The 56,629-nt window shown below is 66.1% G+C and carries 51 protein-coding genes, 1 pseudogene and 1 riboswitch; of the genes and pseudogenes, 23 read left to right on the forward strand and 29 right to left on the reverse strand.

Annotation, left to right across the window (positions count from 1 at the left end; translation table 11 throughout):
* Window positions 1-467, forward strand: a pseudogene (locus HB724_RS08505) (trifunctional transcriptional regulator/proline dehydrogenase/L-glutamate gamma-semialdehyde dehydrogenase); the annotation flags it as partial.
* Window positions 468-476: 9 nt separating this feature from the next.
* Here HB724_RS08505 and rnhA read toward each other — a convergent pair.
* Genes rnhA through ispH form a run of 3 tightly spaced genes read right to left on the reverse strand, consistent with a single transcriptional unit; the run spans window position 477 to window position 2,823 of the window.
* The gene (gene rnhA / locus HB724_RS08510) at window positions 477-917 is read right to left on the reverse strand and encodes a ribonuclease HI (protein WP_213980495.1); all 441 of its coding nucleotides are present in this window, start codon (window positions 915-917) and stop codon (window positions 477-479) included.
* Window positions 914-1,870, reverse strand: a complete 957-nt coding sequence (thrB, locus tag HB724_RS08515) for a homoserine kinase (RefSeq protein WP_213980496.1) — start codon at window positions 1,868-1,870, stop codon at window positions 914-916. Before thrB ends, rnhA begins: the two co-directional genes overlap by 4 nt.
* Window positions 1,870-2,823 (reverse strand): 4-hydroxy-3-methylbut-2-enyl diphosphate reductase, encoded by a 954-nt coding sequence (ispH, locus tag HB724_RS08520; protein WP_213980497.1) that lies wholly within the window; start codon window positions 2,821-2,823, stop codon window positions 1,870-1,872. The genes thrB and ispH overlap by 1 nt, the downstream gene beginning before the upstream one ends.
* A gap of 387 nt (window positions 2,824-3,210) precedes the next feature.
* Between ispH and HB724_RS08525 the strand changes: the two genes are divergently transcribed.
* From HB724_RS08525 to gcvPB, 5 genes are all read left to right on the forward strand, one after another.
* Window positions 3,211-3,870: a hypothetical protein gene (locus HB724_RS08525; protein WP_218625122.1), complete on the forward strand. Its 660-nt coding sequence runs from the start codon at window positions 3,211-3,213 to the stop codon at window positions 3,868-3,870.
* A gap of 80 nt (window positions 3,871-3,950) precedes the next feature.
* Window positions 3,951-4,045: riboswitch (glycine riboswitch) on the forward strand.
* A gap of 167 nt (window positions 4,046-4,212) precedes the next feature.
* Window positions 4,213-5,400 carry a glycine cleavage system aminomethyltransferase GcvT gene (gene gcvT, locus HB724_RS08530; protein ID WP_213980498.1) on the forward strand — a complete coding sequence of 396 codons (1,188 nt, stop codon included), beginning with the start codon at window positions 4,213-4,215 and terminating at the stop codon, window positions 5,398-5,400.
* Window position 5,401: 1 nt separating this feature from the next.
* Window positions 5,402-5,773, forward strand: coding sequence for a glycine cleavage system protein GcvH (gcvH, locus tag HB724_RS08535; RefSeq protein ID WP_213980499.1), 372 nt, complete (start codon window positions 5,402-5,404; stop codon window positions 5,771-5,773).
* 142 nt (window positions 5,774-5,915) lie between these two features.
* On the forward strand, window positions 5,916-7,274 hold the full coding sequence (gene gcvPA / locus HB724_RS08540) for an aminomethyl-transferring glycine dehydrogenase subunit GcvPA (RefSeq protein WP_213980500.1): 1,359 nt from the start codon (window positions 5,916-5,918) through the stop codon (window positions 7,272-7,274).
* The gene (gene gcvPB / locus HB724_RS08545; RefSeq protein WP_213980501.1) at window positions 7,271-8,842 is read left to right on the forward strand and encodes an aminomethyl-transferring glycine dehydrogenase subunit GcvPB; all 1,572 of its coding nucleotides are present in this window, start codon (window positions 7,271-7,273) and stop codon (window positions 8,840-8,842) included. Before gcvPA ends, gcvPB begins: the two co-directional genes overlap by 4 nt.
* Window positions 8,843-8,883: 41 nt before the next feature.
* Here the strand turns inward: gcvPB and HB724_RS08550 are convergent, their stop codons facing one another.
* Window positions 8,884-9,351: an isoprenylcysteine carboxylmethyltransferase family protein gene (locus tag HB724_RS08550; RefSeq protein WP_213980502.1), complete on the reverse strand. Its 468-nt coding sequence runs from the start codon at window positions 9,349-9,351 to the stop codon at window positions 8,884-8,886.
* Window positions 9,352-9,446: 95 nt separating this feature from the next.
* Here HB724_RS08550 and HB724_RS08555 point away from each other — a divergent pair, with 95 nt between their 5' ends.
* The gene (locus HB724_RS08555; RefSeq protein ID WP_213980503.1) at window positions 9,447-9,968 is read left to right on the forward strand and encodes a CcdC protein domain-containing protein; all 522 of its coding nucleotides are present in this window, start codon (window positions 9,447-9,449) and stop codon (window positions 9,966-9,968) included.
* Entirely contained in the window at window positions 9,965-10,558 is a 594-nt protein-coding gene (locus HB724_RS08560) for a DUF938 domain-containing protein (protein ID WP_213980504.1), read from the forward strand. Before HB724_RS08555 ends, HB724_RS08560 begins: the two co-directional genes overlap by 4 nt.
* On the opposite strand, the gene HB724_RS08565 is transcribed toward HB724_RS08560, so the two are convergent.
* The 7 genes from HB724_RS08565 to HB724_RS08595 form a co-directional block, all read right to left on the reverse strand.
* Entirely contained in the window at window positions 10,533-11,447 is a 915-nt protein-coding gene (locus HB724_RS08565; RefSeq protein WP_346344695.1) for a DMT family transporter, read from the reverse strand. The genes HB724_RS08560 and HB724_RS08565 overlap by 26 nt on opposite strands.
* A 50-nt stretch (window positions 11,448-11,497) precedes the next feature.
* Window positions 11,498-12,223, reverse strand: coding sequence for a DUF6629 family protein (locus tag HB724_RS08570; RefSeq protein ID WP_213980505.1), 726 nt, complete (start codon window positions 12,221-12,223; stop codon window positions 11,498-11,500).
* A gap of 90 nt (window positions 12,224-12,313) precedes the next feature.
* Complete coding sequence (rfbD, locus tag HB724_RS08575) at window positions 12,314-13,180, reverse strand: dTDP-4-dehydrorhamnose reductase (RefSeq protein WP_213980506.1); 867 nt, start codon at window positions 13,178-13,180, stop codon at window positions 12,314-12,316.
* Window positions 13,180-14,241: a dTDP-glucose 4,6-dehydratase gene (gene rfbB, locus HB724_RS08580; protein ID WP_213980507.1), complete on the reverse strand. Its 1,062-nt coding sequence runs from the start codon at window positions 14,239-14,241 to the stop codon at window positions 13,180-13,182. Before rfbB ends, rfbD begins: the two co-directional genes overlap by 1 nt.
* A 73-nt stretch (window positions 14,242-14,314) precedes the next feature.
* The gene (locus tag HB724_RS08585; protein WP_256731401.1) at window positions 14,315-15,727 is read right to left on the reverse strand and encodes a sugar transferase; all 1,413 of its coding nucleotides are present in this window, start codon (window positions 15,725-15,727) and stop codon (window positions 14,315-14,317) included.
* A 150-nt stretch (window positions 15,728-15,877) separates the two neighbouring features.
* A complete protein-coding gene (locus HB724_RS08590) occupies window positions 15,878-16,156 on the reverse strand; it encodes a hypothetical protein (protein ID WP_213980508.1) in 279 nt (92 codons plus the stop codon).
* Between the two features lie 155 nt (window positions 16,157-16,311).
* Window positions 16,312-16,815 carry an FxDxF family PEP-CTERM protein gene (locus HB724_RS08595; protein WP_213980509.1) on the reverse strand — a complete coding sequence of 168 codons (504 nt, stop codon included), beginning with the start codon at window positions 16,813-16,815 and terminating at the stop codon, window positions 16,312-16,314.
* 270 nt (window positions 16,816-17,085) lie between these two features.
* Here HB724_RS08595 and HB724_RS08600 point away from each other — a divergent pair, with 270 nt between their 5' ends.
* Both HB724_RS08600 and HB724_RS08605 read left to right on the forward strand, forming a co-directional pair.
* Window positions 17,086-19,272, forward strand: coding sequence for a type I secretion system permease/ATPase (locus tag HB724_RS08600; protein ID WP_213980510.1), 2,187 nt, complete (start codon window positions 17,086-17,088; stop codon window positions 19,270-19,272).
* Complete coding sequence (locus HB724_RS08605) at window positions 19,269-20,666, forward strand: HlyD family type I secretion periplasmic adaptor subunit (RefSeq protein WP_213980511.1); 1,398 nt, start codon at window positions 19,269-19,271, stop codon at window positions 20,664-20,666. The genes HB724_RS08600 and HB724_RS08605 overlap by 4 nt, the downstream gene beginning before the upstream one ends.
* 11 nt (window positions 20,667-20,677) lie before the next feature.
* Here HB724_RS08605 and epsI read toward each other — a convergent pair whose 3' ends face one another.
* The 6 genes from epsI to HB724_RS08635 are packed head-to-tail and all read right to left on the reverse strand — an operon-like array spanning window position 20,678 to window position 26,450.
* Window positions 20,678-21,388 carry an exosortase-associated protein EpsI, V-type gene (epsI, locus tag HB724_RS08610; RefSeq protein WP_213980512.1) on the reverse strand — a complete coding sequence of 237 codons (711 nt, stop codon included), beginning with the start codon at window positions 21,386-21,388 and terminating at the stop codon, window positions 20,678-20,680.
* Window positions 21,385-22,254 (reverse strand): exosortase V, encoded by an 870-nt coding sequence (xrtV, locus tag HB724_RS08615; protein ID WP_213980513.1) that lies wholly within the window; start codon window positions 22,252-22,254, stop codon window positions 21,385-21,387. Before xrtV ends, epsI begins: the two co-directional genes overlap by 4 nt.
* A gap of 10 nt (window positions 22,255-22,264) precedes the next feature.
* Window positions 22,265-22,972 (reverse strand): CpsD/CapB family tyrosine-protein kinase, encoded by a 708-nt coding sequence (locus HB724_RS08620; RefSeq protein WP_213980514.1) that lies wholly within the window; start codon window positions 22,970-22,972, stop codon window positions 22,265-22,267.
* Window positions 22,972-24,321: a Wzz/FepE/Etk N-terminal domain-containing protein gene (locus HB724_RS08625; protein ID WP_213980515.1), complete on the reverse strand. Its 1,350-nt coding sequence runs from the start codon at window positions 24,319-24,321 to the stop codon at window positions 22,972-22,974. The genes HB724_RS08620 and HB724_RS08625 overlap by 1 nt, the downstream gene beginning before the upstream one ends.
* Window positions 24,322-24,346: 25 nt before the next feature.
* Window positions 24,347-25,243, reverse strand: coding sequence for a polysaccharide biosynthesis/export family protein (locus tag HB724_RS08630; RefSeq protein ID WP_213980516.1), 897 nt, complete (start codon window positions 25,241-25,243; stop codon window positions 24,347-24,349).
* Window positions 25,244-25,259: 16 nt separating this feature from the next.
* Complete coding sequence (locus HB724_RS08635) at window positions 25,260-26,450, reverse strand: gellan polysaccharide biosynthesis protein GelF (protein WP_346344696.1); 1,191 nt, start codon at window positions 26,448-26,450, stop codon at window positions 25,260-25,262.
* A 329-nt stretch (window positions 26,451-26,779) separates the two neighbouring features.
* Between HB724_RS08635 and HB724_RS08640 the strand changes: the two genes are divergently transcribed.
* Together HB724_RS08640 and HB724_RS08645 are read left to right on the forward strand one after the other, a co-directional pair.
* Window positions 26,780-27,031 (forward strand): XrtV sorting system accessory protein, encoded by a 252-nt coding sequence (locus HB724_RS08640; RefSeq protein ID WP_213980517.1) that lies wholly within the window; start codon window positions 26,780-26,782, stop codon window positions 27,029-27,031.
* A gap of 59 nt (window positions 27,032-27,090) precedes the next feature.
* On the forward strand, window positions 27,091-28,497 hold the full coding sequence (locus HB724_RS08645; RefSeq protein WP_218625124.1) for an ATP-binding protein: 1,407 nt from the start codon (window positions 27,091-27,093) through the stop codon (window positions 28,495-28,497).
* Here HB724_RS08645 and HB724_RS08650 read toward each other — a convergent pair whose 3' ends face one another.
* The gene (locus tag HB724_RS08650) at window positions 28,498-29,364 is read right to left on the reverse strand and encodes a glycosyltransferase (RefSeq protein WP_213980519.1); all 867 of its coding nucleotides are present in this window, start codon (window positions 29,362-29,364) and stop codon (window positions 28,498-28,500) included.
* A 255-nt stretch (window positions 29,365-29,619) separates the two neighbouring features.
* On the opposite strand from HB724_RS08650, the gene HB724_RS08655 reads away from it, so the two are divergent.
* Window positions 29,620-30,534 (forward strand): EpsD family peptidyl-prolyl cis-trans isomerase, encoded by a 915-nt coding sequence (locus HB724_RS08655; RefSeq protein ID WP_213980520.1) that lies wholly within the window; start codon window positions 29,620-29,622, stop codon window positions 30,532-30,534.
* A gap of 37 nt (window positions 30,535-30,571) precedes the next feature.
* Here HB724_RS08655 and HB724_RS08660 read toward each other — a convergent pair whose 3' ends face one another.
* A complete protein-coding gene (locus HB724_RS08660) occupies window positions 30,572-31,522 on the reverse strand; it encodes a glycosyltransferase family 2 protein (protein ID WP_213980521.1) in 951 nt (316 codons plus the stop codon).
* A gap of 217 nt (window positions 31,523-31,739) precedes the next feature.
* Between HB724_RS08660 and HB724_RS08665 the strand changes: the two genes are divergently transcribed.
* From HB724_RS08665 to HB724_RS08675, 3 genes are all read left to right on the forward strand, one after another.
* Complete coding sequence (locus tag HB724_RS08665; RefSeq protein WP_213980522.1) at window positions 31,740-33,608, forward strand: right-handed parallel beta-helix repeat-containing protein; 1,869 nt, start codon at window positions 31,740-31,742, stop codon at window positions 33,606-33,608.
* A gap of 291 nt (window positions 33,609-33,899) precedes the next feature.
* Window positions 33,900-35,522, forward strand: coding sequence for an O-antigen ligase family protein (locus HB724_RS20710; protein WP_213980523.1), 1,623 nt, complete (start codon window positions 33,900-33,902; stop codon window positions 35,520-35,522).
* Between the two features lie 41 nt (window positions 35,523-35,563).
* Window positions 35,564-37,912 carry a DUF1565 domain-containing protein gene (locus tag HB724_RS08675; RefSeq protein ID WP_213980524.1) on the forward strand — a complete coding sequence of 783 codons (2,349 nt, stop codon included), beginning with the start codon at window positions 35,564-35,566 and terminating at the stop codon, window positions 37,910-37,912.
* A gap of 40 nt (window positions 37,913-37,952) precedes the next feature.
* Here HB724_RS08675 and HB724_RS08680 read toward each other — a convergent pair whose 3' ends face one another.
* From HB724_RS08680 to HB724_RS08695, 4 genes are read right to left on the reverse strand one after another with little or no spacing between them, the layout of a single operon-like run.
* The gene (locus tag HB724_RS08680) at window positions 37,953-38,825 is read right to left on the reverse strand and encodes a hypothetical protein (protein ID WP_213980525.1); all 873 of its coding nucleotides are present in this window, start codon (window positions 38,823-38,825) and stop codon (window positions 37,953-37,955) included.
* A complete protein-coding gene (locus HB724_RS08685; protein WP_213980526.1) occupies window positions 38,825-39,328 on the reverse strand; it encodes a glycosyltransferase in 504 nt (167 codons plus the stop codon). Before HB724_RS08685 ends, HB724_RS08680 begins: the two co-directional genes overlap by 1 nt.
* Complete coding sequence (locus tag HB724_RS08690; protein ID WP_213980527.1) at window positions 39,325-39,777, reverse strand: UDP-N-acetylglucosamine--LPS N-acetylglucosamine transferase; 453 nt, start codon at window positions 39,775-39,777, stop codon at window positions 39,325-39,327. The genes HB724_RS08685 and HB724_RS08690 overlap by 4 nt, the downstream gene beginning before the upstream one ends.
* A 4-nt stretch (window positions 39,778-39,781) precedes the next feature.
* On the reverse strand, window positions 39,782-40,894 hold the full coding sequence (locus HB724_RS08695) for a Gfo/Idh/MocA family oxidoreductase (protein ID WP_213980528.1): 1,113 nt from the start codon (window positions 40,892-40,894) through the stop codon (window positions 39,782-39,784).
* A gap of 223 nt (window positions 40,895-41,117) precedes the next feature.
* On the opposite strand from HB724_RS08695, the gene proS reads away from it, so the two are divergent.
* The 3 genes from proS to HB724_RS08710 all read left to right on the forward strand — a co-directional run bounded on the left by proS (window position 41,118) and on the right by HB724_RS08710 (window position 44,128).
* Window positions 41,118-42,644: a proline--tRNA ligase gene (proS, locus tag HB724_RS08700; protein ID WP_213980529.1), complete on the forward strand. Its 1,527-nt coding sequence runs from the start codon at window positions 41,118-41,120 to the stop codon at window positions 42,642-42,644.
* A gap of 4 nt (window positions 42,645-42,648) precedes the next feature.
* Window positions 42,649-43,254 carry a TIGR02466 family protein gene (locus HB724_RS08705; protein ID WP_213980530.1) on the forward strand — a complete coding sequence of 202 codons (606 nt, stop codon included), beginning with the start codon at window positions 42,649-42,651 and terminating at the stop codon, window positions 43,252-43,254.
* Between the two features lie 250 nt (window positions 43,255-43,504).
* Window positions 43,505-44,128: a PEPxxWA-CTERM sorting domain-containing protein gene (locus tag HB724_RS08710; protein ID WP_213980531.1), complete on the forward strand. Its 624-nt coding sequence runs from the start codon at window positions 43,505-43,507 to the stop codon at window positions 44,126-44,128.
* A gap of 107 nt (window positions 44,129-44,235) precedes the next feature.
* Here the strand turns inward: HB724_RS08710 and glpD are convergent, their stop codons facing one another.
* The gene (gene glpD, locus HB724_RS08715; protein WP_213980532.1) at window positions 44,236-45,690 is read right to left on the reverse strand and encodes a glycerol-3-phosphate dehydrogenase; all 1,455 of its coding nucleotides are present in this window, start codon (window positions 45,688-45,690) and stop codon (window positions 44,236-44,238) included.
* A 55-nt stretch (window positions 45,691-45,745) separates the two neighbouring features.
* Here glpD and rnr point away from each other — a divergent pair, with 55 nt between their 5' ends.
* Together rnr and HB724_RS08725 are read left to right on the forward strand one after the other, a co-directional pair.
* On the forward strand, window positions 45,746-48,025 hold the full coding sequence (gene rnr / locus HB724_RS08720) for a ribonuclease R (protein WP_213980533.1): 2,280 nt from the start codon (window positions 45,746-45,748) through the stop codon (window positions 48,023-48,025).
* Window positions 48,026-48,045: 20 nt separating this feature from the next.
* Window positions 48,046-48,357, forward strand: a complete 312-nt coding sequence (locus tag HB724_RS08725; RefSeq protein WP_213980534.1) for a hypothetical protein — start codon at window positions 48,046-48,048, stop codon at window positions 48,355-48,357.
* 9 nt (window positions 48,358-48,366) lie between these two features.
* On the opposite strand, the gene HB724_RS08730 is transcribed toward HB724_RS08725, so the two are convergent.
* A complete protein-coding gene (locus HB724_RS08730; RefSeq protein WP_213980535.1) occupies window positions 48,367-49,527 on the reverse strand; it encodes a saccharopine dehydrogenase NADP-binding domain-containing protein in 1,161 nt (386 codons plus the stop codon).
* Window positions 49,528-49,707: 180 nt separating this feature from the next.
* Here HB724_RS08730 and HB724_RS08735 point away from each other — a divergent pair, with 180 nt between their 5' ends.
* Window positions 49,708-50,616: a class I SAM-dependent methyltransferase gene (locus tag HB724_RS08735; protein WP_213980536.1), complete on the forward strand. Its 909-nt coding sequence runs from the start codon at window positions 49,708-49,710 to the stop codon at window positions 50,614-50,616.
* Here HB724_RS08735 and HB724_RS08740 read toward each other — a convergent pair.
* The gene (locus tag HB724_RS08740) at window positions 50,574-52,352 is read right to left on the reverse strand and encodes an ABC transporter transmembrane domain-containing protein (protein WP_213980537.1); all 1,779 of its coding nucleotides are present in this window, start codon (window positions 52,350-52,352) and stop codon (window positions 50,574-50,576) included. The two genes, HB724_RS08735 and HB724_RS08740, sit on opposite strands and share 43 nt — an antisense overlap.
* 201 nt (window positions 52,353-52,553) lie before the next feature.
* Between HB724_RS08740 and phaZ the strand changes: the two genes are divergently transcribed.
* On the forward strand, window positions 52,554-53,786 hold the full coding sequence (gene phaZ, locus HB724_RS08745; protein ID WP_213980538.1) for a polyhydroxyalkanoate depolymerase: 1,233 nt from the start codon (window positions 52,554-52,556) through the stop codon (window positions 53,784-53,786).
* Between the two features lie 68 nt (window positions 53,787-53,854).
* On the opposite strand, the gene HB724_RS08750 is transcribed toward phaZ, so the two are convergent.
* The 3 genes from HB724_RS08750 to HB724_RS08760 all read right to left on the reverse strand — a co-directional run bounded on the left by HB724_RS08750 (window position 53,855) and on the right by HB724_RS08760 (window position 56,602).
* Window positions 53,855-54,223, reverse strand: a complete 369-nt coding sequence (locus tag HB724_RS08750) for a YkvA family protein (protein ID WP_213980539.1) — start codon at window positions 54,221-54,223, stop codon at window positions 53,855-53,857.
* Window positions 54,224-54,270: 47 nt separating this feature from the next.
* Window positions 54,271-55,221 (reverse strand): glucokinase, encoded by a 951-nt coding sequence (locus HB724_RS08755; protein ID WP_213980540.1) that lies wholly within the window; start codon window positions 55,219-55,221, stop codon window positions 54,271-54,273.
* Window positions 55,222-55,426: 205 nt separating this feature from the next.
* Complete coding sequence (locus tag HB724_RS08760; RefSeq protein ID WP_213980541.1) at window positions 55,427-56,602, reverse strand: acetyl-CoA C-acyltransferase; 1,176 nt, start codon at window positions 56,600-56,602, stop codon at window positions 55,427-55,429.
* Between the last annotated feature and the right edge of the window lie 27 nt (window positions 56,603-56,629).

The following is a 56,629-nucleotide window of genomic DNA, read 5'->3' on the forward strand; positions in this document are numbered from 1 at the left end:
CGGCATCCCGCCGGGCCCGCTTTCCCGGGGGGGGGGGGGGCCCTCCCGGGCCGGCCCGGCGACGCCACCCTCAAGGGGCTGCACCCGGCGGGACCGTTGTTCCGGTCGCCGAACCGCGCGAGGGGCTGATCGCCCAGCTCGCGGCGGGGCTGGCGGGGGGCAACCGGCTGGTGGTCCAGGCTCCGGCGGCGCTGCGTGCGGCGTTCGACGGGCTTCCGGCGAGCGTGGCGGCGCGGCTGCGCTGGGTGGACGACTGGGCCGGGGAAGGCCCCTTTGCCGGCGCGCTCATCGAAGGCGATCGCGACCGCACGATCGCGGCGCTCCAGGCGATCGCCGCGTTGCCGGGGCCGGTGGTGCTGCCCCAGGCGGGCGGCGAATATCGGCTCGACTGGCTGGTCGAGGAAGTCTCGACTTCGATCAACACCACCGCGGCGGGCGGCAATGCGAGCCTGATGGCGATGGTGTGAGCGCGGCGATCACATCGCCAGCGCGGCGTCGCTCGCGAGCTTGTCGGCGCGTTCGTTGTCGGGGTGGCCGGCATGGCCCTTCACCCAGACCCATTCGACGCGGTGCGGCTTGGCGGCGGCGAGCAGTTCCTGCCACAGGTCGGCGTTCTTCACCGGCTTCCTGTCGGCGGTCTTCCAGCCGTTCTTGAGCCAGCCATGGATCCACTTGGTGAGGCCGTCCATCACATAGCGGCTGTCGGTGGAGAGGGTGACGCGGCAGGGGCGCTTGAGGGCCTTCAGCCCCTGGATCGCGGCCATCAGCTCCATGCGGTTGTTGGTGGTGTGTACCTCGCCGCCGGACAGATCCTTTTCGGTGCCGCCCGTGCGCAGCACCACGCCCCAGCCGCCGCGGCCGGGATTGCCCTTGCACGCGCCGTCGGTGGCGATCTCGACATGGGGTAGTTCGGTCATGCGAAGAGGTGCGTCCCATGTTCGGCGTAGAAATCGAGGCGGCGCAGATAGGCGAGCGGGTCTTTCCGCGTCACCAGCGCGTCCGCCGGGGTGTTGAGCCAGTCCCAGGCGCGGGTGAGGAAGAAGCGCAGCGCCGCGCCTTCGGCCAGGATCGGGAGGGCGGCGCGCTCCTCGGGCGAAAGGCCGAAGCTGGCGGTGTATCCCTGGATCAGCGCGCGGCCGATTTCGGCGTCGTATTTCTCGCCCGCGCCGTCGAACGCCCAGGCGCCGTGCATCACCGCGAGGTCATAGGCGCGGACTTCGGTGCAGGCGAAATAGAAGTCGATCAGCCCGGTCACCCGGTCGCCGAGCATCAGGACATTGTCGGGGAAGAGATCGGCATGGATCGCGGCGCGGGGCAGGGCGCGGGGCCAATCCGCCAACAGCTTGTCCAGAGCCTTGTCCACATGATCGTAGAGGCCCGGCTGGATCAGGTCCATCGCCCGGCCGCAGCGCTCGAACAGCGGGCGCCAGGCGTCGGGGCCGAGCGAATTGGGGCGGTCGAGCGTGAAATCGGTCAGGCTCGCGTGCATCCGCCCCATCGCCTCGGCCGCGGCGCGGGCCTGGGCGGGGGTGGGGTGGGTGACCGAGACGCCGGTGAGGAACTCGATCAGGCAGGCGGGGCGCCCCTCCAGCGCGTGGATGGCTTGCCCCGCGCGGTCGCGGATCGCCGGGGGCACGGGATTGCCCCGCGCCGCGAGGTGATCGAGCAGCGCCATGAAATAGGGCAGGTCGTCGACCGAGACGCGCTTCTCGTAGAGCGTCAGGATGAAGCGACCCCGGGTGGTATCGACCAGATAGTTGGAATTCTCGACGCCCTCGGCGATGCCCTTGGCCGAGACGAGCTCGCCGACGTCGAAGCGCGATAGGAAGGCGCCCAGCGCCTCCGCCGAAACCTGGGTATAGACGGCCATCAGGCTGCTTCGAGGCCGCGCGGCAGCTTGAAGGCGATGTTTTCCGCCACCGTCTCGATCTGGCGCTCGGTCACGTCGAAGCGCGTCGCGATGCGATCGACCACTTCGCGGACCAGCAATTCGGGGGCGGAGGCGCCGGCGGTGAGGCCCATGGTGCGGACATTGTCGAACCAGGCGAAGTCGATATCGTCGGCGCGCTGGATCAGCGTGGCGCGGGTATCGTTGCGCACCGCGACTTCGACCAGCCGCATCGAATTGGACGATTTGGGCGAACCGATCACCAGCACCAGATCGCAGGTCTCGGCGATCGCCTTGACCGCCGCCTGGCGGTTCGACGTGGCGTAGCAGATGTCGTCGGCGCCCGGCGCGAGGATCGTCGGGAAGCGGTTCTTGAGCACGCCGAGCACCGCGGCGGTATCGTCCACCGACAGCGTCGTCTGCGTCAGGAAGGCAAGGTTCTCGGGATCGGGGACGGTCACCGCTTCGGCATCCGCGACCGTCTCGACCAGGGTCATGTCGCCTTCGGGCACCTGGCCGAAGGTGCCGATCACCTCGGGATGGCCGGCATGGCCGACGAACAATATGTGGCGCCCGGCCGCGACCAGCCGTTCGGCCTGGCGATGGACCTTGGAGACGAGCGGGCAGGTTGCGTCGAGATAGGAGAGGCCGCGCTCGGCCGCCTTGTGCGGCACCGCCTTGGGCACGCCGTGCGCGGAGAAGACCACCGGCACGCCGTCCGGCACCTGATCGAGCTCTTCGACGAAGATCGCGCCCTTGGCCTTCAGGCTGTCGACCACGAACTTGTTGTGGACGATCTCGTGGCGGACATAGACCGGCGCGCCGAATTTCTCGATCGCCAGCTCGACGATGCGGATCGCGCGATCGACGCCCGCGCAGAAGCCGCGCGGCGCGGCGATGAGCAGTTCGAGGGGGGGCTTTTGCGGCTCGGCCATGGGAGCGAGCCTCTACGCGATTGCTTGCGCGTGCGAAAGGCGGTTCCGAGGGTTCAAACCCGGTCACCGCAATGCCCGTGATCGTCTTGTCGTGTTCGTCCGGCAAGGAACGGTGCGCAGCGCTTAGCACCGCTACGCGAAAGTGCCGTGACGCAGCCGGCGGACGCGACAGGACGACCGCGAAGCGGCGGGCGGAATTTGGCGCATGGGGGCGTCATTCGTCGGTCACGATGCTCTGCATCGCTTCCTCCTCGTTCCTTCCCATGCGCCAAATTCCGCTCCGTCCCGGGCGTTGCGGTGACCGGGTTTGAACCCTATGGTGCGCGCCGTTCCGGGCCGGCGGTTGACCGCACGGCCCGCTGTTCGCTTTCGAAAGGTTGCCCCCACTTGTCCGCCACCTCCATCGCCAAGATCGCCGTCCCCGCCCTGATCCTGTTGGCTGCCGGCGGATGCTCCCACACCGGCGAGATCGACGCCAGCGGCGGGGGCGCGGGCATCACCGCGGTCCGCTCGGCCTGCCCGCATGTCGGCGTGCCCGCCGCGACCGGCGACGTCACCCTGTTCGATCCCGCCGACAGCCGCGAGGCCCAGGCGATCGACGTGGTGGCGAACATCACCAATGTGAAATCGACCTGCGACGATGCCGGCGAGCAGGTGCTGACCAATATGACCTTCGACGTCTTCGCCCGCCGCCGCGATGCCGGCCCGGCGCGCGACGTGACCTTGCCCTATTTCATCGCGGTGGTGCGTGGCGGATCGTCGGTGACCGCCAAGCGCGTGAGCCATGTGACGGTGCATTTCGACGCCGGCCAGATCCGCGGGAGCGCCATCGGCCAGGCGAGCACTTCGGTATCGCATGCGGCGGCGACTGTGCCGGCCGAAGTCCGCGAACGGCTGAGCCGCAAGCGCAAGGCGGGCGAGGCCGATGCGGCGACCGATCCGCTGGCCGATCCCTCGGTCCGCTCGGCGGTGGCTTCCGCCACGTTCGAGGCGTTGGTGGGCTTCCAGCTCACCGAGGACCAGTTGAAGTACAACGCCACGCGCTGAACGGCGGCGCCCATGTTTGGGCGTTGACTCGAATCGAGGGCGCGGCCAAGGCTGCGTCCGTCGATGCCGGGCAACCGGTATAGGCACGCGCGGGAGAGTGTGAAGGAGCGATCCTTCTCCGCCGAAGGAGCAACCGCCCCGGAATCTCTCAGGCATAAAGGACCGCGCGGAGCCACGACACTCTGGAAAGCGAGGCCGCTTCGAGCGGACTCCACCGAAGGTGTAACCCCGGTCCCGCGATCGGGGGAAAGCTCTCAGGTTCCGTGACAGAGGGGGCGATGGATTGAACGGCGCATGGCGCGCCGCTGTCTGTCGAATCCTCAAATGTCGTGGAGTGCCCGCATGAGCCAAGATGTCCAGACCCAGGAATTGCGTGGCGATCCCGATGGCGGCGCCGATCTGCCCGAAATCCTGAAGCTCCCGCTCGACGCCTGGCATCGCGCCAAGGGCGGCCGGATGGTGCCGTTCGCGGGTTACGAGATGCCCGTCCAGTACGAAGGCATCATGGCCGAGCATCTCTGGACGCGCGCCCATGCCGGGCTGTTCGACGTCAGCCATATGGGCCAGCTCCTCTTTTCGGGCGAGGGCACCGACGCCGGGCTGGAGACGCTGCTGCCGGGCGACATCGAGGGGCTGGGCGCGGGGCGGATGCGCTATTCGCTGCTGCTGGCAGACAATGGCGGCATCCATGACGACCTGATGGTCACGCGGCTGCCCGCCGACAACGCCTTCGAGATCGAGGGCGGGGCGCTCTACATGGTCGTCAACGGCGCGACCAAATGGGATGATCTGGGCGTGCTGCGCGAAGGGCTGGCCGATGAGGTCGTCATCAATCATCTCGACGAGCAGGCGCTGCTGGCGCTCCAGGGCCCCGAGGCTGTGACCGCGCTGGAGCGCGTCGTGCCGGGCGTCTCGGCGCTGGTGTTCATGACGGCCGCCGCGTTCGAATGGCAGGGCAATCCGCTGTGGGTCAGCCGCTCGGGCTATACCGGCGAGGACGGGTTCGAAATCTCGATCCCCGGCGATGTGGTCGCGGCATTCGCCGATGCGCTGTGTGCGCAGCCCGAAGTGAAGCCGATCGGCCTGGGTGCGCGCGATTCGCTGCGGCTTGAGGCGGGGCTGCCGCTTTACGGCCATGACCTGGACCTGGAGACGACGCCGGTCGCCGCCGATCTGGGCTTCGCGCTGTCGAAGCGCCGCCGCGAGGAAGGCGGCTTTCCGGGCTATGAGCGCATCATGCTGGAGCGCGAGCAGGGCGCGATCCTCAAGCGCGTCGGGCTGATCGTCGAGGGTCGCCAGCCGGTGCGCGAGGGTGCGCTGGTGGTGGATGCCGCCGGCAACGAGGTCGGCAAGGTCACCTCGGGCGGCTTCGCGCCGAGCGTCCAGAAGCCGATCGCCATGGCCTATGTACCCGTGGCCAGCGCCGCGCCGGGCACGAAGATCACGCTGGCCCAGCGTGGCAAGATTCACAGCGCGGAGGTCGTCGCCATGCCCTTCGTGCCGCACAACTACGTCAGAAAGGGAGCCTGACATGAGCCGTTACTATACCGAAGATCACGAATGGGTCGAAGTCGATGGCGACATCGGCACCGTGGGCATCAGCGAATATGCCCAGGGCCAGCTTGGCGACATCGTGTTCGTCGAGACGCCCGATGAGGGCAAGGAAGTCTCCAAGGGCGACGATGTCGCGGTGGTCGAGAGCGTGAAGGCGGCGTCGGACGTCTATTCGCCGGTCTCGGGAACGGTGATCGAGGGCAATGCCGACCTCGCCGACAATCCCGCGCTGGTGAACGAGGATCCCGAGGGCGAAGGCTGGTTCTTCAAGATCACGCTGAACGACGCGGGCGAGCTGGAGAGCCTGATGGACGAAGCCAAATACGCGGCGTTCGTGAGCAAGCTCTGACCCGAATAGCCCCTCCCCTTCAGGGGAGGGGTTGGGGTGGGGCGGTCGCCCCGCTCCGAAAGCGTCGAAAGGGGCATCGAGCCCCTTCCGACGCTCCCCACCCCAAACCCCTCCCCTGAAGGGGAGGGGCTGGAGACGTAAATTGCGCTACCTTCCCCTCACCCAGACCGATCGCCAGGCGATGCTTGGCGTGATCGGCGCTTCCTCGATCGATGACCTGTTCGTCGATGTGCCCGATGCCGCCCGCCTCGACGGTCCGGTGCCCGGCCTGCCGCTCCATGCCAGCGAGCTCGCGGTCGAGCGCCACATGACGGCGCTCGCGAAGAAGAATCTGGCGGCGGGGGATGCGCCCTTCTTCCTGGGTGCGGGGGCCTATCGCCATCATGTGCCGGCGAGCGTGGATCACCTGATCCAGCGTGGCGAGTTCCTGACTGCCTATACGCCCTACCAGCCCGAGATCGCGCAGGGCACGCTGCAGATGATGTTCGAGTTCCAGTCGCAGATCGCGCGGCTGCTCGGCTGCGACGTGGCGAATGCGTCGATGTACGATGGCTCGACCGCCTGCTGGGAGGCGATCGTGATGGCGCGGCGCGTGACGAAGCGCAGCAAGGCGATCCTCTCGGGCGGGCTGCATCCGCATTATGTGTCGGTCGCCAACACCATGGCGAAGTTCACCGGCGACGTGCTCGACACGCAGTTGCCGACGCTTTCGGCCAAGCCCGACACCGACGACCTGATCGCGCAGATCGACGACGACACCTCCTGCGTGGTCGTCCAATATCCCGACATTCTCGGCCGGATCGGCGACCTGTCGAAGCTGGCCGAGGCCGCGCATGCGAAGAAGGCGCTGCTGGTCGCGGTCGTCACCGAGCCGGTGGCGCTCGGCGCGATCCGCTCGCCGGGCGAGATGGGCGCGGACATCGTGGTGGGCGAGGGCCAGTCGCTCGGCGTCGGGCTGCAGTTCGGCGGGCCCTATGTCGGCCTGTTCGCCTGTTCCGAGAAGCTGGTGCGGCAGATGCCGGGCCGCCTCACCGGCGAGACCCAGGATGCCGAGGGCAAGCGCGGCTATGTGCTGACGCTCTCCACCCGTGAGCAGCATATCCGCCGCGAGAAGGCGACGTCGAACATCTGCACCAGCTCGGTGCTGTGTGCGCTGGCGATGTCGGTCCACATGACGCTGCTGGGCGAGAAAGGGCTGCGCGCGCTGGCGCATGTCAACCATATGGGCGCGAGCGCGGCCGCCGACCGGCTGGCGCAGGTGCCGGGCGCCGAACTGGTGACGCCGACCTTCTTCAACGAATTCACGCTGAAGCTCTCGAAGGAAGCGCGCCCCGTTGTCCGCACTCTGGCAGATCGGGGCATCCTCGCCGGCGTGTCGCTCGGGCGGCTCTATCCCGGCGCGGCGGAGCTGGCGAACGGCCTGGTCGTCGCCGTCACCGAAACCACAACGGCGGAGGATGTCGAAACGCTTGCCTCCGCGCTTCAGGAGGTGCTGGCATGAGCACGATCAACCAGAGCGGCTGGCGCCCCACCACGCCTGAGGCTGGCGAGAACAGCACCGCCACCTTCACCGGCAACCGCGCGCTGATGCTGGAAGAGCCGCTGATCTTCGAGATCGGCTCGGCCGACACGACCGGCGTCGATTTCGGCGAAGTACCGGCCGCCACGTCGCGGCTGGGCGGGCTGGAGCGCGGCAAGGCGATTGGCCTGCCGGGCCTGTCCGAGCCCGAGACGGTGCGGCATTACACGCGCCTCAGCCGCCAGAATTACGCGATCGACCTGGGCCTGTTCCCGCTCGGCTCGTGCACGATGAAGCATAATCCGCGGCTCAACGAGCGGATGGCGCGGCTTCCCGGCTTCGCGGACGTCCATCCGCTCCAGCCGGTCGATACCGTGCAGGGCGCGCTGGAAGTCATCGACCAGCTTGCGCATTGGCTCATCACGCTCACCGGCATGCCCGCCGTGGCGATGAGCCCCAAGGCGGGTGCCCATGGCGAGCTGTGCGGCGTGCTGGCGATCCGCGCGGCGCTGGAGGCCAAGGGCGAGGGGCAGCGGAAGATCCTGCTCGTGCCGATCAGCGCGCACGGCACCAATCCGGCGAGCGCCGCCTTTGCCGGCTTCTCGGTGGAGGATATTCCCGCGACCGAGGACGGCCGCGTCGATCTGGAAGCGCTCAAGGCTCGGCTGGGGCCGGACATTGCCGGGGTGATGATTACCAACCCCAATACCTGCGGCCTGTTCGAGCGCGACATGAAGGCGATCTCGGACGCGGTCCATGCGGCGGGCGGCTATGTCTATTGCGATGGCGCTAATTTCAACGCGATCGTGGGCCGGGTGCGGCCGGGCGATCTCGGCGTCGACGCGATGCACATCAACCTGCACAAGACCTTCTCCACCCCGCATGGCGGCGGAGGTCCGGGTTCGGGGCCGGTGGTGCTGTCGGAGGCGCTGGCGCCCTATGCGCCGCTGCCTTTCGTCGAGAAGACGGCGGACGGCTTCCATCTGGTCGACGAGGAGACGGCGGGCGAGCATCATGCCGGCAGCTTTGGCCGCATGACTGCCTTCCAGGGCCAGATGGGCATGTTCACCCGGGCGCTGACCTATATCCTCAGCCACGGCGCGGACGGGCTGCGGCAGGTTGCCGAGGATTCGGTGCTCAACGCCAATTACATCCTGCGCTCGATGGAGGATGTGCTCGACGCGCCCTTCGCCAAGTCCGGCCCGTGCATGCATGAGGCGATCTTCTCGGATGCGGGGCTGCCCGAGGGCTTCTCGACGATCGACATCGCCAAGGGGCTGATCGACGAGGGCTATCATCCGATGACGATGTATTTCCCGCTCGTCGTCCATGGCGCGATGCTGGTCGAGCCGACCGAGACCGAGAGCAAGGCGGCGCTGGACCAGTTCATCGGCGCGTTCCGCTCGGTCGCGGCGCGCGCGAAGAATGGCGACCCCGCGATCAAGACCGCCCCGCACTTCGCGCCCAGGCGGCGTCTCGACGAGACGCTGGCGGCGCGCAAGCCCGTGCTGACGTGGAAGGAACCGGCGGTCGCGGAAGCGGCGGAGTAATCGATTAAGCCCCTCCCTTCGGGGGAGGGGCTTATGAAGGCTCAGATCCAGCGCCGCACATTGTCCCTGTAGAGCCGGTAGCGCTCGCCGAAGCGGGCCTGCATGTCGGCCTCTTCGGGCACGATCACTTCGTTCTGGAGGACGAAGACCAGCGGGATGAGCAGCAGAAGCGTGACCATGCTGTCGGCGAAGATCGCGGCGCCGAGATAGGCGATCGTCATGCCCAGGATCATCGGGTTGCGGCTGCGGCCATAGACGCCGTCGGTGATGAGCCCGGGCGCGCCGCGCCACGGATCGACGCCCGCGTCACGGAACAGCCGCACCGCCGAGAAGAGGAGGCCGCCGCCCAGCAGCAGCCCCAGCAGGCCGAGCGTGCGCTCCAGGCTGCCGCTCAGCGGCAGATCGGGATGGCCGAGCATGTCGCTCAGGATCAGCCCCACGACGAAGGTGCCGACAAAGGCCAGCGGAGGGCGGATTTCCCTGCGCGCAGTGTCCCGATTCACGTCCATGGCATTCCCTCCGGCGCGCCTGATGAACCGGAACGGGACTGGCCGCAACGCTTCGGGCTTGAGATTTGTACCGCGCTCGCGAAGAAGATGTGCCCATGAATCCTTCGAATCCGCAGGCGAGCTGGATCGGCTTCGCCGTCAGCGCCGTCGTCATCGTCGTCGTGCTGGGGCTGCGCATGCGGCGGCTGTCGCGGGAGCGGCCGCTCAAGATCGAGCAGATGTGGATCATCCCGGCGATCTATGGGGTCGTCGCGGGGGTGATGTTCTGGCGCTTTCCGCCTGCGGGGCTGATGTGGATCGCGGTGCTGGCCGCGCTCGGCATCGGCGCGGCGCCGGGCTGGCAGCGCGGGCGGATGATGCGCATCAGCGTGAACCCCGAGACGCATGAGATCTCGCAAAAGGCGTCGCCGGCGGCGATGCTGTTCATCGTCGGGCTGATCGTGGTCCGGATGGGCGCGCGCGAGGCTGCCGCGATGGGTGGATCGAGCTTCCATGCCGATCTGACCTCGATCACCGACATATTGATCGCCTTCGCGCTGGGGCTGCTCGCGACCCAGCGGATTGAGATGGTCCTGCGCGCCAGGCGCCTGCTTGAGGAAGCGCGGGCGGGGGCGTGAGCGCCCGGCGACACGCTCCGGCGACGGAGCGCAATCGCGAGCCGATCGCGGCCGTGCTGGCGGAGGAACTGCCGGAGAGTGGGCGCGTGCTCGAAGTGGCGAGCGGAACGGGGGAGCATTGCGCCTTCCTGGCCGAGCGCTTTCCGGCGCTGACCTGGCAACCGAGCGATCCCGATCTCGCATCGCTTGCCTCGATCGCGGCATGGACGGCGGACCTGTCCAATGTGCTGCCGCCGATCGGGATCGACGCCATGGCGTCGCGCTGGCCGCTGGCGCGCGCGGACGCGATCCTGTGCGTCAACATGGTGCATATCAGCCCGTGGGAAGCGACCCTGGGCCTGATGGGGGCGGCGGGGCGGCTGCTCGGCACCGGCGCGCCGTTGATCCTCTATGGCCCCTATCGGCGGCGCGGCATGCCGACGGCGCCTTCGAACGAGCAGTTCGAGCTGTGGCTGAAGGAGAAGAGCCCCGCCTTCGGGCTGCGCTACCTGGAGGATGTCGCCGCCGCGGCCGAGGCGCGGGGACTGGCGCTGGAGCGGATCGTCGAGATGCCGGCCAACAACCTCATGCCGGTGTTTCGGCGGCGCTGACCGGGCTGGCGGCCCGCCGCAGCCGCTGTTCGCGATAGACGATGTAGAGGCCGCTCGCGATGATGATCGGGGCGCCGGCCCAGGTATAGGGCGTCGGCAGCACGCCGAAGAACAGCCAGCCGTAGAGCGTCGCCCAGATGAGCCCCGAATAGTCCATCGGCACCACCGCCGAGACCGGGGCGAAGCGGACCGCGGCCGTCAGCGCGAGCTGGCCCATGCCGCCGACCAGCCCGATCGTCACCAGGATCGCCCAGGTGAGCGGATCATGCGCCTTGAGCTGGAAGGCATAGACCGCGCCCAGCGGCAGCAGCGAGAGCGCCGAGAACCAGAAGACGGTCGTGCCCGCGCTCTCGGTCTTCCCGATCTGGCGGAGCAGGATCGCGACGATCGCGACGAACAAGGCGGCGAGCAGGCCCACCACCGCGCCATAGAGCGGAAAGTGCCCGTTGCCGGGCTGGGCGACGACCAGCACGCCCAGGAACCCGACGATCACCGCCCCCCAGCGATGCCAGCCGGTCGGCTCCTTCAGCACCAGCGCACCCAGGATCGTCGCGAAGATCGGCACGGTGAATTGCAGCGTCGTCGCCTCGGCGAGCGGCAGCAACAGCACCGATCCGAAGGTGAAGACCATGCCGGTCAACCCCACCGCGGTCCGCGAGACATGCGCGCCGAAGCGGTTGGTGCGGATCGATCCCAGCCCCGGCCCGGCGGCGATCCATGCGGTCACCAGCGGTATCGCCCAGAGCTGGCGGTGGAACATCGTCTCCGCCAGCCCGGCGCCGCGCGTCTCGGCCAGCTTGATGAGCGCCGACATGGTCGAGAGGCAGGCGATCGCGAACAGGCGCAGCGCGACGCCGGTCAGGACGCGATCTGTGGGGGGATGGGACACGGATGCCGGTTAAGTGGCGTGCGCCCGAGGGGCAAGGTGATTTGGCCGTTTCAGTCCGCTCGCGCGCCGGCCGCCTTCGTCAGACGCAGCCAGCGGAGGAGGAAGGGCCTGAGGATCGGCGACGCGCCGTTGGGCGTCTCGATATCGATGTTCAGGCGCTTGAATTGCCAATAGATCATCACGCTCATGATCGCGGCGTAGAAGCACCAGACCGAGGCGAAGGCATATTCCTTGACGATCTCGGCGATCGTCAGCGCGACGACGTTGAGCACGCCATACCACCTGACGACCCGATGGGTCGACAGCAGCAACGCACCGCAGGTGGCGAGGATATACAGATAGGATATCCACATATTGCCCGTCATCGGGTTACGGTAGGCGATCGAATATTGTTCGACGAAGCACCGGCTCGGCAGGAAGATCAGCCCGGTGACATCCCACGCGCACACCAGCGCGCCGATGCCGGTGAGCCCGAGGATGGCGGTGCGACGCCAGCCGGGCGGTTCCATCAGGGCGACCGCGGCCGGCATCAGCAGCGGCAGGATTCCCTGCGCATAGAGCATGAACAGGAACGCGACATGGTCGAAGCCGACCTTGCCGATATGCCCTTCGAGGCCGAGCCAGACCCATCCCTCGGTAAACTGGTGCACCGCGAACAGCATCGGCACGGCGGCGAACAGGAGGGCACGCGGCTCGCGCACTTGCCGGAGGGTCGCGATCCCGATCGCCCCGATCACGCCCGAGGCGATAAAGCTGGAAGTGGCCGAAAAGCACATGCAGGTCTCTCCGGCTGACGGGGAACCCTTTGTGCAGGGATTCCCGGCATATGGCCAGCGTGGCGATTGCCGGCCGTCCGCGCAGCCGCGTCAATCCAACAGTCGCTCCACCACGACCGCGAGCGAATCCTGCCACGCCGGCGCGCGATAGCCGAAGGTTTCGGCGAAGCGCGTGCAATCGAGGCGCGAATTGGCGGGGCGGCGGGCGGGCGTGGGGTAGTCCGACGACGGGATGCCGGTGACCTGCGCAGTGGGTCCGCCATGGCGGGCGCTCTCGGCGAAGATGGCGCGGGCGAAGCCGGCCCAGTCGGTCTCGCCGGTGCCGGCGAAATGATAGACGCCGCTGCTTGCGCCGTCCCGTGCCCAGGCATCGGCGATCTTCAGGATCGCGGTGGCGATGTCGAGCGCCGAGCTGGGGCAGCCGCGCTGGTCCTCCACCACATTCAGCGCGTCGCGCGTCTCGGCGAGGCGGAGCATCGTCTTCACGAAATTATTGCCGAACGGGCTGTAGACCCAGGCGAGGCGCAGGATCGCATGGGGCGCGCCGGAAGCCTGCACCGCCTGCTCGCCCGCGAGCTTGGTCGCGCCATAGGCGCTGATCGGGCCGACGGGATCGTCCTCGCGCCAGGGCCGGTCGAGGCTGCCGTCGAACACATAGTCGGTCGAGAGGTAGAGGATCGGCGCGCCGATCTTCGCCCCCGCCCGTGCCAGCACGCCCGGCGCCTCGCCGTTGATCGCCATGGCGAGATCTGGCTCGCTCTCGGCCTTGTCGACCGCGGTATAGGCAGCGGCGGAGACGATCAGGTCCGGATGGACCCGGGCGACGACCGCCTCGATCGTCGCGGGGATCGCGAGATCGAGATCGGGTCGCGCGGCGAAGACCAGTTCATGGCCGCCGGCCTGCTCCGCCAGGCTCTGCGCGACCTGGCCCTCGCGCCCGGTGACGAGGATGCGCATCAGGCCGCGCCCAGCCGCTCGCCCGCATATTTGCCGGAACGGATCGGCTCCCACCACCATGCATTGTCGAGATACCAGCCGACCGTCTTGGCGATGCCCGTCTCGAAGCTCTCCTCGGCCTTCCAGCCCAGCTCGGTCTCGAGCTTGGCCGGATCGATCGCATAGCGCCGGTCATGGCCGGGACGATCGGTGACGAAGGTGATGAGATCGCGCCGGCTACCGCCGCCCGGCAGCGGCACGCGGGCGTCGAGCGCGTCGCAGATCGCCTCGACCACCGCCAGATTGGTGCGTTCCTCGCGCCCGCCGACATTGTAGCTCTCGCCGATCGCGCCCCTGGTGGCGATCGTCGCCAGCGCGCGGGCATGGTCGTCGACGAACAGCCAGTCGCGGACATTCTCGCCCTTGCCGTAGACGGGCAATTGCTTGCCCTCGAGCGCGTTGAGGATCGTCAGCGGGATCAGCTTTTCGGGGAAGTGGAACGGCCCGTAATTGTTCGAGCAGTTCGAGAGCACCACCGGCAGGCCGTAAGTATGGTGCCAGGCGCGGACGAGATGGTCGCTCGCCGCCTTGGACGCCGAATAGGGCGAGGAGGGGTTATAGGGCGTCTCCTCGGTGAAGACGCCGCTGTCGAACGGCAGGTCGCCGAACACTTCGTCGGTGGAGATGTGGTGGAAGCGGAAGGCGTCGCGCTTCTCGCCTTCGAGGCCGCGCCAATGCTCCAGTGCCGCCTGGAGCAGCTTGAAGGTGCCGACGACATTGGTCTCGATGAACTCGCCGGGGCCGTCGATCGAGCGATCGACATGGCTCTCGGCGGCGAGGTGCATCACCACATCGACCTGTTCCTCGCGCAGCAGCGGCAGGATCAGGCCGGTGTCGGCGATGTCGCCCTGGACGAAGCGGTAATTGGGGGCGTTCTCGATCGAGGTGAGCGAGGCGGGGTTGCCGGCATAGGTGAGCTTGTCGAGATTGATGACGCGCGCGCCCGAACGGACGAGATGGCGCACCACCGCCGAGCCGATGAAGCCGGCGCCGCCGGTGACGAGGAAGGTCTGCTGGGTCATTGCTCGCTCAGATAGGAAGATGTCGTGCGGCGATGCCGCGAACCGGCTGCGGTTTCAATGCCGGTCTTGCGGATCAGAAGGCGTTGGAATGGACGACGACCTTGAGCGTCTGGACCAGGATGCTGACGTCGCGCCAGATGTCCCAGCCGTCGATATATTCCATATCGGCCTGGAGCCGGTTGGTGAGATCGACGCGGCGATCGGTGGCGCCGCGGAAGCCGCGGATCTGCGCCAGGCCGGTCATGCCGGGCTTGAGCGAGTGGCGGTGCCAGTAACGCTCGTCGATCTCCCAGAAATGCTGGTCCGCCGCGCGCGAGCCCAGTGCGTGCGGGCGCGGCCCCACCAGGCTCATGTCGCCGCGCAGCACGTTGATGAGCTGGGGCAGTTCGTCGATGCTGGTCTTGCGGATGATCCGGCCAACCCAGGTGATGCGATCGTCGTCGCGGCTGGCCGAACGGGTGCCGTCCGCATCGGTGGCAGCCTGGCGCATCGAGCGGAACTTCAGGATCTTGAACAGCCGGTTGCCGCGGCCCACGCGGTCCTGCGCGAACAGGACGGGCCCGCGCGATTCCAGCTTGATGGCGAGCGCCACGAACAGCATCAGCGGCGCCAGCGCCACCAGCGCCGGCACGGTCAGCGCCAGGTCGAGCGCGCGCTTCTTGGCGCGATTGGGCATGCTGAGCGGCCCCTGGGAGACGAGCAGTGTGTCCTTGCCCTGATAGGTGCCCACGCCAATCGCGCCCAGCTCGTTGAACTGGGGCACCAGTATCTCGCCCTTGATGTTCATGCCCTTGAGCAGCAGCGCCCAGACCGCGCGGCGTTCGGACGCGCAGGCGACCACGACCCGGTCGAAGCCGATGACCGAGCTGCCCAGGCGCTGCAGCATCACCGGATCGCGCGGATCGGGCGACAGGTTCACCACCCGCGCATCGAGCGCGATCGATCCGTCGGTCGAATCGAAATCGACGCCGTCGACGATGACGAGCTCGTCCACCCATTTGCCGCCGGTCACCTGCTTCGCATGGCCGCGGAACAGCAGCCTGCCGATCGTCAGGAACACCAGCGACAGGAGCGCGCCGATGCCGAGCTGGAAGCGGGAAAGCGGCAGCTCGGTGGTGAGCAGGAAGCTGCCGAGCAGCACGACGAAGACCGAGAAGCAGAAGGCCGAGATGATCCCGCGCAGGCCGCTGAAGGGATTGCGCAATGCGGCGAGCGAATAGGAGCTGCTGGCGATGGCGGTGACGAGGGTGACCGGCAGCAGGAAGAAACCGACATTGACGCCCGCGAGCGTCAGCCAATGTCCGTCGCGCGAGAGCGAGGCGAGATAGAAGCCGGCAAGAATCGCAACCGAATCAAGCAGAACCAGCTCAAGGTACAGGATGAGCCGGACGGTGGATTTCGGCAGCATCGAGCGGCGGCCCGCACCGGAGGCCGAGCTTCCGCGCAACTGCTGTTCGAACGCATGCTGTGCTTCGAAAGCGTTCATCGCCTCTTCCGCTCCTGGAATGGGAGGTTTCACGCTGGATCCAGCTGAATCGGCCTTGTGCGGTGCAATATACCAGCCCCCCGAAACTTGCCTAGTAACCAAGGAGACCGGAAGGTCTATTTCTGGGACGAAGGCAAGGCAACAAAGCGCTTACATCAGAGAAACAAGTATTCCGGCTCCGATCATAGCGCCTCCGAAACAAACATATCCCGCCACGCGCGACATTGCCGAGACGAATTCGTCGATTCGCTGCGTCGGCCCTTCGAGGAAAGGATCGCCGACGCTGGGCCAATCGGCGATGCGCGCGGCGAGCATCTGCTGGAGCTCGGCGACGGGCCCCTGGCCGGACGCACCGAATATTTCCTCTTCGCGAGCCGCCGGCTGCGAGGGGTGGGGCGCATGAAAGGATGAAACAGCGGGCTGTGCCATCGGCTCTTCCTCAAATTCGAGCGAGCAGGATAGCCGGATCCCGTTAACTACCTCCTAAAGGTGCCGATCACGCGCATCCGGCGGAGGCGGACAGAGAAAAGGCGCCCCGAAGGACGCCCTTTCCCGAAAATCGTGGTGATGGACCGGCGCGGCGCTCAGGCGAGCGCGGCGGCCTTCCTGCGGCTGGCGCGCAGCGTCAGGCCGGCCAGGCCGAAGCCGCCGATCATCATGCCCCAGACCGCCGGCTCGGGAACCGCGGCGAAATCCGCCGAGGTGACGAAGCTCGCATTGTGCGTCGTCCCGTTCTGGGAAGTCACTTCGAGGAAATAGGTGCCCGCGGAGGCGACGCTGAAGCTGTAATTCTGGCCGAAGACCGGGGCGAAGGCACTGCCGCCGTCGAAGCTCGCCGAGAAGAGCGACAGGCTGGTCGTGGTCCAGTTGAACAGGAAATCGCCCGCGGTGGCGACCGTGAAGTAGAAGCGATCGGTGCTCGTGGTGTCCTTGGCGATCGTCTGGACGATGCCGCCGGTGGTGCCGTCGAAGGTGCAGGCGCCGGGTGTCGGCTGGCAAATGAAATCGGCGGCGCTGGCGGTGCTGGAGACGCCGAGCGTCGCCGTGGTTGCCAGGGCAGCAAGAACGATACGCTTGAAACGAGTCATGAACGACCTCCAGTTGCGCGGTTCGCGGAGTGCTTCCTGCTCGCCGCTACCTCCGGTCTTTTACGGTAAACGGACGTAAACCACAACGTTACGGAGTCGTTTTTTTCGCATTTGCAGCAGAGAATCCAGGCGCTTCGGAAGCGATCTGAGAATAACGCGGAACGGGATTCGCCACCTCCGTAATACTCCTCTATAATCCGAAGGTTAGTGAGTTGTTCACCATCCCCGTTTACAAAGGCTGCCGAGGCGGAATCCGGAGGCCGGGCCCGAATGAGACGTGAGGAAATGCAGGCGCGGTTGCAGGATGCCTTCTCTGCGGAGGCCGCCGCGCAGCGCGAATCGCTCAACCGGGAATCGGGCGTGCAGGCGCTGGCGGCGATCCTGGCGATCCATCACATCGCCGTCTCGCCGGAGCAATTGCGCCATGAGCTGGGCCATAGCGAGCCCGTCGCCGCCGACGAGCTGCTGCGCCTCGCCAAGCGGCAGGCGGGGGTCCGCGCGAAGGTCGTGCAGGTGCCGCGCGGCCGGCTTTCGAAGCACCCTCTTCCCGCAGTTGCGAACGGTCCCGAGGGCTGGTTCCTGATCGGCGCCCTGGCCGAGAACGGCGTGCTGATCCAGCGCCCCGGCGAGCCGGTGTGCCAGGTCGATCGCGGCGCGCTGGACGAATTGTGGTCGGGCGAGCTCGTCCTCGTGACGACCCGCGCGGTCGACAAGACCGGCGCGCGCTTCGGCTTCGCCTGGTTCGGCGGCCAGATCATGCGCTACCGCAGGCTGATCCAGGAAGTGCTCATCATCACCTTCGCGCTGAACCTGCTCGGCCTGGCGGCGCCCTTGCTGTTCCAGGGCGTGATCGACAAGGTGCTGGTGCATAACAGCATGAGCACGCTCAACGTGCTCGGCCTGGCATTCCTGGTCGTCTCGCTCTGGGAAGTGATGCTGGGATGGATTCGCACCCGGCTGTTCACCGAGACGACGCAGAAGATCGATGTCGAGCTGGGCGCCCGGCTGTTCCGCCATCTGCTGGCGCTGCCGCTCAGCTATTTCGAGCAGCGCCGCGTCGGCGACACGGTGACGCGTGTCCGCCAGCTCGAGACGATCCGCGAGTTCCTGACCAGCGCGTCGCTCACCGTGCTGGTGGATCCGATCTTCACGCTCGTCTTCCTCGCCGCGATGCTCTTCTACTCGCCGTCGCTGTTCTGCATCGTCGCGGTCTCGCTCGTCGCCTATGCCATGGTGTCGTTCGTCGTTGCCGGCCCCTTGCGCAGGCGAGTCAACGAGAAGTTCGAGCGCAGTTCGGCAAGCAACGCGCTGCTGGTCGAAAGCGCCTCCGGCATCCACACGATCAAGGCCTGCGCGGTCGAGCCGCACTGGCAGAACCGCTGGGAGCAGCAGCTCGCCGCCTATACCACTGCCTCGCAGCGCCTCATTAACACCGCCAATAACGGCACCCAGGCGATCGAGCTGATCTCGAAGCTGAGTTTCGCGGCGATCCTGTTCTTCGGCGCCAAGGCGGTGATCGCGGGCACGATGACGGTCGGCAGCCTGGTGGCGTTCAACATGTTCGCGCAGCGCGTCGCCGGGCCGGTGATCCGCATGGCGCATCTGTGGCAGGACTTCCAGCAGGTCCGCACCGCCGTCGAGCGGCTGGGCGACATCCTCAACCACCCGACCGAGCCGCGCGCCGCCTCCGCAGCCACGCTGCCGCGGGTCTGGGGCGATGTGCGCTTCGAGGATGTGAGCTTCCGCTATGCCGAGGATGGGCCGCAGGTGCTGAGCGGCATCAGCATCGATGTGCCCGCGGGCACGTCGCTCGGCATCGTCGGCTCTTCGGGTTCGGGCAAGTCGACCCTGGCGAAGCTGCTCCAGCGCCTGAACCGGCCGGGCCAGGGCCGGGTGCTGGTCGACGAGATCGACATCGCCCAGTTCGATCCCGCCTGGCTGCGGCGCCAGATCGGTGTCGTGCTCCAGGAAAACCTGCTGTTCAACTGCTCGATCCGCGACAATATCGCGCTCGCCAATCCGGCCATGCCCTTCGAGAAGATCGTCGCCGCCGCGACCATGGCGGGCGCGCACGACTTCATCATGAAGCAGCCGCGCGGCTATGACACCGAGATCGTCGAGCGCGGCGTCAACTTGTCGGGCGGCCAGCGCCAGCGCATCGCGATCGCGCGGGCGCTCATCAACAATCCGCGCATCCTGATCTTCGACGAGGCGACCTCGGCGCTCGATGCCGAGAGCGAGGAACTGATCCAGAAGAATCTGGAGGCGATCGCCCAGGGGCGCACGCTGATCGTCATCGCGCACCGCCTGTCCGCCGTGCGCGATTGCAACCGCATCGTCGCGCTGGAGGAAGGGCGCATCGTCGAGAGCGGCACGCATGAGGAGCTGCTCCGCCTGCGGGGTCGCTATGCCGACCTGCATCGCCGCCAGACCGGCTATGAGGAAATCGCCGCATGAACGCGCTCGTACAGATCGATGCCGCAGAGCCCCGGAAGCTGCTGAGCAGGCTGCGCGGCGGCGGGCTCTGGGATACGCAATACACCACCGAATTCCTGCCCGCGGCGCTGGAGATCGTCGAGCGGCCGGTCTCGCCGACCGCGCGGCTGACGGCCTGGGTGCTGCTGGGCGGCATCGCCGCGACCTTGGCCTGGCTCGCGTTCGGCAAGGTCGACGTGGTGGCGCCCGCGTCCGGCCGGATCGGCCCGGTGGGCGACGTGAAGCTGGTCCAGTCGGCCGAGGCGGGGATCGTCCGCAGGATCCTGGTGAGCGAGGGGCAGCGCGTCCGGAAGGGCCAGGTGCTCATCACGCTCGATCCCACAATATCCTCCGCCGAGAGCGATCAGGTGCGCGCGACGCTGCTCAGCGCCGAGCTGGAGATCGCCCGCAACCGCGCGCTGATCGACGCGCTCGACGGCAAGGGCTTTCATTTCGTCCCGCCGCAGGCGGCATCCCCGGCAGATATCGAGACGCATAGCAGCCTCGCCCGCGCCCGGCTGAACGAGATCCAGGCGATGATGGCCGGCGGCGGATCGGATCGCCGGGCCGCGATGTCCGCCTCTGCGGAGGCGGAGGCCCAGGTCCAGAAGCTCCAGCAGTCGCTGCCGCTGATCGACCAGCAGATCGCCGCCAACGAGGCGCTGGCGGCCAAGGGCTATGTCTCCAAGCTGCGCGTCGTCGAGATGCGGCGCCAGCGCATTGCGGAAACGCAGGATCTTGCCGCCGCCCGCGCGACGGTCAGCCGCTTCGCGCAGCAGGCGCACAGCGCTTCCAGCACCGGCGTCAAGTCGCGCGCGGAAGCGCGGGCGCAGATATTGCATGATCTCGCCAAGGCCGAGGACGATGCGCGATCGCGCCGCGGCGAGCTCGCCAAGGTGGGGCTGCGCAGCTCGTTCCGCGAGATCCGCGCGCCGGTCACCGGTACCGTCTCGCAACTGCTGGTGCATACCGAGGGCGGCATCGTCGAAGGCGCCAAGCCGCTGATGACGGTCGTGCCGGAATCGGCGCAGCTCCAGCTCGAAGTGATGGTGCAGAACCAGGATATCGGGTTCGTGCGCGCCGGCATGCCGGTGAACGTGAAGCTCCAGGCCTTTCCCTATACCCGCTACGGCACGATCCCCGGCGTGGTGGAGGGCCTTTCGGCGGATTCGGTGCAGGTGAAGGAAGGCGAGCCGCCGGTCTACAAGGCGCGCGTCTCGCTCAGCCGCAGCTATATGGATGCCGACGGCCGGCGCATCCCGCTGCGCGCGGGGCTGAACGCGACGGCGGACATCGTCACCGGCCGGCGCACGCTGCTGAGCTATCTGGTCAGCCCGATCGTCGAGACGAGCAGCGAAGCGCTCCACGAGCGCTGAACGGTTGCCGGTCAGGCGGTCTTCGGAGGCGTCGCGCCCAGGGCGGTCGAGAATTGCGAGCCGAGTAGCGGGGGCAAGGCGGGCTTGGGCAGCGCGCGCATCAATTGCGCCGCGAAGTCGCAATTGATCGCCAGCCCGGCCTCGGCATCGGTGGTGACGTTGGAGATGCGCACCAGCGCGCCGTCCACGATCAGTCCCGCGACCTGGCTCTTGAGGCGGGCCATGAGCTGCTGGTTGCCGTTCTGCGGCAGATATTCGCCCACCCGCGTCCAATAGAGGATCTGCTCGGTGCGGTTGTAGCTCGACGCGGTCAGCGCGCGTCCGGGCACCACGACCTGTGGCGACAGCGGAATATCGGCGGCGGCGCTGCTGCTCACCGTGAAGCCGAAGAACGGATAGCAGATCTCCGGGCGGTGGAGCTGGAGCAGGTCGGTCTGCGCGCCGCCATAGGCGATCAGCAGCATCACCGTGGCACCGTCGGCGCGCGAGAAGACGCGGCTGACGACCTGGTTGTAGAGCTTGTCCTCCAGGCTGTCCGCGCGCGCGGGGGCGATCAGCGCGCCGATGTCCTCCGCCTTCCACGCGCCGAAGGCGTGCGGCATCAGCTCATCGAGCTTGGTGCTGCCGAGCAGGTTCATGCGGTGGCGCGGCTTCAGCGCCAGTGTCGTCCCCGCCGTGGCGAAGCAGGCTGCGCCGATGAGCAGATCGCGACGGCCGATCATGCGCGCTTGCTCCGCAGGCCCGTCAGGAATTCGATCAGCCAGTCGATCCCGAAAATCCCCAGCAGCGCCACGATGAACATCACCACGCCGGCGGTATTGTGCAGGAAGCTCTGCGCCGCCGCGTCGCCCATATGATAGGTGATCAGCACGAGGATGATGATCCGGATGATGTTGGCGATCACCGCGACCGGAATGATGAGCAGCACGATGAACAGCGCATAGCGCCAGGACGGCTTGTTCTTGATATAGATGTAGAGCAGCGTGACGACGATCAGGCTCGACAGCGAGCGCAGGCCCGAACAGGCATCCTCCACCAGGAGCTGATAGGGGCCGATGAACAGTGTCACGCCCTGGCGCAGGATCGGATAATCGGCCCAGGTGAGGATCGTGGTCGATGCATGGGACACGAATTCCTTGAGCGGCGCGGTGAGCCGATCGACCAGCCAGTTCGGCGGCGGGATGAGGAAGAACATCCACAGCACCGGGAACCACATCTGCCTGAGCGCCCGGCTGCCGAGATAGAGATAGGCGATGGCGGTGCCGGTGCCGACCAGGCCAGCCACTTCGATGCTGATGAAATCGAAGACGCGGCCGCCGGTGTAGACCAGCAGGCACAGCAACAGCAGCAAGCTGCCGATCAGCGGATTGCCGGGCCGGACGACCGGGGCGATCGACTGGCTCTGGCGCCACAGCATCCAGGCGCCGGTCGCCAGCACGATCGGGCCATGGACACCGCCCTCGGCGCTCCACACCTGCCGCGCCAGCGTGATGAAGGTCGGGATCGCGAGTGTCGCGAAGGCGAGCACCACCAGCCAGATGCCGTAGGAACGCCGCTGCGGCGAGGAGTCCGCGGAGCGTTCCGCCACGCTCGCCACGTCAGTAGCCGTTCAACACGCAGCCGATGACATTAGCGCGGTCGGCGCGCAGCAGGTTGCCGAGCGTGGCGACGTCGTTGATGTAGCTCGAATCCTTGCGGGCGACGATCAGGCTGTAGCCGACGACGTTGGCGACGCGCTGCGCGTCGGTGCAACTGTTCGAAGCCGTGGTGTCGAAGATCGTGATGTCGAATTCGCGCAGCAACTGGCCCGTGAAATCGCGGAAATGCTCCGACGAGAGCAGTTCCTGCGGGTTGTTCAGCAATCGGCCGGCCGGGATGATGGACAGGTTCGGAAGCCGCGTCTTGTGGATCACCGTGTCGATCGGCGTCGTGGGATCGGACAGATAATCCGTCAGCCCCGTCTGATCGTCGAGGTTGAAGGCGCCGCCGATCGCCGGATCGCGCAGATTGGCGTCGACCAGCGCGGTGCGGATGCCGATCTGCGCCAGCGCGGTTGCCAGGTTGATCGCGATGAACGTGCAGCCGACGCCTGCGGAAGGCCCGCAGATCGCGAGCGCGCGCCGGCCCTCGCGAATGTGGCGCGCGACGATGCGCGTGCGCAGTCCGCGGATCGCCTCGGCCTCGATGCCGCTCGGATCGGCCAGCACGAGCTGATATTCGAGCACGCCCACCGTTTCGGGAAGCGCCACGCCGCGGCCAGGTTCTTCGCCACGATATTCGGGCTCGTGAGGGGTCACACCTTCCATCAGCTTGCCGTAACCTCTTGTTCTTCGACTGTCTGCGCGACTTCCTGATAGCCCCGCCGCAGCCGGCTGGGCAGCGAGAGGCCGCTCTGGATCACCGCGAAGACCGGCGCATCGACTGCGCTCTCGAGGTCTTCCTTGCTGCGGACGCGGCGCCCGAGCAATTCGATCAGCAGCGCGGCGAGCACGCCGATGCCGAGGCCGAAGCCAGCGGACGCGCCGACGATCAGCGGGATGTTCGGGAAATAGGGCTTTTCCGGCGCGGACGCGTCGCCGAGCGCGGTCATGCCGGCATCGGCGCTCTGGGCCTCGAGCCGCAGATCGGCGACGCGCGCCGCCGCCTTCACATATTGATCCTGCTTCAGCGACACGTCGCGCTGCATCTGGGTCAGCCTGTCGAGCTTCTCGCGGTCCGCGATCACCTTCGATCGCGTGGCGGCCATCTCGCCCTCGATCGCGCCGCGATTGACGCCGCCCCCCGGGGCCAGCGCCGCGGTTTCGCGGGCCGCCGTGGCGGCAAGCGCGACGCGCTGACGCTGGAGCGCCTGGAACACGGGATGGTTGGGGCCGAGCGTTTCGGCTGCCTGCGCGATCTGCTGGTCGAGCTGGGTGAGCTGCGCCTGGGCCGGACTTGTGCCCATCGGCATACGCACGGCGTTCGAGGTCGCGGCCGCGACGCTCTGGCCCGAGAGCATCTCCAGCTTCTGCGTGTCGAGATCGACATTGTTGGCGGTGAGGACGATGCCGTTCGCCTTCGCGAAGGCGGTACGCGCGGTTTCCGCATCCACGAGCGCCTTGCGCGCCGTTTCGGCCTGATCTGCGTACCAGGTCGCGGATTTGGAAGCGGAATCACGCTTATACGCCAGGCTCTCCTCGAGGAACGACTGGCGGACCAGGTTAGCGATCTGCTCGGCGCGCTCCGGCGTCGAATCGACATAGTCGATCTGCAGGATGTTGCTGCCCTCGATCAATTGCGCCCGAGTGCTGGCGATGATCTGCTGCGCCAGCCAGCGCCGGATATCGCCCGATGCGGCGGCTTTCGACGCATTGAACGCGGCGATGTTGCCGGGATCGTTGATCCAGCCGAGCTGGTCGACCACGCGGCCCGCGGTGCGATAATCCTCGATCAGCTCGACCTGCGTCTGCGCATAGGCGCGCAGCAGGTTCGAGCCGATCACCTGTCCCGTAACGGGATCGGGCTTGAACGTGTCGAGCACCAGGCGCGTGGTCGCGCGATAGCGCTCGGGCAGGAACTGAGTCACGATCGTGGCGGTCGCCACGCAGACCAGAAACGTCGGCAGGATGATCCAGCGGCGCGCCCACAATATACGGAAGAACTGAATGATGCTCACGGGTTCGCCTCGCGATTGGAAGAGCTCAGAAAACGCGCTCGCCGACGACGACGACATCCCCCGGCTGGAGCGTTTCGTCGAGCTTCATCTTGCGCTCCGCACCATCACGATAGACCTTCACCCGGCCGGTCGAGCCCGAAGGAGTCAGGCCGCCGCCGCGCGCCAGGGCGCGGCGCAACGTCATGTCCGCCCGAATCGGATATACGCCCGGCGCGTTGACTTGGCCATAAATGTAGAATTGCTCCGCTTGGGGCACGAAGAGCTTGTCGCCGGCCTTCACCACCGGATCGTCGCTGGGGCCGCCCGAGGCGAGCTTCTGATAGTCGAGATGCTCAGCCGTGCCGTCGGCATGCGTAAGCACGACCTCCTCGGCCGCAGTGATCTTCAGGCCGCCGGCGCGCGCCAGGATCTCGCTGACCCGGTAGCCGCGGTCGATCGGCTGAAGGCCGGCCACGCCTACTTCGCCGAGGACGACGATATAGTTGCTGACGAAGCCGACGATTTCGACGCTGACGATCGGCTTGGCATAATAGCCGCCGGCTCGAAGCTGCGCGGCCAGCTTGTCGGCGAGCGAGATCGAAGTCTCTCCGGTAACCGGTACCGCGCCGAGATAGGGCAGGGTGACGGTCCCGTCGGAGCTCACGCGGGCGCGGGTCTTGAAGTCGCTCTGGCCGAGCACATCAACCTCGATGACGTCGTCGGCGCCGATCCGATAGCCTGCCGGTGCGACGGCGGGAGCGGGGACGCTCGGAGCTGCGCCGTTCGCCTGGGGCACGGTCTGGGCCGGGGCCGATGCGAGGGGTACCTGCTGCTGTGCGGGCGCAGGCGTCGGCAGGCGGCGCGTCGGGATCTGGGCGCTGGCCGGCGTGGCGAAGGACGTGGCGGTGGCCAGGAGCAGGATTTGACGGAGCTGGTTCTTCATAGCTGAATGCCTGCGCTTAGAGAGACAAGGTCGTCGTGAGGGAGACCCGGGTCGCGTTGTAATCGATCAGATTCGCGTTGGAAGTGCGCCTGATCTGGCTGCCGTCGAGCCGGAAGCGCAGCCTGCGCCCGGCCTGGTAGGTCAGCCCGGTGTTGAGTTCGTAGGTTTTATCGCTGCCCAGTTCGAGCAGGCCGGCGAACAGGGGGGAGGGCTGGAAGGACCGTCGGCGGAAGCTGCCACCGCCGCTCCAGCCGATCCGCGGCGTGATCTGCGTGCTGAGCGTGAAAGCCACCGACGTGTTGACGTCGTAGCTGGCGAAGACGATCTGCGAGGGGCCGGCGGATCGGCTCCCGGTCAGCCCGATCTGGAAGAAGTCGCCGCGATATTGTGCTGATACGTCGAAGCCGACTCCCTTGAAACCCGATGCGCCCGCGAGCTTGGGGTCGAGCTGGGTATAGCTCGCCGAGCCCGTGAAGTTCAGCCGGGTGCCGATGCTGCGCTCGAGCTGCAGGCCGGCGGAATAGACGCGCGTGCCGTCGGTTTCGCCGCTGGGCGTGGGCCGGTTGACATAATCGCTGTCGCTGTACCGTCCGAAGATCGACACGGTACCGATCGCCGGCGAGTTGTAACCGATCTGGCCGGTCAGGCTGGTCGTGTCGGCGTCCGACAGTTTCCGGATGGGCGTCGAGTTGCGGATTTCCGTGCGGTGGATCGCAATCGAGGGGCGGAAGCCGATCCCGGCCCCGCACCCGATATCGGCGCCATAGTCGCGCACTTCCTGCGTGTTGTTGATCGACGCGGCCGGGGCGGTCGTCAATACGTCGCCGATGTCGCTCAACTGGCGGCTATAGCTTCCTTCGCCATGCAGGATGCAATCGGAAAGCACGCGCTGGTTCACGCCGGCGGCGAGGTTCAACCGTTCGCGGTTGAGGCGGGTGTAGCGGCGGTAGAAATTATAGCCGAGGCTTCCGCTCAGCGTGAAATCGCCGGTGGCGCGGGGCAGATAGATGTCGAGATCGAGGCTGGGTGCCGCGCTGACGTCGTCATCGGGCTGGCCGCCGCTCAGGCGCCGGTCGCTCAGCACGACGTTGCTGTCATATTGAAGCTTGACCGTTGCGGCAACGTTGATCTCCCGGCCGCGCTGGCTCTGTGCCAATGCGGGCGTCGCGCACGCACAGGTGGCAAGGAGCAGCGCGGTTGCGCACACCCGCGAACGAGCGGGGGTGGTCCCTCCACGAACATGAACCGACAATATGCGCACTTTTGGCCCCCCAGGCTTATTCGCTCATATCAATCGCCTGTAGATCAGGCAATCGATGTAGACCAGCCGTTGTGCCATGTGTCGCACCTGTCTAGTTTTGGGGCGATACTAGATCTGGCTCCGGGCAAGTCACGGGCGTTGCGCGGCGAAATTGCACTAGATGCCGCACCATGTGCATGGTGCCAGTCTAGCTACGCGACACGGGCGCTGCTACGAGCCGGTGCCGGGCAGCGTCGGAGGCCGGTCACCAAGGTTCGCCGCAGGAAGGGATTCTCATGCAGACGCCATATGATTGGGTGACGGTCGCCATATTCGCGGGCCTGATCGTGATCTTCCTGCAAAGATCCCAGGAAGATTCCGTGGTGCGGGATACCATGATAAGCTATCTTCCGCCCGCGGTCGGCTGCGCTGTCGCCAACTATCTTGGCAACGAGGAATATCACGTTTTCGCAATCATTACCGTGATACTCGTGCTCGCCTATATCGCGCTGGTGATAAAGCCATATGAATTCATCAAGCGCCGGTAACGCGCGCTGACGGTGAACATTGCTCATGATGAGGTGAATGCGTGTCGCGAAGCTCTGTAATGCGGTTTCTCTGGCCCTTTTCGCGCAAGCAGGAGAGCGAGGAGGATCTGCCGATCCTGCCGGGCTATGCCGCCGGCGCGCGCGATGCGGTCGCGCCCGCCCGCACCCGGCCCGAATTCCCGAGCTTCCGCGCCTCGGCGCTGGACCGTCCGCTCGAGCGCAAGCGCGAACGCCGCGAGATCACGCAGGCGCGCTTCGCCATCATGAACATGTTCACGCCGACCCAGCCGGTGACCGATCGCGCCAGCTTTGCGGGGCGCCTGGGCATGCTGGGCAAGCTCATCTCGTCGATCGAGGGACAGCGCAGCCATGTCGTGCTTTATGGCGAGCGCGGCATCGGCAAGACCTCGCTGCTGCACGTGCTGACCGATGTCGCGCGCGAATCCAGCTATATCGTGAGCTATGCGACCTGCGGCGTCTCGTCCGATTTCTCCGAGACCTTCCGCGCGGTGCTCGAGGACGTGCCGCTGCTCTTCCATCGCGGCGTTGCGCCGAACGCCGGCGAGGCGGAATCAGGCGGCAGCCTGGCCGAGCGGCTGCCCGCGGGCAAGTTCGGCGCGCGCGAGCTGGCCGACCTGTGCTCGGAGATCGTCGGTACCCGCGTCATCATCATCCTCGACGAATATGATCGCCTGACCGACAGCAGCTTTCGCCAGGCGGTGGCGGAGCTGATGAAGAACCTCTCGGACCGCGCCGCGCGCGTCCAGATCGTGATCGCCGGCGTGGCACCGGACCTTCAGGAGCTGCTGGGCTATGCGCCCTCGATCCGCCGCAACATCATCGGGCTGCCGATGCCGCGGCTCCAAGAGAGCGAGATCCAGGAGATGATCGCGATCGGCGAGGCATCGGCCGGCGTCCGCTTCGATCCGAAGTTCGGCCATCTCGTCAGCCTGCTGGCGCTGGGCTCGCCCTATCTGGCGCGGCTGCTGTGCCATCATGCCGGGATCGAGGCGCTCGACCAGGGCCGGCTGACCGTTGATGTCAGCCATCTGCGCGGTGCGCTGGACACGGTGATTACCGAGGCCGAAGGCCGCATGTCGCCGCGCACCGTGGCCGACATGCAGCGCTTCCGCAGCGGCAGCTATCCGCAGCTCTTCACCGCAATCGGCGAGGCCTCGCGCTCGGCGGACGGCTGGTTCACGATCGACGAGGTCGCGGCATTGCTACCCGACAGCGCCGGCGGTGCCGCCCATGTGCAGTCCGAGCTGCAATCGCTGGGATCGATGCTGGGGCTGGAGACCGAGGTGGAGGATGGCGAGCAGCGCTTCCGCTTCCGCGACGACAGCCTGCCGATCTATCTCTGGCTGCTGATCGCCCGCGACCGGCTCAACAGCGGCAAGCTCGAAACGGCTTTCCCGGAGCGCGCCGATCCCGGCAAGACCGTCCCGGCCGTTTCGCGCGCGTGATTACAGGCGGAAACCCAGGCTCTGGCGCAGCCCGGCACCGGCGCGCCAGAGCCTGAGCCGTATCAGCGTGGCCAGCGTGGCCAGGCGCGCGCCGCGTATTTCGGGCGCGCGGACGATGCGAGGCGCCTGGGTTGCGATCATCCCCGGCATCAGCAGCGAGCGGACCAGCCACTTCACGCGCCCGTTCGGCCGCTCGAGCGCGAACTGGAAGAGCTCGCTTTCCATCCGCCGTGTCTTGCTGAGCAGCGCCCGCCAGTCGTCGCGGGGCGGATGGCCCACTGCGGCGCCTTGGGCATATTCGATCGAAAGGCCCTGGGCGATCGCCCGGTGGCACCATTCCATGTCTTCGGAGACGCCGGTGCGGAACGGGCCGACCCGTTCGAAATCGTCCTTGCGCACGAACAGATTGGCCGTGACCGTGAACCGCTTGTCCCGGACATAAGCTTCATTGTCGAAGGCGAAGAGCAGCTCATAGGCCTGGGCGCCGTTGATCTTCCCTTCGGGCCGCAGGACGAACATCCTGCCGCCGACGAACCGGCCGGGCGATACGGCTGCCACACCCGCCGCGAGCCAGCCGGGCTCGGCCACGCAATCGCTGTCGATAAAGGCGAGGATCTCGCCCTTCGCCTGGGCGGCGGCGCCGTTACGTGCCGGGCCTGCGCCCTTCTCCGTGACCAGCACGACCCGCGCGCGACCGCCGGCGATGCGTTCCACCTCGGCGATGCCGCAGGGCGAGGCATTGTCGCCGACCACGATCTCGAACCGGTCGCGCGGAAAATTCTGTGCTTCGAGGGCGCCGAGGCAACGGTCCAGGCCAGCCAGATCATTGTAATGCGGCACGATCACCGTCACCGGAACGGAGGCCATGCCTTACCCTTGTCTTGCGGGGATCGCCGGGTCGCGCAGCGCTCCGGAGGCGTACGCGCAGGTTCGAGAAAACCAAGGTATATCAGAATCTTGCATCCGATGCACGGCGCTTCCCCGATGGTGTCCCAAACGTACCCGCGCAGGACACCGAGTCCCGACTTGCGCTATTGCGGATGCCCCGGCGGCGGCCTAGGTTCAAGTGAAACTTGGAAGGCTGGCGCGGACGGTTGCGGCGGCGGGGGAGTGGTGATGCGGATGAAGAGGGTGTTTCTGGTCTCGGTCGCGGTTGCGGCTCTGAGCCTTGCGGGCTGTCACGGCGGCAAGAAGGACGCGCTCGACAAGGGGCAGGTGGTCGCGACGGTCGATGGCGACGAGATCACGATCTTCGAGCTCAATGCCGAGCTCCAGGGCGCTCCGATCCCCGCCGGCGCCGATCGCAAGGTCTTCGAACAGGCGGCGTTGCAGCGCGTCATCGAGCGCAAGATCCTCGCCAAGATCGCGCGCGATCGCGGGCTCGACAAGAATCCGGCCTTCCTGCTGCAGGAGCGGCGCGCGGGCGAGCTGATCCTCGCCGGGATGCTGCGCGATCAGCTCGCGTCGCGCGTGGCGCAGCCGACCGACAACGACATCCAGCAATATATCGCGGCGCATCCCGAATTCTTTGCCCAGCGCAAGACCTTCTCGGTGGACCAGGTGGTCTTTCCGGCGCCCGCGTCGCCGGATAAGCTGCGGGAGTTCGGGCCGCTCAAGACGCTCGACCAGATCATCCAGAAGCTGACCGCCGACGGCACCAAGTTCCAGCGCGGTTCGGGCAAGATCGATACGCTGGCCATACCGCCCGAAGCCGCGAAGAAGATCGCCGGGCTCCCGGCGGGCGAAGTGTTCATCCTGCCGGCGCGCGAAGGCGTGACCGCCAATGTCGTCACCCAGGTGAATGTCGAGCCGCTCGCCGGCGATCAGGCGCGCGCCGCCGCGACCAATGCGATCCGCGCCGAGCGCTTCGCCAAGGCGGCGGATTCGCAGCTTGGCGAGATCGTGAAGAAGGCCAAGGCCGATGTGAAGTATCAGCCCGGCTATGGGCCGCCCAAGCAGGCGCCGGGCGCACCCGCGGCGCCGGGTACGCCGGCTGTCCCGGCTCCCGCCGCAGCCACGCCGACGACCGGCGGCTGAGCCATCCAACCCCGCGCAGCCATGCTTGCGCGGGGTTTTACTTCCTGTCGTAGCCGGGCCACCATTTGCCCGGATCGAGCGCGAGGGGGCGCCAGGCTTTCGAGACTGCGCGCAGCCGCGCGCCGCGCTTGCCGGCAAAGGGGGCTGCCAGCGCGCCGATGACCAGGTTCTGGGTAGCAAGCAGCCACAGGGCCGCGCCGGTGATGAACGCGCCGAACCTGCCGAAATGCTTATGGGCATAATGCATCTGCCCGGTCGTCCGGTACAGCAGCCTTGCGGGCGACAGCGCCGCGCCGCTGCCGACATCGTGGATCACCGCCGCATCGGGCGTGACGAGCACCGGACAGCCGCGTTCCCGCATCCGGAAGAACAGGTCGATCTCTTCCGCGTAGAGGAAGAAGCCTTCGTCGAACCCGCCCAATTGCTTCCACACATCGGCGCGCACCATCATGAAGCCGCCGGTGAGGACTTCGACTCTCCCCGGGGCGGTGGCATCGGCGGGCAGGCCGCCGCTGGAGAGCGCATCCCGCTTGCCCAGCGCCAGCTTCACGAAATCGCGCGGCCGCGGCAGGATCAGGAAATTGCCGGCCTCGAGATGGCCCGACGGCGACAGCGATCGTCCGCCCCACGCGCCGGCCTCGGGATTGGCCTGGGCGAAGCGCACCAGGCGATCGATCGCGTCATCGCGCGGAACGGCGTCGGGGTTGACCAGCAGGAGCAGGGGCGCGCGGGCATGGGCGGCGAGCCGGTTGTTGCCCGCGCCGAAGCCGATATTGCCTTCGCTCGGGACGATGCGGACCTGCGGCCAGGCGGTGCGTACATGCGCCTCGGTGCCGTCGTCGCCATTGTCGATCAGCAGGATCTCGTGCAGGGTGTTCGCAGCGGATTTCGCGATTCCGTCGAGGCATTTGTCGATGAAATGCGCCGCCCGGAACGCGACGACGAGGATGCTGACGTCCGGAGATTGGGCAGGGCGATCCGGGGACATTGCGGCTCCGTCTGAACAGATCACGGCGGGGAAACCCGTCGTGCCAGCATTTGCATGGCCGGGCGGCAATACCAAATGATACGTTAAGGGAAAGACCTGAGGCAGTAGAATTTGATTAACCCTGAGATTACAGGGATGATTCATTGCATCCGACTATATTGCACGCCAAGGCAGTTCCCGTCTCCGGGCTGTATGTGTCGATGCGTAAGGTAGTACGATGCCGGATATTGTGGTTAAGAATCAAGCAGAGCTTCTGGCCGCGATCGAGAACGCGCGGGGTGGAGAAACCATTAAGCTCCTGGCTGGAAATTACGGCACCATAAATATCGGCAACTCGGATTTCGCAAGTACGGTCAATATCGTTTCGGCGGATATCGACAATCCTGCCACGATCGAACGGATCATGATTAACGGCAGCAAGAACATCGCCGTGAAGAATATCGAACTGGTGACTCCGCCGAGCACTGTCGAAACGGATATTCAGTTGAACTATGTTTATGGTTCGTCGAACATCTCCTTCGACGGCGTGCATGTGAGTGGACCCCTGTCGAACCCCACCCAGAGCAATGCGGTGGGTCTGTCGATCAAGGACAGTTCGGGCATCACCATCGCCAATTCCACCTTCGATCACCTGGCAGCAGGTCTGAACGTCCGCGGCTCGAACAATGTCGTCATAGAGCACAACACGATCAGTGACATCCGCTCGGACGGCATGATGATCGCCTCGGTCAACAACATAACGATCGATGGAAACCTGATTACCGACATGTATCCGGCGCCGGAGGATCACCAGGACGGCATCCAGTTCTACACGAACGGTACGATCACGCCTTCAAGCAACATCACCATCACCAATAATCTGATTATTCAGGGTGAGGGAGAGGCCGCGCAAGGCATCTTCATGCAGGACGAGGTGGGGGGGCTTCCATTCGAGAATGTGAGCATCAACAACAATCTCGTCTATATGAGCGGGCGCTCCAACGGCATCTTCGTCAAGGGCGGCAAGAACGTCGTGGTGAGTTCCAACAGCGTGTTGTCGCGTTCGGACGATTCGACACCCATCTGGATACTTGTGCAGAACGTGTCCGGCGGTGCGGTATCGAATAACGTTGCCGACAGGCTCACAGCCTCGGCCAACACCGCAGTGACCGTCGGCACCAATTCCTGGATCGAGCAGAACGGCTTCACTCTGCGCTCGCTCGGCAATATCAATGACCTTGCCAAGACGAAGATCTCGGACCTTATTATCGATCGCCTGGGCTTTCATCCGCTTCTCGGCAGCATTGTCTATGATTTGTGGAGCGCCGAGAAGGCACTCGGCGGCAAGACCGTGACGGCGGTGGGCACCGGCGATCACATGGTGCTGGATCTGCAATTTGCCGCCAACGGGCTGGACGACCTCTCGCGCTTCAACTCGATCACGACGACGGCCGCGCTGGACCTGACGAATATCGAGGTCGCCAACGGCAAGGGAGTCTATCACGTATCGACAGGCAAGGGGTTCGAGCTTTCGCGCTCCAATGCGTTGCAATTGTTCGGAATGTCAGCCTTTACTTTGTCCTTCAGCATGCAGCGGGACTCGGCGACTTCGGCTACCGGCCAGATGGTGGGAATCTATCAGAGCTGGGCCGTTGCGCTCCAGTCCAATGGAGAGCTGAACTTCACGTTCAGGAATGACGCCGGCGTCACCTACACCATCGTTACGAACGGTGCGAAGATCACCGATACCCAGTCCCACGACATCGCGATTACCTATGACAAGACTGCCAAGCGCGCGGTCATCTATGTCGACAACGTCGCGAAGGGGACGGGCACGGTGACCGGTTCGACGCGCGCGCTCGAATATTGGAGCCTGTATGTCGGCAATCCCTACGGGACGAGCTTCGCGGGCAAGGTTGGGTATATTCAGATCCGCGACGTGGCATTGCCCGCGAGCCAGATCGCCCAGACCGGATCGGGCGCAGGGGAAGCTCCTGCCCCCGGCACCAATCCTTTCTTCCTTACGCCATCGCTCGCATCGGCGGCGGTGACGACAATTGCAGACTATCAGCGCTACGCGAACCAGGCGCAACTCGTTCATGCCTAGCCGGAGCGGGCACCCATAAGCGTGTCGGTGCACGCAGGGAAAATCCCTCGCGTGTCCGGGCTCGCGGCGTTTTTCGGCAAGGATCTCGTATCTGGCGTGGCGCGGCGGCGCCGGGGCGTGCCTTTCGCTTCCGCAGGCGTTGCGTGATACTGGCACCGTGACTGATCCCTGACTATGGAGTGCTGCGGGCGGCGGTCGCAATATCGATGCCGTTCGTGCCCGTGTGGCTGGAATATGGCGGCGACGCGTTGGGTAGTCGGGGGGTACGTCTGTGGTGAAGGTAACGGGGTCGTGACGGCCGTCGCCGATTTTGAGCAGAGCTGGTTGCGGCGGACTCTGCGACGCGCCGGAACCGGCCTGTACGCCCTCGCGACCACACGACAGCGGCCGGTTCTCGCGGACTATTTCCCCCAGCGCTCGCCCCGATGGCGCCTGGCATCCAAGACCTTGCTGTTGGGCGTAATGGGCTTCGTGGCGATGTTCTACGGTCTGTTGAGCGCAGTGATGCCGCTCCAGATCATCCTGCTGATGTCGATGCCGCTGGCGATACTCGCGTTGCTGGTGATCTGGGCGCTGCCCGAAGCTGCGACCATTCCTGAAAAGAGCCTCTCGTACGTCTTCTTCGCGTTCTTCGTCCTTACGATCGTCTGGCCCAATTATCTGTCGATCGCCTTGCCGGGGCTTCCCTGGATATCGGTGCGAAGGCTGCTGGGCGCGATCGCGACTATTCTGTTTCTCATCAGTCTTTCCACCTCCGCGAAATTTCGGAGCCAGATCTGGTCGATCGCTTCCGCGGAGAAGTTGTTCGTCAGGCTCCTGATCGGTTTCGGCATAGTCCAGTTCATCTCCGCTCTGATTAATCAACCGGCGCTGCGGCTCGGCCGTGTCCTGGACGCGCAGATGACCGGTACGGTGATATTACTGGTGAGCGCCTGGTATTTCTCGGCGGGAAACAACCGGATCGGCAAATGGCTGGTCACGCTCAGCGCGATCACCGTGGGCCTGATCGTGCTGAGCTTTTTCGAGCGCCATGCACAGCAAGTGCTTTGGGTAAATCACATACCGTCATTTCTCCACGTCGATGAAGCCTATATCGAGCAGTCGCTCAAGCCCCGTTTCCGCGGCAGTTACAGGGCGGTCACGACCTTCAGCAATCCATTGATATATGGGGAGTTCCTGGCATTCGTCGTGCCATTCGTGCTGCATTATCTGATGAATTCCCGCAAATTGATGCAGATGGTCTTCTGGGGTGGAATGGATCTCTTGTTGCTGATCGGGGCATTTGTCAGCAGCGCACGGCTGAGCCTTGTGGGCTTCATCGTGGCCCATGGCTTCTACATGTTTCTCTGGGCGGTTCGGCGCTGGCAGACCCACAAGCCGGGATTGATCGGTCCTGCGCTCACCTTGATGTATCCCGCGCTGATCGTCACGGCGGGCGTGTTGCTGGTCACCGTCGATGCGTTCCGTATCAGGATTCTCGGCGGCGGCGCCACGCAGGCTAGCAACCTTGCGCGCGCCGAGCAGTTCAACATGGCCCTGCCTGCGATCATCCGAAAGCCCCTGTTCGGTTATGGGCCGGGCGGGAGCGGCCAGGCGATCGGCTGGAAATCTCTGGACGGCCAGCTTTCGGTCGACAATTATTATCTCACCATCAGCGCCGATTACGGGGTGACCGGGCTGGTGCTCTTCTTCGGCATGATCGCAATGATGACTTGGTGGTTGTCCCGCGAGGGAATCCGGGCGCCCGGGACAAGGTCGCCGCTGGCCTTCGCCGTAGCTGCGTTCCTTGCCGTGTTCCTGACGACGCGAACCGTGCTGTCGACGCCCGACAACAATCCGCTGGTCTATCTCGTGCTGGGACTGGGCGTCGCGCTGCTCTACGATGCCAGGCACGATCGCAGGATTACGATCTGACACGACGCGACGGGGCTGATCGAGCCCATGAGGGAGGGCAGATGACGGGAACCAGCCGCCGCCAGTTTATCGGCACGACGCTGGCGCTGGGGATCACGCCCCTGGCATGCTCCTCGCCGTTGAGCGCGCCCGCCAGGAGCATGGGCAGGCGTGCCGGGCCGGGCATGCTGCAGCCCGGCGTCGCCTGGAAGGGCACGCCGGGCAGTGGCGGCCGGGCGCCGGCGCAGAGCGACACGCCGCTCGGCACGCTGGTGCCCGATGAGTGTTTCACCGGCGGCTTTTCCGCGATTCCAGGGCAGTGGGTCCATGGCGAGGGCGTCAAGATCACGGCCTTGGGCCTGCCGCCGCAACCTTGGGACAGCGATCAGATCAACTATTTCAAGGAAGCGGTGTTCTTCCTCGAAGGAGAAAGCGTCACCGTGCGCGAGTGGAGTGTCAACGACACGCCGGTTCGGATGCACGACGGCCGCATGGCGCCGCAGGGATCGGTGGGCTTCTCCGTCGAGATCGGCGCGGGATTGGGGCGCGTAACCGCCGGGGACGCGATCCTCTATTGCTATCTGCGCGGTGAGCACGGCCTGGAACGCAGGATCGAACTCCCCCTTGTCATCAACGTCGATCGCTCGCTGGATGCCGACCGGCATGTCGTCCATGTGCATCCTGCGCTCGGCAATGATGCCGCCTCCGGAACCGCGGAGCAGCCGTGGCGCACCCTGACGCGCGCGCTGAGCCTCGACGGCGTGCGCAGCGGCGGCAAGGTCATCCTCCTGGGCAGCGGCAACTATGTCGAGGATGTCGGTCCTCGGCATGTTCCCACGCTCCAGAACGGACGCATGATCGAAGTGGAGCCGAAGCGAGGCCTGGTACCCGAACAGGTCGTGATAACCATGACGTCCAGGCTGGGGATAAGCCGTTGGAAGATCTATGCGCAGAAGGTCCATTTCCAGGGGCTGACGGTTGATCTGGGCAAGATCGTGGTGATCCAGTCGAACGCGCAGGACAGCACGCTCGCCTTTTCCGGATGCCGGCTGGTCGATCCTGCGGGAGCGGCGGGTCCGCGGGATTCGAACGGTATCGATCTCGGCTATTATACCGGATCGGTAGCGGCGCTGCGCGAAGCGATCGCCGCGGCGTTCGTGCCGGCCGCCCGTATCTATTTGAGCGAATGCTTGTTCATCAACTATTCGACGCAGGGCGCCCGCCTGTATCGCAACGTCACTGCGGAATCGGCGACGGACAGCTTCTCGGGCGGTCCGCCCGGCTATGACGATGTCGTCGTCGATGGTTATTTCGTGACGATGCCGCGCGATTTCCGAGCACGCCTCCATCCGTCTGCCGATCTCGTCGTCGCATCGACGCGGACGGGGCCGGACGGCAATACCATCGTCCAGATCACCGGTTCCCCCGGTTTGCCGCTATCCAAGGGAGGGCCGGATTTCGCCATCGCGGTGACCGGCGGCGCGCTTACCGGCCAGGATCGCATCGGCGTGGTGGGAACGGATGCCAACAGCCTGATGCTGAACACGAAGCTGGCGTTGAGCCCTGGCGATCGCGTGCGCTATTTCTATTTCGATCATGTGGATTTCTGCCAGCAGAAGAACGTCTTCAAGCCCGAGCAGTCCGGTTTGCGCAACACGACGATCTTCCGATATCACGGGATATCGCCCTCCGCGCAGCTCTTCCTGACCCAGGGATATGCCGCGCTGGAAGCAGGCACGACCATCACCACGATTGGGAAGCGCTTCTCGTTGAAGAGCGGCAGCGGCAGGCCCAATGTCGTCCTGCCCAGCGACGTATTGAAGCTGGACGATGGTCCGCGAGGAGGGGGGGAATATCGCCTAGTCGAAGGCTACGATCCCGCGACCGCGACGGGAACGCTGCTCGAGCCTTTCTCAAAGGACCAGGCAGACAGCAAGGTGGGTCGCGGAAAGACCGTCAACGGCTTTGTCATGGCCTTGTCGAACCTGCGCAAGACCGGCGTGCCGCCCATTTTCAAACAAATGGGCCAATTGCAGGACGGCCATCGCAACTTCGTGGTCGCGCATAGCACCTTCATCTCGCAACCCTATTGCGTGACGTTCAACAACAATCGGCCAGGCCATGGCAATCGCAACCATGTGCATCTCTTCAACGTCTATTTCCGGATGGACGGGAGCTATGGCTTGCCTTTCCCCAGCTATGGCCTGCGCATCGAGGGATGCCAGTTTCTGGAAGGCGAGCCGCGCGGCAAGGACGCGCGCAAAGGGGGAGAGCTACCGCCTCCGGCCGATGCCGCGCGTTATGTTCCGCCCAAGAACTGGAAGCCGGTTGGCAGGCGTCCGCTGATCCCGTTCGATGCGTTCGGGCGCGCCCTCACCGAGGCGTCACCGCTGGGCGCTATCTCGGTTTGAGACGTCTCTCCCCCGGTGCCGACCGGCCCTCGGGAGGAGATCACCCCGCGCGTCTGGCGTCGTACTCGCGGATCAGTTCGACCGTGTTCTCGATGTTGCGGCGGCTTGAGGCGCCGAACAGGATCGAAGCGACATAGGGTTCGTTGACCACCCACTCGATTGCCTCGCGCGGCGGGATCGCTCCGGAGGCGAGCACCGACATCGCGATCACGCGCGCGGGATGTCTGGCCGTCGCCTCGCGATAGGCTTCGATCCCGCCCGACATGCGGAACGCGACCTTGTTGACGTTGGCGCAGACGATCGGGTTCTCGACACCGGCGGCAGCCAGTGCCGGCAGCAGCATCGGCAGGTTCATCGAAAAATAGCCGGGCTCGGCCTTGTACTTCTTCTTCACATGATCCGCGAAGATCCGATAGGCGTCGTAATAGCCCAAGCCCAGGACGAGATCGGTGACGACGTTCTGGAGGAAGATGATCGGAGTATCCATACCCTCGAACGGCTTCATCTCGGCGTCGATCAGCAGGGTGATGATGCCTTCCACGTCGCGCGTCACCAGCGCCTTGCCGCCGCGCATCATCGCATCGATCAGGCCGCCGCTCGGCAGAAACTGCTTGAGCGCGTCGAAATAACCCTGCTCGGTGACGGCGTTGGCGTATTTATGGGCATAGGGCATGCCGGGATAGAATTTCATGCCGTCCCAGCGGCCCGGCTGGGTCTTGATGAGCTCGACCAGCTCGATGATCCGCTCATGCGTGGTGCACATGAAGCCGGGGACGCCGGCGCTGTATGCGGCGTGCAGCGTATCGGCGATCGCATTGATGTCCTGGAAGCGCATCATCTGCTGACGCGCCTTTTCCTCGGACATGTGATTGATGCCGAAGAACTGGTTGTCGCCGAAAAAGATGCGATCCACTATTCTTTTCCCTTGATGATGCCCGCGCCCAGGAAGCTGCGGACCTTGTCGGTGAATTCTGCGGCCGCGAAGCGGGCGATGCCGGCAGAGCCCTGCATCGGCGCATCGACCAGGCGGCGCATCTCGCGGTGGAGCGTCTCGACGTCGTCCACGATCAGCAGGCCCGGCGTGTCGTGGAATTTGTCGGCGGTGTGCATCTGGTGATCGGTGGTGTGCTCGCGCCATTCGGCATGGCGTGGCATCAGCAGCATCTGCTTGCCGATCTCGAGCGCCTGCAGGATCGAGCCCATGCCGACATGCGCCACGAACAGCGTGCAGTCCTGCAGCCGCCGCGCATAGTCCGCATGCGGCACGATGCGCGCCCATTCGCAGTGCTGGGGCTCATATTCGCCCTCGCCGATCTGGAGGAAGACCGGCACGTCGGGATTGGCGAGTGCCCATTCGTCCACCCCCTTCACGAGGCGGTCGAAAGGCAGCATCGATCCGACCGAGGCGAAGATCATATCACCCGCCCCCAGCTCTCGACGCCCTCGCGCTCGGCCACGTCGGGCCATTGGCTGATGACCTTGTGCGCCAGCCTGCGGGCGAGGCGGCCCGAGGACGACATGCGCTCCGAATTGGCGATGCTGTCGATCCACAGCGTCCGCCGGAAGGTGAGGCGGCCGAGCAGGATGAAGGCGAGCATCGGCGCCGATCCGGTGGTGACGATCACCCTCGGCCGTTCCCTGGCGAGGATGCGGATCGCCTTCAGGAACACCGGCACGAACGATTTCAGGTCGAAGCGCGAGGCATCGGGCACGGTGTAGAAGCGCGCGCCGTCCAGCATATCGGCATAGCTCTCGAACATCGACACATAGGCCGTGTCGAAATCCTCGAACGCGGGGCGCAGGCGGAGTAACTGGATCCAGTGCCCACCACCCGACGCCAACGCCAGAAGTCGCGGCTTCGCCATGCGCTTAGCGACCGAACACCTTGGCGAGAACGCCGCGCTGGCGCGGAACCTCGTTGGGTTGGCCGAGCGCGGCGGGCGCGGGCGGCTCGGCGAGCGAGCGGGCGCGGATCAGCTCCAGCGTATAGTCGGTCTCGGCAGCGCTGGCGAAGCTGTTGACGCAATCGACCTGGCGCGCGTTGCAGGCCTTCGCGAAACCTTCGATCTGCGCCGAATATTCCTCGCCGCGCAGATAATAGCTTACGGTCGGCGTGAGATCGGTGATGTAGCGCACCGTCCAGCCCTGGTTATAGCCTTCGGGGATGGTGCCCTTGCCGTTGGCGAAGACCTGGAGCTCCTGGCGGTCCACAGATATCTTGCCGCCATCGCCCCAGATGGTGATCTTGGTCGTCATCTTGCGAATGCTGTCGTCCGACCAGTTGACCGAAACCTGGCCAGTGACGCCGTTGGCGAAACGCAGATCGGCATAGACCGCATCTTCGACGTCCGACGAATATTGCCGGGTCAGATCGGCACCGATGCACTCGACCGGACGACCGACATACCAGTTCATCAGGTTGATCGGATGGGCCGCATAATCATAGAGGCAGCCGCCGCCTTCCGCCGCGTTGCTGCGCCAGGTCTTGGCGACGGGCTTGAGCACCACCGGGCCATAGGCTTCGGCATGGACGTGGCGGATGCGGCCGATTGCGCCCGCGGCGATCAGGCGCCGCGCCTCGCCGAAGGTGCCGACGAAACGATTGTGATAGCCGACCTGGCCGACCAGCCCCTTGTCGCGCGCGAGTCCGGTGAGCGTATCGCTCAATTCCGACGACAGCGTCATCGGCTTTTCGCAGAAGACATGGATGCCGCGCTCCAGCGCCTGGCGCACCATGGAATCGTGCAGCCGCGTCGGCGTGGCGATGATTACCGCGTCCAGGCCCGGCGTCTCGATCAGCTTGTCGTAATCGGGGATGTAGCGGACCTTCGAGTATTTCTCGACCATCTGGCCGAGCAGCGTCGAACGATCGCAAACCGCGGTCACGTTGATCGTGTCGAGCGCGTTGGCGATGGCGAAATGAGACACGCCCATCTTGCCGAGACCTACTACCGCGACGTTCAACGGCGTTGTTTCGTTCATGCGCTTTGGCTCCCCAGGGCCTGGCTTGGGCCGATGGATTCGAGATACGAGGGAAGAATAGTTGCAGGTTTCGCGGTCAGATCGCCGATCCGCCGCTGCAAGGCAACATGGAATCCCCCCTCGATTCCGCCGCAACTGTGCAATGCTGGCACGTTGTTTGACAATCGATCGTGTCGGCGCTGGGGCTTTGCGAAAGAAGTCCGATCCGGCTATCGGCTCGGCCATGATAAAGCACGCCCTCAACGTCACCCGCGAAGCCGATTTCGCCGCCTGGTATCAAGCCGTCATCGCCGAGGCCGATCTGGCCGAGGAATCGGGCGTGCGCGGATGCATGGTGATCCGGCCCTGGGGATATGGCATCTGGGAGCGCATCCAGCGCCTGCTCGACGATCGCATCAAGGCGACCGGGCATGAGAATTGCTATTTCCCGCTGTTCATCCCGCTCTCCTATTTCGAGAAGGAAGCCGAGCATGTGGAGGGCTTCGCCAAGGAGATGGCGGTCGTCACCCATCACCGGCTGATCCAGAAGGACGGCAAGCTCGTCCCCGATCCCGAAGCCAAGCTGGAGGAGCCGCTGGTCGTGCGCCCCACTTCGGAGACGGTGATCGGCGCGGCCTTTTCGCGCTGGGTGCAGTCGTGGCGCGACCTGCCGGTGCTCATCAACCAATGGGCGAACGTCGTGCGCTGGGAGATGCGCACCCGCATGTTCCTGCGCACCAGCGAATTCCTGTGGCAGGAGGGGCATACAGCGCACGCGAGCGAGGCCGAGGCGCGCGAAGAGACGCTCAAGATGCTCGAGGTCTATCGCAGCTTCGCCGAGGATTGCCTGGCGCTGCCGGTGGTCGCGGGCGAGAAGCCCGAGAACGAGCGCTTCCCCGGCGCGGTCTCGACCTGGTCGATCGAGGCGATGATGCAGGACGGCAAGGCGCTCCAGGCGGGCACCTCGCATTTCCTGGGCACCACGTTCAGCCAGGCGCAGAATATCCGCTTCCAGAATTCGGAAGGCGAGCTGGAGCTGGCCCAGACGACGAGCTGGGGCGTTTCGACTCGCATGATCGGCGGCGTCATCATGGTGCATGGCGACGATGACGGCCTGCGCGTGCCGCCGCGCGTCGCGCCGTGGCAGATCGTGATCGTGCCGATGCTGCGCGACCAGCCGGAGGATGCCGCGATCGTCGATTACTGCAAGGCACTCCAGCAGGAGCTGGCGCATTTCAGCGTGTTCGGCGAGCCCGTCCGCGCGCTGCTCGATCTGAAGCCCGCCAAGGCTGCGGCCAAGCGCTGGGGCTGGGTGAAGAAGGGCGCGCCGATCGTCGTCGAAGTGGGCGGGCGCGATGTCGCCGGCGCCAATGTCTCGGTGATCCGACGCGACCGGCTCTATCGCGAGGACGGCAAGCTCGACAGCGCGATCCTGCCGCGCGCCCAGTTCGTCGACGAGGCGACGCAGATGCTGGAGAGCATCCAGCAGGCGCTGCACGCCCAGGCGCGCGAGCGGATGGACGCCAATATCCGCCGCGACGTGACCGATTACGCCGTGCTCGAACAGGCTTTCGAGGGCGACAAGCCCGGCTGGGTCGAAGTGAACTGGTCCAGGCCGACCGGCGGGGAGCTGGACGCGGTGGTGGACCGGCTCAAGGCGCTGAAGCTCACCTTCCGCAACGTCGCCGCCGACGCGGCGCCGGCCGAGGGGGCGTGTATCTTCACCGGCAAGCCGGCGGTCGAGCGCATCCTGGTCGCGCGGGCCTATTGAGCCCATGGCGGTTCGGAACCTGTTTGCCTCGCTGCTCTATCAGGAGCCGCTGGGCGACGATGCGCTGATCGGCGAGCTGGAGGCATCGTGCCTGCAACTCGCCGAGGATGATGGCGCGGGACGGCGCTGGGCGAGGGCGCATGGCTATCGCGGCTATACGTCCTATGCCTCGCTCAACGACCTGCCGATCCGCGATCCGGCGTTCGCGGATTTGAAGCGGCTGCTCGACCGGCACGTCGCCCGCTTTGCCGAAGCCTGCGCCTTCGATCTGGCGGGCCGCAAGCTCAAGCTCGACAGCCTCTGGGTCAATGTGCTCGACGGCAAGGGCGGGCATAGCGGCCATATCCATCCGCACAGCGTCGTCTCGGGCACGGTCTATGTCGCGCTGCCACCGGGCTCGCGCGGGCTGCGGCTGGAGGATCCGCGGCTGGCGATGATGATGGCCGCGCCGACGCGCCGGTCCGACGCGCCCGAGACGTTGCAGAGCTTCGTCGAGATCCTGCCGAAGCCCGGCACGGTGCTGTTGTGGGAAAGCTGGCTGCGGCACGAAGTCTCTCCCGGATCGGGTACGGCCAAGCGGATCAGCGTGAGCTTCAACTATCGCTGGTAAGACAGGCGGCTGTGAGATCCGCGCTGTAGCAACCTGATTCGGCTACGGAAGTTCGATGGTATTTGCCCGGACCGCATTTCCCGGCACCTTTACTTGGATCAATCTCCGTCCGGCGGCATCTGATTACTGTCTCAACATGATACATGCAAAAATAGGCATATGTGAGAATGCGTAACAATGCTAACGAGGGGTTAACGGATGATCGGATTACTGGGGTGATTCGCTCCCGTGCTGTCTTGGGGAGGAAGTTATGAAGATCACTAATTTGATGGCTGTGTCGGTCGCGGCGCTGCTTGCGTCGACCGCTGCGCAGGCGCAGGTCAGCGGCTCGCTGGGGAATAATGGCGGGGCGTACACCAGCCTGTCGGGTGCCGGTCTCGGTGGCGGCACGGTCGCCACGCTCGCGGGCGGCACCGTCTATACGTCGGACCTGCCCTTCGCGGATCTTCCGGCGGGTAGCGTTTTCGAGAACACGTTCCTCGCCGCCGGCCCGAGTTCGACTTCGCCCGCGACGCTGACCTTCGGGGCCGGCTATGGCTATCTGAGCTTCCTCTGGGGCTCGCCGGATGGACATAATCTGCTGACGATCACGACGTCGCTCGGCAATACCGCTACCTTCACGGCGGCGGGCCTGGGCTTCGACACCAGCGGCAACCAGAACTTCTCGCAATATGTGCAGTTCGAGACGCTGGGTACCAACGAGTATATCTCGACGGTCTCCTTCGCCAGTTCGCAGGATGCGTTCGAGGCTGCCAACTTCCGCGTTGCCGGCGTGCCGGAAGCCTCGACCTGGGCGATGATGATCGTCGGCGTCGGTGCGGCCGGCGGCATGCTGCGCCGCCGCCGTGTGCGGACCTCGGTCAGCTTCGCCTAAGCAGCGACACGCGAAGATAGACGCCGCCGGCCTGATCGCCGGTGGCGTTTTCGTGCCAGCGGTTTTCCGCGTTCGGATCGGTGATCTGGTTCGAACGTCGATCTGAATCAGGCCGGGCCGTCCAGCACCTTTTGCACCGCTTCCGCCGCATCCGGCCGCGCGTGCAGGCCGATCTTGCTGCGCCGCCACAGCACGTCCTCGGCCGTGCGCGCCCATTCGCGGTCGCGCATCCAGCGGACTTCCAGCTCGGTCAGCCCCGCGCCCAGATCGGCACCCATGCCGGCTGCATCACTGACGCCCCGGAGCATTTCACCGAGCGATGCGCCATAGGCATGCGCCATGCGTCGCGATCGGTTCTCGCCCAGAAAGGGCCAGCGCGCGCGGACCTGGGCGAGATAATGGTCGAAGGCAGGGATCGCACCGCCCGGAAACACACGCGCGCGCGTCCGGGGCTCGGGCTCGATGGCAAGCGGCGGGCCGATCTTCTCCAGCGCTTCCTCGGCGAGCGCCCGCGCGGTGGTGATCTTGCCGCCGAACACCGACAATAGTGGCGGCCCCTCGGTGTCCAGCTCCAGGAAATAGTCGCGGGTGACGGACTGGGCCTTGGCCGCGCCGTCGTCGTGGAGCGGGCGGACGCCGGACCAGTCCCACACGATGTCGGCGGGCGTTATCTGACGCACGAAATAGCGGTTCACCGCGTCGCAGAGATAGTGCCGCTCCTCATCCGTGCAGCCCGCGTCCTCGGGCCGGTCGACGGGGATGTCGGTGGTGCCGATCTCGGTGAATGCGTCCTCATAGGGAATGGCGAAGACGATGCGGCGATCGGGCTGCTGGAGGATATAGGCGTGCTCGCCCTCGAACAATCGGGGCACGACGATATGGCTGCCCTTGACCAGCCGGACCTGCGAATGGCTCGTGACGCCAAGGCTATCGAGTAGCGTTCGCACCCACGGGCCCGCCGCGTTGACCAGCCCGCGCGCCTCCACGGTGCGCCCGTCGGACAGTTCGGCGCGCCATTTCCCGTCCTCGCGCCGGGCCGAGAGCAAAGCGGTGCGCGTCGCGATCTCGGCACCATGCGCGGCGGCATCCACGGCGTTGGCGAGGGTCAGGCGCGCATCGTCCACCCAGGCGTCCGAATAGACGAAGCCCGAATGGCTGGCGGCGAGCGGATCGGTGAAGACGGCGTCGCGCCGCCGCAGGCTGCGCGAGCGGGGCAGCGAGGACCGGCCCGAAAGCAGATCATAGAGGTACAGCCCGATCCGCACCATCCACCAGGGCCGCACCGCATGGGCATGGGGCAGCACGAAGGTCATCGGGCGGATCAGGTGCGGCGCGGCCGAAAGCAGCCGCTCGCGCTCGTGCAGCGCCTCGCGCACCAGGCGGAACTCATAGGTCTCCAGATAGCGCAGCCCGCCATGGATCAGCTTGGTCGATGCCGAGGAGGTGTGGCTGGCAAGGTCGTCCTTCTCGACCAGCAGCACCTTCAGGCCGTTCAGCGATGCTTCGCGGGCGATCGCGCAGCCATTGATGCCGCCGCCGACGATGAGGAGGTCATATGCCACGCCACCCAAGTTACGGAGTTGGTTTGGCGGCGACGAGTCCTTATGTTCGGACTCAATGACAAAAAGCAAACCCAAGCCGGGGCTGCCGACGCGGCAGCAGATCATCGATTTCATCACATCGTCCGCCACACCCGCAGGCAAGCGCGAGATCGCCAAGGCGTTCGGCCTGCACGCGCAGGACAAGATCGCGCTGAAGGCGCTGCTCAAGGACATGAGCGACGAAGGGCTGATCGATTCGGCCCCCGGCCGCGCCTTCCACAAGATGGGCGGGCTGCCCAAGGTCACCGTGCTGCGCGTCACCGACGCCGATGGCGACACCACCTGGGCGGTGCCCGAGCGCTGGGAGGCGGAGGGCGTGCCCGTGCCGAGGATCCGCGTCCGCGAACGCGGCAAGCGCGATCCGCTGGGGCCGGGCGACCGCATCCTCGCGCGCACCGAAGAGGCCGGCAACGGCTGGATCGCGCATCCGATGAAGAAGCTCGCACGCGGCGAGGAGCAGATGCTCGGCGTGGTCAAGGAAGAGGGCGGGCGGCTCTATCTCCAGGGCGTCGAGAAGAAGGAGCGCCACAGCTATCCCATTTCCGATCGCGGCGGTGCCGAACCGGGCGATCTGGTGCTCGCGGAAAAGGCCGGGCGCCCGCCGCGGATCTTCGCGCGCGTCACCGAGCGATTGGGCGATCCGTTCGCGCCGCGCAGCTTCTCGCTGATCGCCATCCATCGCCACTCCATTCCCAACGTCTTCTCCGACGAACTGATCGAGGAGGCCGAGCGCGTCTCGAAACAGGCGCTCGGCAAGCGCGAGGATCTGCGGCATCTGCCGATCGTCGCGATCGATCCGGCCGACGCGCGCGACCATGACGACGCGGTCTGGGCCGCGCCCGACGATGATCCCCAGAACGAAGGCGGCTGGAAGGCCGTGGTCGCGATCGCCGACGTCAGCTTCTATGTCCGCCCCGGATCGCAGCTCGACCGTGAAGCCCGCAAGCGCGGCAATTCGGTCTATTTTCCCGATCGCGTCGTGCCGATGCTGCCGGAGATCCTCTCGGCCGAGGTCTGCTCGCTCAAGGAAGGTGAGGACCGCGCGGCGCTCGCCTGTCATTTGCAGGTGGGGAAGAATGGCGAACTGAGGAACTGGCGTTTCACCCGCGCGGTGGTGAGCATCGCGGCGAACATCGCCTATGAGGATGCGCAGACGATCATCGACGGGCGGGCTTCGGAACGCCCGATGCTGGACGACGCGCTTCGCGTTGGGACGGACAAGCGCGCGGCGGTCGAAGCCGCGCTGAAACCCCTTTGGGATTGCTGGAAGGCGCTCAACAAGGCCCGCGAGAAGCGCGAGCCGCTGGACCTGGACCTGCCCGAGCGGCGGATCATGCTCGACGAGCTGGGCCGCATCCTCTCGGTCGCCCCGCGCGAGCGGCTCGACGCGCACAAGCTGATCGAGGACTATATGATCGCTGCGAACGTCGCCGCCGCCAAGGCGCTGGAGGCCAAGAAGGCACCGGTGATGTACCGCATCCACGAGCCGCCGAGCCGCGAGAAGCTGGTCGCGCTCAAGGACTATCTCAAGACCTTCGAGCTGGAGTTCGCACTGGGCCAGGTGATCCGCCCGGCCACCTTCAACCATATCCTTGGCAAGATCGGCGAGGCGGACTTCCGCGAGGAAGTGATGACCCAGGTGCTGCGCACCCAGACCCAGGCCTATTACGGGCCGCAGAATGCCGGCCATTTCGGCCTCGCGCTCGGCAGCTACGCGCATTTCACCTCGCCCATCCGGCGCTATTCGGACCTGATCGTCCACCGATCGCTGACCGAGGCGTACAAGCTCGGCCCTGGCGGGCTCACGCCCGAGGAGGCGGGATCGATGGAGCGGATCGGCGAGAGCATCAGCCAGCTCGAGCGCCGCGCGATGGAGGCCGAGCGCGAGACGATCGACCGCTATGTCGCCGCCTATCTCGCCAATCATGTCGGCGAGGTGATGGAGGCGCGGATCACCGGCGTCCAGAATTTCGGCTTCTTCGCGACGATCGACGGCATCGGCGGCGACGGGCTGGTGCCGGTGCGCGATCTGGGCACCGAATATTTCCGCTATGACGAAGCCAGCCAGCGGCTGGTCGGCGAGGATAGCGGCCAGTTCTTCGCGCTCGGCCAGCGGCTGCCGCTCCGGCTGGTCGAGGCCAATCCCATTTCGGGCGCGCTGCGTTACGAGTTGCCCGACGGCAAGGGTTCGGCCGGCGGCGGCGATGGCGAGCGGCGCGGCAAGGGCGGCCCGAAGCGCGTCATCAAGCATCGCGGCCGGCCGGCGAACATCCGCCACCAGGGCCGGAAGCGCTGAGGCAGGAGCCGCGGTTCGATATGGCAGCGGAAACCAAAGTCGTTCCGATCTCGGTAGCGCGGGCGCGGCGGCGGATCGCCGATCATTTCTATGCGCTGCAGGCGTTCGAGCCCGGGAAAGCGATCGAGTTCGCGCCGCAATCGCCCGCGGAGCTGCGCGAGTTCGATCGGCTGCGCGCCGATGGCATTATCCGCCAGCAGGTGCCCGGCCATTACTGGTTCGATCTCGATATCCACCAGGCCGCGAAAAAGCGCCGGGGCCGGCGCATCCTGCCGATCATCGCGGCGGCGCTGCTCGTTCTCGTTTGGGCATGGGCATTATTCTATCGCTGACGGTGCCGGTCACTCGACGGTGAAGGTCAGCCCCGCATGGGCCTCCAGCCGCTTCTTCAGCGCCTCGGGCATCAGCGCGCCGGCGGTCCAGATACCGCCTTCGCCCTGCACGTCGCGCAGCAGGCAGAGCGCGCTTTCGGCGATCATCTTGGCTGTAGATCCATAGCCGGGATCCTTGTCCCCCTTCACGCTGGCGCGTACGCTCGCGCCGTCGGGCATCTCGGCGACGAACAGCACGTCGTAATGGCCGGCGTCGCGCTCCTCCTTGCTGGGGCCTTCGCCCGGCGCCGGCCCCTTGTCGGCGGCCATCGGATTGAACTTCGCCAGCGCCTCGGCCGCCGCCTTGCCGATCTCGCCCAGACCGGGGACGACGATCATTTCGTCATATTGGAAATCGGCGCCATAGGGATGCCCGGCCAGGAAATTGCTGCGGTGGACGTTCTTGGTGTTGATCACCGCCATCATGAACGGCGCGACCCACGCATCGACCGCCGCGTCATGATGCGGGACCATGCCGTTCGGCTGGTGCGGCCCCTCGAATCCGGGCGCGAGCGCGAAGGGATCGACCATCAGCTTGAGGATCGAAGGATCCCTGGCGGCCGCCGCCATCGAAGCCTTGCCGCTGGCGAAGGTGCCGCCCGACATGGTGCCCTTCATCGCCCGGATGCGGCCCTTCACGCGCGGCGCGGGCTTGCCGAAGCGCTTCTTCGCCTCCTCCTCGACGAACCAGACGCCCAGATCGAACGGAATCGAATCGAAGCCGCAGGAAAAGACGATGCGCGCGCCGCTCGCCTTGGCGGCGGCATCATATTTGGCGATCATCTGCGCCATCCAGGCGGGCTCGCCGCACAAGTCGACATAGGCGGTGCCGGTCTCGGCGCAGGCGGCCAGCAGCGGCTCGCCATGGAGCTGATAGGGGCCGACCGTGGTGATGACCACCGTGGCGCGGGCGGCCATCGCCTTCAGGGCGGCGGGGTCGTCGGCATTGGCGGTGAGCAGCGGCGTGGCAGCGGGGGCGCCGATCGCGTCGCGGACTTCCTCCAGCTTGGTCAGCGAACGGCCCGCCATCGCCCATTTCAGGTCGGGATAATGCTCGGTGAGATATTCGGCGACCAGGCGGCCGGTGAAGCCGGTCGCGCCATAGACGATGATGTCGAACTCGCGGGCCATCCTGCTCTCCTCACCGGCATACCGAATCTTCTAATTACGGCGGAGTGAAGCAGATGTGGCGCGGAATGGGAAGCGTTTCGCGCATCGGGAATCGTGTCCGCGCCGCCGCTGCCCGCGCGAATCCCTCTATAACAGGGCATGAGCCCGACGAAGGCGCCCGTACAGCAGGAGCATGCGAGAATGACATTCGGCAGTTTCATCGAACCTGATAAGGAAGCGCAGGATATCCAGAACCTGGCCGAGCAGATGGGTATCACGATCTATTCGGGCTATCGAGCGCTGCGCGAGGCGCAGTCCTTTGCGGGGGAGAACAGAATCTTTGACCGGATCGTCGAGCGCCTGAAGGGGCTGAATCTCCAATATGAGGACCAGTGCTCGTCCCGCTATTATTTCGACGTCGTCCGCACGTTGCGCGACCTTAACGGCCAGTTCGACCGGGTGGTGGAAGTGGGCGTGTTCATGGGCGGGGCGACTTCGTTCCTCACCGGCTGCATCGAGCCGTTCGACTTCGATCTCGATTTGGTCGACGTTCACCCTGCGTTCCTGCGCTTTGCCTATGAGCGCGTGCGGCGCATGTACCCTGAATCGGCGAAGCGCATCCGCCTGTTCCATGGCGACCTGCCCAGCTATGTGCGCCACGTGCTGATGCACGAGCAGGATCACCGCTATGTGATCCATCATGACGGCTCGCACAGCTTCGATCAGGTTGTGAAGGACATGGCCTCGCTCTATTATGTGCAAAAGAGCATCTTCGCGGTGATTGCGCAGGATACCCATCTGCGCGGCACGGCTAAGCATATGAACTTCGTCGACATGGCGCTCTACGCGGTGTTCGGGACCGACCTGAAATATGCTCCCATCGGCTCCAGCTATCCCGAGCATCATGGGCTGACGACGCCCAACCAGTATCAGGGCAATTATTTTATGCCGAATGCGCCGGAGGGCATCGTGTTGCCGATGGCGGCGAACAGCTTCCGCTATCCGCATCCCGCCCTTCCCATCGACGATTTCCTGCCACCGGAACTGCCGGCGGCCGCCGCTCCGGCTCAGGCCGCCTCGTGGAACTGCAACGCCGCGAGCCGCGCATAGAGCCCGCCATTCGCGACCAGCTCGGTATGGTCGCCGGCTTCGACGATGCGGCCGCCGTCCATCACGATGATCCGGTCGGCGGCGCGGACGGTGGCGAGGCGGTGGGCGATGACCAAGGTGGTGCGGTGCTCCATCAGCCGTTCGAGCGCGTCCTGCACCAGCCTTTCGCTCTCCGCGTCGAGCGCCGAGGTCGCTTCATCCAGCAGCAGGATCGGCGCGTCGCGGAGCAGCGCCCGGGCGATGGCGAGGCGCTGGCGCTGCCCGCCCGACAGGCGCGCCCCGCCTTCGCCCAGGAAGGTGTCGAGGCCCTGGGGCAGCTCGCGCAGGAAGTCGGTGGCGTTGGCGGCGTCGGCCGCAGCCCAGAGCGCTTCGTCCGACGCTTCCCACGCGCCGTAGCGCAGATTGTCGCGGGCCGAGGCGGCGAAGATCACCGTTTCCTGCGGCACCATCGCCATGCGGGCGCGGATCGCGGCGGGATCGGCATTGCGCACCGGCACGCCGTCGACGCGGACCTGGCCGCTCTCGGGATCGTAGAAGCGCTGGAGGAGCTGGAACAGCGTCGACTTGCCGGCGCCCGAGGGGCCGACCACCGCCACCGTCTCGCCGGGCTGCACCTCCAGCGAGAAATCGCTGAGCGCCGAGACGTCGGGCCGCGTCGGATAGCGGAAGGTGACGTGATCGAAGACAATCGCGCCCCGCGCCGGATTGGGCAGGGCCACCGGGTTCGCCGGCGCGGCGATGTCCGGCTCCTGCGCGAGCAGCTCGGCGAGACGGCTGGCGGCGCCCGAGGCGCGCAGCAGGTCGCCATAGACTTCGGTCAGCGCGCCGAACGATCCGGTGACCAGGCCGGCGGTGATGACGAAGGCCGTGATCGATCCGCCCGAGATGCGCCCGGCGGCGACGCCGGAGACGGCGTCCCACATGATGAGGGTGATCGCGGTGAACAGCAGGCCGATGACCAGCGCGGTCATCACGGCGCGGAGCGCGAAGCGCTGCTGCGCGGCGGCGAAGCTGCGCGCGACCGCGTCCTGGAAACGCTGGCCCTCGCGCTGCTCCTGGCCGAACGCCTGGACGATGCGCATCGCGCCGAGCGTCTCGGAGGCGAGCGCGCCGATATCGGCGACGCGATCCTGGCTGGAGCGCGAGAGCTGACGGACGCGCCCGCCCAGCCAGACGATCGGCAGGACGATCAGCGGGATGCCGACGATCAGGAAGGCGGCGATCTTGGGCGACAGCGCGAACAGATAGATGATCCCGCCCACGCCGGTCAGGAAATTGCGCAGAGCGATCGAGACGGTGGAGCCCACCACCTGCTCGACGATCGCGGTGTCCGAGGTGAGGCGCGAGGCGATCTCGGACGGGCGATTCTCCTCGAACCATTTGGGCGGCAGGCGCAGCAGGTTGCGGTGCACCGCGACGCGCAGGTCCGCGACGGTGCGCTCGGCGACCCAGGAGACGAAGAAGAAGCGTACCGCCGTCGCCAGCGCCAGCACCGCCACGACCAGCAGCAGCCCCTGGAAATAGATGCCGATCCGGCTGGTGTCCGCGCCCGCCGCGAAGCCGTTGTCGACGATCTGCTTGAAGGTGGCGGGGATCGAGAGCGTCGCCGCCGAGGAGACGAACAGCGCGAGCGTGCCGATCGCGAGCTGGAGCGGATAGCGGCGCGTGAAGCTCCAGATGACGAGCAGGCTGGAAAGCTTGCGCTTCGGCGGGGCAGGCGGGGTCGTTTCGGCCATGAACCGCGACCTAGCGCGGTTCGCGGGGCAGGGGAACCTCCGGCGGTGCGCTTGGGGCGGGACTTCGATCCGCGGCGTCCCAAATCCTCGTTCGCCGTCTCAAATCAGCAATGCTTCCTCGTTGCGGTGCACAACGGCGGCGTCTATATAGAAAAGTCGGTATCCCCCGCCGTTTCACAGAGGGGCGACGGAAGGGACGCAATGCTTTACGACGCATATGAGATCCAGCGATCGATGCTGGCCGGTGCCAGCGCGATGGCCAATTTCAGCGCCGGATTGCTCAACAATCCCGCCAATCCCTTCGCCTATTTCGGCGGCGGCCCCGTGGCCGCGTCGGCGCTGGAAGTGTTCGCCCATGCCTCGGCGCCGCGCGGCAAGCCCGAATTCGCGCTCGACCATACCGAGATCGACGGCAAGCTGATCGATGTCCATGAGGAGATCGTGCTCCGGAAACCCTTCGGCCAGCTCAAGCGCTTCGTGCGCGGCGGCGTGGAGGGTGGCCCGAAGCTGCTGATCGTCGCACCGATGTCCGGCCATTATGCCACGCTGCTGCGCGGCACGGTCGAGCGGATGCTGCCCTTCGCCGACGTCTATATCACCGACTGGCGCGACGCGAAGCAGGTGCCTTTGTCCGACGGCCGCTTCGACCTGGACGATTATGTCGATTATCTGGTCGAGTATCTGGCGCATATCGGCGCGGAAGGCGCCTCCCGGCCGCACATGCTGGCGGTGTGCCAGCCCTCGGTGCCCTGCTATGCCGCCGCGGCGCTGATGAGCGTGGACAAGCATCCCAATCGTCCCGCCACGCTGACGATGATGGGCGGCCCGATCGACACGCGCGAGGCGCCGACCGCGGTCAACACGCTGGCGACCGAGCGGCCGCATTCGTGGTTCGAGCAGAATGTGATTGCGACGATCCCGATGACGTATCCGGGCGCGGGGCGGAAGGTCTATCCCGGCTTCCTGCAGCTTGCCGGCTTCATGACGATGAACCTGGGCAACCACATGATCTCGCACTGGGAGATGTTCAAGCATCTCGTCCAGGGCGACGACGAGGGTGCCGAATCGACGATGAAATTCTACGAGGAATATCGCTCGGTCTGCGACATGACCGCCGAATTCTATCTCCAGACGATCGACACGGTGTTCCAGGCGCATGCGCTGCCGAAGCGCGAGATGACGCATCGCGGGCGGCTGGTCGATCCTTCGGCGATCACCGATATCGCGATCCTGGCGATCGAGGGCGAGCGCGACGACATCTCCGGCATCGGCCAGACCAAGGCCGCGCTGACCATCGCCGACAAGCTGCCCGAGGCGCTGAAGCATTATCACCTGGCCCCGGCGGTGGGCCATTACGGCATCTTCAACGGCTCCAAATGGCGCACCCGCATCGCGCCGGTGGTGGAGCAGTGGATCACCGCGCATAGCGGGTGAGAGGACGGCCGCGAAAGCTCCCATCGTCACCCCGGCCGGGGTGACGGATTGAATATCCGTCCTGCCCCTCAATCATAGACGTTCGTGAGCGCGCTCCACACCAGCAGCGCGGCCAGGCCCCAGACCGACAGGACGATCAGCACGCCGCCCCAGCTCACCGGGCGCCTGGTCTCCTCGGCGGCACGGGCGCGGTGTTCGGCGAACTGGTCCGCCGGGATCAGCCGCTCGAACAGCCACACCCCGAGCGGGATCAGGATCGCATCGTCGACCAGTCCCAGCACGGGGATGAAGTCGGGGATCAGGTCGATCGGCGACAACGCATAGGCGGCGACCAGCAGACCGACGAGCTTGGCGGCGAGCGGCGTGCGCGGATCGCGCGCTGCCAGCCACACGGCATGGGCCTCGGTACGGATGCGGTGCGCGAGCGAAGGAGCCATGGACGATGGATCGCCCGCCGGGCGGTTGCGGTCAATGGCCGTCCGCGTCAGGCGTTCCCGTGTGCCGCTGCGGCGCCGAGCAGTTCCAGGTCGTTGCGGTTGACCAGCGCGACCGGCACTTCGCCGAGCTGCCGGCGGAACGCGGCCTTGCCCTCCATGCGGCGGCGAAAGCCGGGGTCGACGAGGTGCGGATGCAGCGCGCGGCTGATGGCGCCGCTCAGGAACACGCCGTCCCAGGCGCCGAACGCCAGCGCGAGATCGCCGGCAAAGGCGCCGAGATGCTCGACGAACATGCGGACGACCGCAGCGCAGATGGGATCGCGGCCGATGCCACGCGTCACGTCCTCGGGCCGGGCGAGCCTGGTCCCGCCCGACAGCGCTTCATAGGCGAGGAGCAGACCCGGCGCGCTCAGCAGCGCCTCGACATCGAGCGCCAAGCCCTTGGCGGCGCAATATTGGGCGAAGGTTCGTTCGTCGGGCGTGGCCGGTGCGAAGGCCATATGGCCGGCCTCGCTCTGGACGGGCACGAGCCTGTCGCCATGGCTGACGAGCGCCGCGACGCCCAGGCCGGTGCCGCTGCCGATCACGACATAATTGCCGCCGGGCGCGACGGCGCCGGGCGCGGGGCCATGGAGCTGGGTGAAGGCGGATGCCGGCAACAGGGTGAGCGCCAGCGCATTGGCGGCGCATTCGTTGAGCGCGCGCGGGCGGACGCGCAGCACCGCCTCGACGCCGGAGAGCGAGATGTACCAGCGGCTGCCGGTGAGGTTGATGAGGTCGCCCCGCGCCGCGCCGGCGACGGCAAGGACGCTCGGCAGGCGCGCATCCTGGAGGCCCAGGCCGCTCAGATAGGCGACGAGCGCGCTCGTGAAAGTGGGGTGTTCGGCGGTCAGGAACTTGCGCACGTCGCGCGGCGCCAGTCCCTCCTCGCCGCCGGTCAATCCGAACCGCACCGATTGGCGGCCGATATCGGCCACCAGCGCCAGATCCTCGCCCATCCGGGGCACCCCCTCTTTGTGGCCCCGTTTTGGGAGCTCGGCCGCTGATATCGCTAACAGGGATTACCGAAGCAATAACCCCGGGCGCGATTGGCAGCGATGTCGGAGGAAGCTAGCGCCGCGGGGTGGCTGCGCGCAAGTGAGAGGATTGGCAGTTACAGGGCAGGGCAGGGGGCGCCGGATCGACGCCCCCTGCCGCCATGCCTCAAAGGACTTCGAACAGCCCCGCCGCGCCCATGCCGCCGCCGATGCACATCGTCACGACGACGTACTTGGCGCCGCGGCGCTTGCCTTCGATCAACGCATGGCCGGTCATGCGCGCGCCGCTCATGCCATAGGGGTGGCCGATCGAGATCGCGCCGCCGTTCACGTTGAGCAGCTCGTTGGGGATGCCGAGCGTGTCCTGGCAATAGAGCACCTGGACCGCGAACGCCTCGTTCAGCTCCCACAGGCCGATATCGTCCATCTTGAGGTTGAAGCGCTGAAGCAGTTTGGGGATGGCGAAGACCGGGCCGATGCCCATCTCGTCGGGCTTGGTGCCCGCCACCGCCATGCCGACATAGCGGCCGAGCGGAGTGAGGCCGCGCTTCTCGGCGAGCTTCTCCTCCATCAGCACCGCGGCGGAGCTGCCGTCGGAGAGCTGGCTGGCATTGCCGGCGGTGACGGTGCCGTTCGGGAGCACGGTCGGCAGCGCAGAGAGACCCTCCAGCGTGGTCTCGGGGCGATTGCCCTCGTCCTTGGTGAGCGTCACTTCTTTGGTGGAGACTTCCTTGGTCTCCTTGTTGACGATGTTCATCGTCGCGGTGACCGGCACGATCTCGGCGTCGAAGCTGCCCGAAGCCTGGCCGGCGGCGGTGCGCTGCTGCGACTGGAGCGCATAGGCGTCGCAACGCTCGCGGCTGATGCCATAGCGGGTGGCGACCACCTCGGCGGTCTGGAGCATCGGCATATAGACGTCGTTGTGCATCGCCAGCAGCTCGGGATCGGGCGCGACGCGCATCTGCGGGGTCTGGACCAGGCTGATCGATTCGACGCCGCCGCCGATGGCGATGTCCATATTGTCGGTAATGATCTCCTTGGCCGCGGTCGCGATCGCCATCAGGCCCGAGGCGCATTGTCGATCGACCGACATGCCCGGCACGGTGACGGGCAGGCCGGCGCGGAGCAGCGCGAGGCGGGCGATGTTGGGCGACTGGCTGCCCTGCTGGAGCGCGGCGCCGAAGACGACGTCATCGACTTCGCCCGGCTCGATCCCGGCGCGCTCGACCGCGGCGCGGATCGCCGCGGCACCCAGCGTGGGGGCGGGGAGATTGTTGAACGCCCCGCGATAGGCGCGGCCGATGCCGGTGCGGGCGGTGGAGACGATGACTGCGGAGCGCATGTTCTTTCTTCCTCTTCTTGTCTCCCC

This window comes from Sphingomonas sp. dw_22 (genome assembly GCF_018449795.1).
GTDB lineage: Bacteria > Pseudomonadota > Alphaproteobacteria > Sphingomonadales > Sphingomonadaceae > Sphingomonas.

Coding starts and splice junctions, on each gene's coding strand:
- HB724_RS08590 (WP_213980508.1), bottom strand. CDS start 16,156: ATGGCACAGCCCGCTGTTTCATCCTTTCATGCGCCCCACCCCTCGCAG.
- HB724_RS08755 (WP_213980540.1), bottom strand. CDS start 55,221: ATGGGCGAGGATCTGGCGCTGGTGGCCGATATCGGCCGCCAATCGGTG.
- rnr (WP_213980533.1), top strand. CDS start 45,746: ATGACAAAAAGCAAACCCAAGCCGGGGCTGCCGACGCGGCAGCAGATC.
- HB724_RS08550 (WP_213980502.1), bottom strand. CDS start 9,351: ATGGACGTGAATCGGGACACTGCGCGCAGGGAAATCCGCCCTCCGCTG.
- rfbD (WP_213980506.1), bottom strand. CDS start 13,180: ATGCGCATCCTCGTCACCGGGCGCGAGGGCCAGGTCGCGCAGAGCCTG.
- phaZ (WP_213980538.1), top strand. CDS start 52,554: ATGCTTTACGACGCATATGAGATCCAGCGATCGATGCTGGCCGGTGCC.
- HB724_RS08655 (WP_213980520.1), top strand. CDS start 29,620: ATGAAGAGGGTGTTTCTGGTCTCGGTCGCGGTTGCGGCTCTGAGCCTT.
- HB724_RS08705 (WP_213980530.1), top strand. CDS start 42,649: ATGGCGGTTCGGAACCTGTTTGCCTCGCTGCTCTATCAGGAGCCGCTG.
- HB724_RS08600 (WP_213980510.1), top strand. CDS start 17,086: ATGAGACGTGAGGAAATGCAGGCGCGGTTGCAGGATGCCTTCTCTGCG.
- HB724_RS08650 (WP_213980519.1), bottom strand. CDS start 29,364: ATGGCCTCCGTTCCGGTGACGGTGATCGTGCCGCATTACAATGATCTG.
- HB724_RS08595 (WP_213980509.1), bottom strand. CDS start 16,815: ATGACTCGTTTCAAGCGTATCGTTCTTGCTGCCCTGGCAACCACGGCG.
- HB724_RS08685 (WP_213980526.1), bottom strand. CDS start 39,328: ATGATCTTCGCCTCGGTCGGATCGATGCTGCCTTTCGACCGCCTCGTG.
- gcvPB (WP_213980501.1), top strand. CDS start 7,271: ATGAGCACGATCAACCAGAGCGGCTGGCGCCCCACCACGCCTGAGGCT.
- gcvH (WP_213980499.1), top strand. CDS start 5,402: ATGAGCCGTTACTATACCGAAGATCACGAATGGGTCGAAGTCGATGGC.
- HB724_RS08730 (WP_213980535.1), bottom strand. CDS start 49,527: ATGGCCCGCGAGTTCGACATCATCGTCTATGGCGCGACCGGCTTCACC.
- HB724_RS08725 (WP_213980534.1), top strand. CDS start 48,046: ATGGCAGCGGAAACCAAAGTCGTTCCGATCTCGGTAGCGCGGGCGCGG.
- HB724_RS08555 (WP_213980503.1), top strand. CDS start 9,447: ATGAATCCTTCGAATCCGCAGGCGAGCTGGATCGGCTTCGCCGTCAGC.
- HB724_RS08760 (WP_213980541.1), bottom strand. CDS start 56,602: ATGCGCTCCGCAGTCATCGTCTCCACCGCCCGCACCGGCATCGGCCGC.
- HB724_RS08570 (WP_213980505.1), bottom strand. CDS start 12,223: ATGTGCTTTTCGGCCACTTCCAGCTTTATCGCCTCGGGCGTGATCGGG.
- epsI (WP_213980512.1), bottom strand. CDS start 21,388: ATGATCGGCCGTCGCGATCTGCTCATCGGCGCAGCCTGCTTCGCCACG.
- HB724_RS08695 (WP_213980528.1), bottom strand. CDS start 40,894: ATGAACGAAACAACGCCGTTGAACGTCGCGGTAGTAGGTCTCGGCAAG.
- HB724_RS08750 (WP_213980539.1), bottom strand. CDS start 54,223: ATGGCTCCTTCGCTCGCGCACCGCATCCGTACCGAGGCCCATGCCGTG.
- thrB (WP_213980496.1), bottom strand. CDS start 1,870: ATGGCCGTCTATACCCAGGTTTCGGCGGAGGCGCTGGGCGCCTTCCTA.
- rnhA (WP_213980495.1), bottom strand. CDS start 917: ATGACCGAACTACCCCATGTCGAGATCGCCACCGACGGCGCGTGCAAG.
- HB724_RS08620 (WP_213980514.1), bottom strand. CDS start 22,972: ATGGAAGGTGTGACCCCTCACGAGCCCGAATATCGTGGCGAAGAACCT.
- HB724_RS08740 (WP_213980537.1), bottom strand. CDS start 52,352: ATGGCCGAAACGACCCCGCCTGCCCCGCCGAAGCGCAAGCTTTCCAGC.
- HB724_RS08675 (WP_213980524.1), top strand. CDS start 35,564: ATGACGGGAACCAGCCGCCGCCAGTTTATCGGCACGACGCTGGCGCTG.
- HB724_RS08640 (WP_213980517.1), top strand. CDS start 26,780: ATGCAGACGCCATATGATTGGGTGACGGTCGCCATATTCGCGGGCCTG.
- rfbB (WP_213980507.1), bottom strand. CDS start 14,241: ATGACCCAGCAGACCTTCCTCGTCACCGGCGGCGCCGGCTTCATCGGC.
- HB724_RS08605 (WP_213980511.1), top strand. CDS start 19,269: ATGAACGCGCTCGTACAGATCGATGCCGCAGAGCCCCGGAAGCTGCTG.
- HB724_RS08735 (WP_213980536.1), top strand. CDS start 49,708: ATGACATTCGGCAGTTTCATCGAACCTGATAAGGAAGCGCAGGATATC.
- HB724_RS08665 (WP_213980522.1), top strand. CDS start 31,740: ATGCCGGATATTGTGGTTAAGAATCAAGCAGAGCTTCTGGCCGCGATC.
- proS (WP_213980529.1), top strand. CDS start 41,118: ATGATAAAGCACGCCCTCAACGTCACCCGCGAAGCCGATTTCGCCGCC.
- HB724_RS08645 (WP_218625124.1), top strand. CDS start 27,091: ATGCGGTTTCTCTGGCCCTTTTCGCGCAAGCAGGAGAGCGAGGAGGAT.
- HB724_RS08660 (WP_213980521.1), bottom strand. CDS start 31,522: ATGTCCCCGGATCGCCCTGCCCAATCTCCGGACGTCAGCATCCTCGTC.
- HB724_RS08690 (WP_213980527.1), bottom strand. CDS start 39,777: ATGGCGAAGCCGCGACTTCTGGCGTTGGCGTCGGGTGGTGGGCACTGG.
- HB724_RS08630 (WP_213980516.1), bottom strand. CDS start 25,243: ATGAAGAACCAGCTCCGTCAAATCCTGCTCCTGGCCACCGCCACGTCC.
- ispH (WP_213980497.1), bottom strand. CDS start 2,823: ATGGCCGAGCCGCAAAAGCCCCCCCTCGAACTGCTCATCGCCGCGCCG.
- HB724_RS08585 (WP_256731401.1), bottom strand. CDS start 15,727: ATGAACGCTTTCGAAGCACAGCATGCGTTCGAACAGCAGTTGCGCGGA.
- gcvT (WP_213980498.1), top strand. CDS start 4,213: ATGAGCCAAGATGTCCAGACCCAGGAATTGCGTGGCGATCCCGATGGC.
- HB724_RS08710 (WP_213980531.1), top strand. CDS start 43,505: ATGAAGATCACTAATTTGATGGCTGTGTCGGTCGCGGCGCTGCTTGCG.